Origin of the sequence: Mucilaginibacter sp. (assembly GCF_965225845.1) — a bacterium.
GTDB lineage: Bacteria > Bacteroidota > Bacteroidia > Sphingobacteriales > Sphingobacteriaceae > Mucilaginibacter.
In genome coordinates, this window is sequence record NZ_CBDDBL010000002.1 from 230,687 (window position 1) to 288,357 (window position 57,671).

General features: G+C 41.8%; 50 protein-coding genes and 1 tRNA gene (2 of these 51 running past the window's edge). 24 read left to right on the forward strand and 27 right to left on the reverse strand.

Annotated elements, in window-relative coordinates; translation table 11 throughout:
* From ACYZ0U_RS04805 to ACYZ0U_RS04845, 9 genes are all read left to right on the forward strand, one after another.
* Positions 1-160 carry the final stretch of a sugar porter family MFS transporter gene (locus ACYZ0U_RS04805; RefSeq protein WP_461450392.1) on the forward strand. It extends 1,352 nt beyond the left edge of the window, so 160 of the gene's 1,512 nt are visible here — the last part of the coding sequence; the start codon falls outside the window, past its left edge; the stop codon is at positions 158-160.
* Positions 161-185: 25 nt separating this feature from the next.
* On the forward strand, positions 186-3,353 hold the full coding sequence (locus tag ACYZ0U_RS04810) for a SusC/RagA family TonB-linked outer membrane protein (protein WP_461450394.1): 3,168 nt from the start codon (positions 186-188) through the stop codon (positions 3,351-3,353).
* Positions 3,354-3,376: 23 nt separating this feature from the next.
* Complete coding sequence (locus ACYZ0U_RS04815; RefSeq protein ID WP_461450396.1) at positions 3,377-5,029, forward strand: RagB/SusD family nutrient uptake outer membrane protein; 1,653 nt, start codon at positions 3,377-3,379, stop codon at positions 5,027-5,029.
* 18 nt (positions 5,030-5,047) lie between these two features.
* Positions 5,048-6,172, forward strand: a complete 1,125-nt coding sequence (locus tag ACYZ0U_RS04820; RefSeq protein ID WP_461450398.1) for a SusE domain-containing protein — start codon at positions 5,048-5,050, stop codon at positions 6,170-6,172.
* An 87-nt stretch (positions 6,173-6,259) separates the two neighbouring features.
* Positions 6,260-7,450 (forward strand): glycoside hydrolase family 76 protein, encoded by a 1,191-nt coding sequence (locus ACYZ0U_RS04825; RefSeq protein ID WP_461450400.1) that lies wholly within the window; start codon positions 6,260-6,262, stop codon positions 7,448-7,450.
* 14 nt (positions 7,451-7,464) lie between these two features.
* Complete coding sequence (locus tag ACYZ0U_RS04830; protein ID WP_461450402.1) at positions 7,465-9,828, forward strand: GH92 family glycosyl hydrolase; 2,364 nt, start codon at positions 7,465-7,467, stop codon at positions 9,826-9,828.
* An 18-nt stretch (positions 9,829-9,846) separates the two neighbouring features.
* Entirely contained in the window at positions 9,847-11,061 is a 1,215-nt protein-coding gene (locus tag ACYZ0U_RS04835) for a glycoside hydrolase family 76 protein (protein ID WP_461450404.1), read from the forward strand.
* 597 nt (positions 11,062-11,658) lie between these two features.
* Entirely contained in the window at positions 11,659-11,967 is a 309-nt protein-coding gene (locus tag ACYZ0U_RS04840; RefSeq protein WP_461450406.1) for a hypothetical protein, read from the forward strand.
* 526 nt (positions 11,968-12,493) lie between these two features.
* Positions 12,494-13,084 carry a hypothetical protein gene (locus tag ACYZ0U_RS04845; protein ID WP_461450408.1) on the forward strand — a complete coding sequence of 197 codons (591 nt, stop codon included), beginning with the start codon at positions 12,494-12,496 and terminating at the stop codon, positions 13,082-13,084.
* 132 nt (positions 13,085-13,216) lie between these two features.
* Here ACYZ0U_RS04845 and istB read toward each other — a convergent pair whose 3' ends face one another.
* Together istB and istA are read right to left on the reverse strand one after the other, a co-directional pair.
* Positions 13,217-13,969 (reverse strand): IS21-like element helper ATPase IstB, encoded by a 753-nt coding sequence (gene istB / locus ACYZ0U_RS04850; protein WP_354431475.1) that lies wholly within the window; start codon positions 13,967-13,969, stop codon positions 13,217-13,219.
* Positions 13,970-13,989: 20 nt separating this feature from the next.
* Positions 13,990-15,519, reverse strand: a complete 1,530-nt coding sequence (istA, locus tag ACYZ0U_RS04855) for an IS21 family transposase (RefSeq protein ID WP_461449803.1) — start codon at positions 15,517-15,519, stop codon at positions 13,990-13,992.
* Between the two features lie 52 nt (positions 15,520-15,571).
* Here istA and ACYZ0U_RS04860 point away from each other — a divergent pair, with 52 nt between their 5' ends.
* The gene (locus ACYZ0U_RS04860) at positions 15,572-16,531 is read left to right on the forward strand and encodes a hypothetical protein (protein ID WP_461450410.1); all 960 of its coding nucleotides are present in this window, start codon (positions 15,572-15,574) and stop codon (positions 16,529-16,531) included.
* Between the two features lie 9 nt (positions 16,532-16,540).
* Here the strand turns inward: ACYZ0U_RS04860 and ACYZ0U_RS04865 are convergent, their stop codons facing one another.
* The 3 genes from ACYZ0U_RS04865 to ACYZ0U_RS04875 all read right to left on the reverse strand — a co-directional run bounded on the left by ACYZ0U_RS04865 (position 16,541) and on the right by ACYZ0U_RS04875 (position 17,785).
* Positions 16,541-16,705 carry a PAS domain S-box protein gene (locus tag ACYZ0U_RS04865; RefSeq protein ID WP_461450412.1) on the reverse strand — a complete coding sequence of 55 codons (165 nt, stop codon included), beginning with the start codon at positions 16,703-16,705 and terminating at the stop codon, positions 16,541-16,543.
* A gap of 132 nt (positions 16,706-16,837) precedes the next feature.
* Positions 16,838-17,023 carry a hypothetical protein gene (locus tag ACYZ0U_RS04870; RefSeq protein ID WP_461450414.1) on the reverse strand — a complete coding sequence of 62 codons (186 nt, stop codon included), beginning with the start codon at positions 17,021-17,023 and terminating at the stop codon, positions 16,838-16,840.
* 339 nt (positions 17,024-17,362) lie between these two features.
* A complete protein-coding gene (locus ACYZ0U_RS04875; protein WP_461450416.1) occupies positions 17,363-17,785 on the reverse strand; it encodes a helix-turn-helix domain-containing protein in 423 nt (140 codons plus the stop codon).
* A gap of 338 nt (positions 17,786-18,123) precedes the next feature.
* On the opposite strand from ACYZ0U_RS04875, the gene ACYZ0U_RS04880 reads away from it, so the two are divergent.
* On the forward strand, positions 18,124-18,339 hold the full coding sequence (locus tag ACYZ0U_RS04880; protein WP_461450418.1) for a hypothetical protein: 216 nt from the start codon (positions 18,124-18,126) through the stop codon (positions 18,337-18,339).
* A 336-nt stretch (positions 18,340-18,675) separates the two neighbouring features.
* Here ACYZ0U_RS04880 and ACYZ0U_RS04885 read toward each other — a convergent pair whose 3' ends face one another.
* The 3 genes from ACYZ0U_RS04885 to ACYZ0U_RS04895 form a co-directional block, all read right to left on the reverse strand.
* Positions 18,676-19,017 carry an EthD domain-containing protein gene (locus ACYZ0U_RS04885; RefSeq protein ID WP_461450420.1) on the reverse strand — a complete coding sequence of 114 codons (342 nt, stop codon included), beginning with the start codon at positions 19,015-19,017 and terminating at the stop codon, positions 18,676-18,678.
* 197 nt (positions 19,018-19,214) lie between these two features.
* Positions 19,215-20,015 (reverse strand): SDR family NAD(P)-dependent oxidoreductase, encoded by an 801-nt coding sequence (locus ACYZ0U_RS04890; protein WP_461450422.1) that lies wholly within the window; start codon positions 20,013-20,015, stop codon positions 19,215-19,217.
* Between the two features lie 69 nt (positions 20,016-20,084).
* The gene (locus ACYZ0U_RS04895) at positions 20,085-20,618 is read right to left on the reverse strand and encodes a Crp/Fnr family transcriptional regulator (protein WP_461450424.1); all 534 of its coding nucleotides are present in this window, start codon (positions 20,616-20,618) and stop codon (positions 20,085-20,087) included.
* Between the two features lie 301 nt (positions 20,619-20,919).
* Here ACYZ0U_RS04895 and ACYZ0U_RS04900 point away from each other — a divergent pair, with 301 nt between their 5' ends.
* The 3 genes from ACYZ0U_RS04900 to ACYZ0U_RS04910 all read left to right on the forward strand — a co-directional run bounded on the left by ACYZ0U_RS04900 (position 20,920) and on the right by ACYZ0U_RS04910 (position 23,238).
* Entirely contained in the window at positions 20,920-21,117 is a 198-nt protein-coding gene (locus tag ACYZ0U_RS04900; protein ID WP_461450426.1) for a hypothetical protein, read from the forward strand.
* A 324-nt stretch (positions 21,118-21,441) separates the two neighbouring features.
* The gene (locus ACYZ0U_RS04905) at positions 21,442-21,657 is read left to right on the forward strand and encodes a hypothetical protein (RefSeq protein WP_461450428.1); all 216 of its coding nucleotides are present in this window, start codon (positions 21,442-21,444) and stop codon (positions 21,655-21,657) included.
* A gap of 15 nt (positions 21,658-21,672) precedes the next feature.
* Positions 21,673-23,238: a recombinase family protein gene (locus tag ACYZ0U_RS04910; RefSeq protein ID WP_461453685.1), complete on the forward strand. Its 1,566-nt coding sequence runs from the start codon at positions 21,673-21,675 to the stop codon at positions 23,236-23,238.
* Here ACYZ0U_RS04910 and ACYZ0U_RS04915 read toward each other — a convergent pair.
* Positions 23,198-23,272: transfer RNA gene (locus ACYZ0U_RS04915), tRNA-Glu, on the reverse strand. The genes ACYZ0U_RS04910 and ACYZ0U_RS04915 overlap by 41 nt on opposite strands.
* 222 nt (positions 23,273-23,494) lie before the next feature.
* Here ACYZ0U_RS04915 and ACYZ0U_RS04920 point away from each other — a divergent pair.
* The 6 genes from ACYZ0U_RS04920 to egtD are packed head-to-tail and all read left to right on the forward strand — an operon-like array spanning position 23,495 to position 29,843.
* Positions 23,495-23,776, forward strand: a complete 282-nt coding sequence (locus tag ACYZ0U_RS04920) for a DUF427 domain-containing protein (RefSeq protein WP_461450430.1) — start codon at positions 23,495-23,497, stop codon at positions 23,774-23,776.
* Positions 23,777-23,785: 9 nt separating this feature from the next.
* Complete coding sequence (locus ACYZ0U_RS04925) at positions 23,786-25,171, forward strand: mercuric reductase (RefSeq protein ID WP_461450432.1); 1,386 nt, start codon at positions 23,786-23,788, stop codon at positions 25,169-25,171.
* Positions 25,172-25,180: 9 nt separating this feature from the next.
* Positions 25,181-26,080 (forward strand): ABC transporter ATP-binding protein, encoded by a 900-nt coding sequence (locus ACYZ0U_RS04930; RefSeq protein WP_461450434.1) that lies wholly within the window; start codon positions 25,181-25,183, stop codon positions 26,078-26,080.
* The gene (locus ACYZ0U_RS04935) at positions 26,073-27,641 is read left to right on the forward strand and encodes an ABC transporter permease/substrate-binding protein (protein ID WP_461450436.1); all 1,569 of its coding nucleotides are present in this window, start codon (positions 26,073-26,075) and stop codon (positions 27,639-27,641) included. Before ACYZ0U_RS04930 ends, ACYZ0U_RS04935 begins: the two co-directional genes overlap by 8 nt.
* Before the next feature lie 6 nt (positions 27,642-27,647).
* Positions 27,648-28,829: an ergothioneine biosynthesis protein EgtB gene (gene egtB / locus ACYZ0U_RS04940; RefSeq protein ID WP_461450438.1), complete on the forward strand. Its 1,182-nt coding sequence runs from the start codon at positions 27,648-27,650 to the stop codon at positions 28,827-28,829.
* Positions 28,830-28,847: 18 nt separating this feature from the next.
* Positions 28,848-29,843 carry an L-histidine N(alpha)-methyltransferase gene (gene egtD / locus ACYZ0U_RS04945; protein WP_461450440.1) on the forward strand — a complete coding sequence of 332 codons (996 nt, stop codon included), beginning with the start codon at positions 28,848-28,850 and terminating at the stop codon, positions 29,841-29,843.
* A gap of 67 nt (positions 29,844-29,910) precedes the next feature.
* Here the strand turns inward: egtD and ACYZ0U_RS04950 are convergent, their stop codons facing one another.
* On the reverse strand, positions 29,911-32,187 hold the full coding sequence (locus ACYZ0U_RS04950) for a GH92 family glycosyl hydrolase (RefSeq protein ID WP_461450442.1): 2,277 nt from the start codon (positions 32,185-32,187) through the stop codon (positions 29,911-29,913).
* A gap of 335 nt (positions 32,188-32,522) precedes the next feature.
* On the opposite strand from ACYZ0U_RS04950, the gene ACYZ0U_RS04955 reads away from it, so the two are divergent.
* Positions 32,523-34,070, forward strand: a complete 1,548-nt coding sequence (locus tag ACYZ0U_RS04955; protein ID WP_461450444.1) for a DHA2 family efflux MFS transporter permease subunit — start codon at positions 32,523-32,525, stop codon at positions 34,068-34,070.
* Here the strand turns inward: ACYZ0U_RS04955 and ACYZ0U_RS04960 are convergent.
* From ACYZ0U_RS04960 to ACYZ0U_RS04990, 7 genes are all read right to left on the reverse strand, one after another.
* Positions 34,067-34,954: a helix-turn-helix domain-containing protein gene (locus ACYZ0U_RS04960; protein ID WP_461450446.1), complete on the reverse strand. Its 888-nt coding sequence runs from the start codon at positions 34,952-34,954 to the stop codon at positions 34,067-34,069. The two genes, ACYZ0U_RS04955 and ACYZ0U_RS04960, sit on opposite strands and share 4 nt — an antisense overlap.
* 68 nt (positions 34,955-35,022) lie before the next feature.
* Complete coding sequence (locus ACYZ0U_RS04965; RefSeq protein WP_461450448.1) at positions 35,023-35,841, reverse strand: SDR family NAD(P)-dependent oxidoreductase; 819 nt, start codon at positions 35,839-35,841, stop codon at positions 35,023-35,025.
* Positions 35,842-35,972: 131 nt separating this feature from the next.
* Positions 35,973-39,134, reverse strand: a complete 3,162-nt coding sequence (locus ACYZ0U_RS04970; protein ID WP_461450450.1) for an ATP-dependent helicase — start codon at positions 39,132-39,134, stop codon at positions 35,973-35,975.
* Between the two features lie 60 nt (positions 39,135-39,194).
* Entirely contained in the window at positions 39,195-39,653 is a 459-nt protein-coding gene (locus ACYZ0U_RS04975) for a DUF6036 family nucleotidyltransferase (RefSeq protein WP_461450452.1), read from the reverse strand.
* Positions 39,650-39,841, reverse strand: a complete 192-nt coding sequence (locus ACYZ0U_RS04980) for a hypothetical protein (protein WP_461450455.1) — start codon at positions 39,839-39,841, stop codon at positions 39,650-39,652. The genes ACYZ0U_RS04975 and ACYZ0U_RS04980 overlap by 4 nt, the downstream gene beginning before the upstream one ends.
* A 23-nt stretch (positions 39,842-39,864) precedes the next feature.
* Complete coding sequence (locus ACYZ0U_RS04985) at positions 39,865-40,536, reverse strand: NAD-dependent epimerase/dehydratase family protein (protein WP_461450457.1); 672 nt, start codon at positions 40,534-40,536, stop codon at positions 39,865-39,867.
* 4 nt (positions 40,537-40,540) lie between these two features.
* Positions 40,541-42,265, reverse strand: a complete 1,725-nt coding sequence (locus tag ACYZ0U_RS04990) for a glycoside hydrolase family 3 protein (protein WP_461450459.1) — start codon at positions 42,263-42,265, stop codon at positions 40,541-40,543.
* A 125-nt stretch (positions 42,266-42,390) separates the two neighbouring features.
* Here ACYZ0U_RS04990 and ACYZ0U_RS04995 point away from each other — a divergent pair, with 125 nt between their 5' ends.
* Positions 42,391-43,071, forward strand: a complete 681-nt coding sequence (locus tag ACYZ0U_RS04995) for a porin family protein (RefSeq protein ID WP_461450461.1) — start codon at positions 42,391-42,393, stop codon at positions 43,069-43,071.
* A 120-nt stretch (positions 43,072-43,191) separates the two neighbouring features.
* Here the strand turns inward: ACYZ0U_RS04995 and nth are convergent, their stop codons facing one another.
* The 4 genes from nth to ACYZ0U_RS05015 form a co-directional block, all read right to left on the reverse strand.
* Positions 43,192-43,983 (reverse strand): endonuclease III, encoded by a 792-nt coding sequence (nth, locus tag ACYZ0U_RS05000; protein WP_461450463.1) that lies wholly within the window; start codon positions 43,981-43,983, stop codon positions 43,192-43,194.
* Between the two features lie 89 nt (positions 43,984-44,072).
* The gene (locus ACYZ0U_RS05005; RefSeq protein ID WP_461450465.1) at positions 44,073-44,273 is read right to left on the reverse strand and encodes a hypothetical protein; all 201 of its coding nucleotides are present in this window, start codon (positions 44,271-44,273) and stop codon (positions 44,073-44,075) included.
* Between the two features lie 93 nt (positions 44,274-44,366).
* Complete coding sequence (locus ACYZ0U_RS05010; protein ID WP_461450467.1) at positions 44,367-44,951, reverse strand: RNA polymerase sigma factor; 585 nt, start codon at positions 44,949-44,951, stop codon at positions 44,367-44,369.
* A gap of 215 nt (positions 44,952-45,166) precedes the next feature.
* On the reverse strand, positions 45,167-45,721 hold the full coding sequence (locus ACYZ0U_RS05015; protein WP_461450469.1) for a hypothetical protein: 555 nt from the start codon (positions 45,719-45,721) through the stop codon (positions 45,167-45,169).
* Between the two features lie 210 nt (positions 45,722-45,931).
* Here ACYZ0U_RS05015 and uvrA point away from each other — a divergent pair, with 210 nt between their 5' ends.
* Positions 45,932-48,811 (forward strand): excinuclease ABC subunit UvrA, encoded by a 2,880-nt coding sequence (gene uvrA, locus ACYZ0U_RS05020; protein ID WP_461450471.1) that lies wholly within the window; start codon positions 45,932-45,934, stop codon positions 48,809-48,811.
* Between the two features lie 189 nt (positions 48,812-49,000).
* Here uvrA and ACYZ0U_RS05025 read toward each other — a convergent pair whose 3' ends face one another.
* The gene (locus ACYZ0U_RS05025) at positions 49,001-49,912 is read right to left on the reverse strand and encodes a hypothetical protein (protein WP_461450473.1); all 912 of its coding nucleotides are present in this window, start codon (positions 49,910-49,912) and stop codon (positions 49,001-49,003) included.
* Positions 49,913-50,248: 336 nt separating this feature from the next.
* On the opposite strand from ACYZ0U_RS05025, the gene ACYZ0U_RS05030 reads away from it, so the two are divergent.
* Positions 50,249-51,811 carry a glycoside hydrolase family 10 protein gene (locus ACYZ0U_RS05030; RefSeq protein ID WP_461450475.1) on the forward strand — a complete coding sequence of 521 codons (1,563 nt, stop codon included), beginning with the start codon at positions 50,249-50,251 and terminating at the stop codon, positions 51,809-51,811.
* Positions 51,812-51,921: 110 nt separating this feature from the next.
* Here the strand turns inward: ACYZ0U_RS05030 and ACYZ0U_RS05035 are convergent, their stop codons facing one another.
* From ACYZ0U_RS05035 to ACYZ0U_RS05055, 5 genes are all read right to left on the reverse strand, one after another.
* The gene (locus ACYZ0U_RS05035) at positions 51,922-52,671 is read right to left on the reverse strand and encodes an SDR family NAD(P)-dependent oxidoreductase (protein ID WP_461450477.1); all 750 of its coding nucleotides are present in this window, start codon (positions 52,669-52,671) and stop codon (positions 51,922-51,924) included.
* A 194-nt stretch (positions 52,672-52,865) separates the two neighbouring features.
* Complete coding sequence (locus tag ACYZ0U_RS05040; RefSeq protein WP_461450479.1) at positions 52,866-53,657, reverse strand: DUF1835 domain-containing protein; 792 nt, start codon at positions 53,655-53,657, stop codon at positions 52,866-52,868.
* A gap of 119 nt (positions 53,658-53,776) precedes the next feature.
* Positions 53,777-55,390: an ATP-dependent DNA ligase gene (locus ACYZ0U_RS05045; protein ID WP_461450481.1), complete on the reverse strand. Its 1,614-nt coding sequence runs from the start codon at positions 55,388-55,390 to the stop codon at positions 53,777-53,779.
* Positions 55,387-56,463, reverse strand: coding sequence for a ligase-associated DNA damage response exonuclease (locus ACYZ0U_RS05050; protein ID WP_461450483.1), 1,077 nt, complete (start codon positions 56,461-56,463; stop codon positions 55,387-55,389). Before ACYZ0U_RS05050 ends, ACYZ0U_RS05045 begins: the two co-directional genes overlap by 4 nt.
* Before the next feature lie 148 nt (positions 56,464-56,611).
* Positions 56,612-57,671 carry the 3' portion of a carboxy terminal-processing peptidase gene (locus ACYZ0U_RS05055; protein ID WP_461450485.1) on the reverse strand. The gene runs 1,085 nt beyond the window's last position, so only the last 1,060 of its 2,145 coding nucleotides appear in the window; the start codon falls outside the window, past its right edge; the stop codon is at positions 56,612-56,614.

Genomic DNA, 57,671 nt, shown 5'->3' on the forward strand with positions numbered 1-57,671 from the left:
AACCAAAGGTAGATCACTTGAAAATATTGAATTATACTGGAAAGAGAGTTTTGCAGGCAAAGCTTTGAATGTAATAGAAACTGATACTAAAATATTAGCAATATCAGATGCAGACTTTAAAAATAAAAAACTTATACCTGAACCTAACCATACTAAATAACCTTTTTAACCAATAAATTATGAGCATGAAATTACTTTACAAACCACAAAAAATTAAATGGCCGCCTAAACAACAAATTGTGGCTACAATCATTTTTACATTCCTTTTGGTTAATGTATGGGCAACTGTTAAAGCAAATGGGGGTAACAGAAGCCACATCATTTCACAACAACAAAATTTAGAAATTACCGGTACTGTTGTAGACGATCATGGGCAGACAGTACCCGGCGTAACCGTTAGTATTAGCGGCACACCACTTGGCACAGTAACCGATGGAAAAGGTTATTATCACCTAAATGTTCCTGACGCAAATGTTGGCGGAACCTTAACTTTTTCATCAGTTGGCTTTGTAAAACAGATAGTTGAAATTAATAGCAAAACAACTATAAATGTTATTTTAAAGGCCGACAACAGTACATTAAATGAAGTTGTTGTTGTTGGTTATGGCACACAAAAAAGGTCAACAATTAATGGTGCCATTAATACCGTTGGTGCGAAGGACATCGGCAGTAAGCCAGTATTAAATCCTTTGCAGGCCTTACAAGGCGAGTCGCCCAACCTAATTATCCAACAAAGTACGCTTGATCCGGGCAGCAACGTGACCATTAACATAAGAGGGGTTGCTACTTTCGGAAATAACGATCCCTTACTGGTAATTGATGGCATTACGTCTGCATCTGTAAATGATCTTAATCTGTTAAATCCCAATGATATAGCAAGCGTTACCATATTAAAAGATGCCGGTTCTGCTGCCATTTACGGTTCACGTGGTGCAAACGGTGTAATATTGGTAACCACTAAAAGCGGCAAATTCAACCAAAAATCTACTGTTAACTATAATGGCAGTTATGGCTTGCAAGTTGCCGATGTGCTGGTACATAAAGTGAGTGCCGCTGACAACGCTTATTATAAAAACGAAGCACTTCAAAACTCAGGCTTACCGCTGGCATATACCCCGGAACAAATACAACAATTAGCCGCACAGGGAAATGGTACCTGGGACATTAACCACTTATTGCATAATGCACCGCAACAATCTCAAAACGTAAGTGTTTCCGGCGGCGGCCCTACAAGCAGTTATTTTATTTCCGGCGGATACCAGGACCAGATGAGCAATTTTATTGGTACCGGCGGATCAGGAAGTAATTTCGGTTTTCAAAAATACAACCTCCGCATGAATCAAACTTCGCAGGTAGGGATTTTTAAATTGAACACGATATTGGAATACACCAAATCTCGTAACAAAACCAACACTGTTGGGGATAACAATATTATTGCTGATGCTGACCGCGTACCGGCTAACTATAGCTGGACTGATGCCAATGGTAATTATTTAACTAACCCGATAGCGGCGCAATATAATGAGTATGGAGTTTTAAAAGAAGGTGGTTACAACCAAGCCGACAACGACCGCATATTTGGTAATTTGAACGGTACTTTAGACATCACTAAAGATTTAAAATTAACAGGTGTTTTTGGCGGAACGCTCCAGAATAATGGAAACTTTTTCAGGCGTACGCAAGTTAATTTTTTACCTTCCGGGGTTTATGGTAATGATTTAACTACTTATGATAATAATACTAAATCAAGTTCCTTTAACACACAGTTGTATTTAAACTATAATAAAACGATTGCGAAAGATCACAATTTCGGCGCAACTTTAGGGGTATCCAGTGAGATTAACAGTTCACGTGAATTTCAGCTACAAGATTTATATACCGATCCAAATTTTGGGAATTACACAACAGGTAGCCAGTTAGATCCTGTAAACTCTTTTAACAGTATATCTATCCCGGCTAACAGCCTGCAATCAGTATTCGGCAGGGTGAATTACGACTATAAAAGCAGGTATTTTGTTGATTTTGTATTCCGCGATGACGCGTCCTCCAAATTTGCACAGGGTCACCGAAATGGTTTCTTCCCTTCTGTTAATACAGGCTGGCTGGTATCGGATGAATCATTCATGCAAGGCATCAAAAAAACACTTAACCAGCTTAAACTAAGAGTTACGTATGGTGTGGTAGGAAACAACCAAACAGCGACCGACTATGGTTATCAAACTACTTATTTTAACTACTCAAGTGCTTATGCGTTTAATAACGTTGTGCAGGGCGGGGCAGGTACAAATTTGGCAAATCCTTTAATCACGTGGGAAAGAGCTGCAACCTTTAACATAGGTGCCGATTTTGGACTTTTTAATAATAACCTTACCGGTTCAGTTGATTACTTTAATAAAGTTACCAGCAATATTGAACAGGCTCCTTTGGATGTGCCAAGCATTTTTGGAGCTACACCTCCCTTAGCAAACGTAGCCAAAGTTAGAGACCAGGGATGGGAGTTAACTTTAAATTACACGCTAAGAACCAAAGGTGTTACTCAAAGTTTTACCGCGAACATAGCGAATACAAAAAATACTATCCTTGCATTAACAGGTGGCCAAAAATCTATCAGTAATCCTGAAGATGTATGGTCGTTGATTGATGAAGTAGGGCACCCTATTTCTCAATACTATGGTTATAAAACCAATGGTATCTATCAAACACAAGCCGAAGTAAACTCTGCCCCTAAAATTGCAGGAAACGTAGTTACCGTAGGCGATTTAAAATTTAAAGATTTGAACGGTGATGGTGTAATTGATGCTAAAGATCAAACTTTCATCGGTGACCCGTTCCCGCATTATACATTCGGTTTCACTTACCGCATAGCTGTTGGCGGGTTCGACCTGTCGGCATTTATACAAGGTGTTGGCAAAAGGGATGAGTTTTTACGTGGAGAGTTAGTTGAGCCGTTCCATTATAACTATGGTAACACTTTATACCAAAACCAGCTTGATTTTTGGAGTCCATCTAACACAGGCGCGAAATATCCGCAGTTAGCAATTATCGGTTCAGCATCTAACACCAACAATTGGCGTACAGGCTCTAATATCTATGATTTTAATGCAGCTTATGCAAGGTTAAAAAACGTGAACATAGGTTACACGCTTAATAGAAAGGTGAGCGAAAAGTTAGGCATGAGCAAACTAAGAGTATCCCTGATTGGGCAAAACCTTTACACGCTTACCAAGCTAAAGTTTATCGATCCTGAAACATCGGAGTTTGGTAACAATGAAAACCTTTATTCGGCTTCAAACAGTTCGCGCGCATACTTACTGCCTATATTTTATGGTGTAGGGCTTGACGCGACATTTTAATAAAAAGATAAAAAAATATAGATATGAAATATTTTAAAAAGACCTTAATTATATCCTTAGCGATGATGTTATCGTTGGGATGTAAAAAATTAAACCTTGCTCCAACAGATCAATACTCCAGTCTTGATTTTTGGACTACAAGTGCAAACGTTTATAACGCCTTGAATAATAACTATAGCTTAATGTATAACAGCACGCTATATTTTGATTTGGAAGGAACATCAGATAACGCCTACTCACAAAGCATAAGCGACCTGATATTGATTGGCAGCGGTAATGCTAATGCTCAAACCGCTGAGTTTGCAAATGATTGGGCTAACTATTACAAAACCATTAAATCGTGCAATCAGTTTATCGCTTATTCAGGCCAGAACAAAACTTTGGATGCCGCTACGTTATCGAGACTGAACGCCGAAATGCGTTTTATCCGTGCATTCACAGATTTTAATTTAACCAAGTGGTATGGTGATATTCCTTTGGTTAATGATGACATTACCGAAGATGAATCTAAGGTAATTCCGCGCACGCCGCAAGCACAGGTGGTAACATTTATACTAAGCGAGCTAAATGCAATAATCCCATTATTGCCATCAAAGGATCAGCTTGCGGCAAGTGAAAACGGCAGGATCACCAAGGGTGCTGCACTTGCATTAGAGGCAAGGGTATTATTATACCAGGGAAACAGAATGAACGATGTGATTACCGTTTGCCAAAGTTTAATGAATGACCAAGCAACTTATGGAACATATTCATTAAGCCCTAACTATGGTAACCTGTTTAATGACCCGGCAACCAATAAAAATAATCCTGAAACAATACTGTCATTACAATATGCACCAAATTCAACCCGCACCTGGACTGATTACCAGTTTTTTGCACCGAACAGTGTTGGCGGTTTCTCTAATAACCTTGCACCAACACAAGAGTTAGTGAATGACTACATTATGCTGAATGGCGACAGCATTAGCGACCCTGCTTCGGGGTATACCGCTGCCAATCCATACATCAACCGCGACCCGCGTTTAGCTGCAACTATTGTGTATGATAAAGCTTATTGGAATAATGGTAATGGTGCTAACGGTACAAGCAAAACCATCTACATTAAACCCGGCAGCGATCCAAGCGATAATCTATCAAGCCCTAACGGCCCTGATGAATATGTAGTTGGCAGGGAAAGTTCATCTCCAACCGGGTATTACTGGCGTAAATATTTTGACCCGAGCGCACAGGTGAATTTTGCATCAGGCAATAACCTGCACCTGTTTAGGTACGCAGAAATATTATTGGATTATGCCGAAGCTGAAAACGCTTTAGGCCAAATGAATGCTACCATCTGGAACCAGACCATAGGCGCATTGCGCTTACGTGCAGGTTTTACCGATGCCAATGCCATTAATTATCCCGGCAATAATAATATGACTGCCATCATCAGGAGAGAAAGACGAGTGGAAATGGCTTTTGAAGGATTAAGGACAGATGACATCAGGCGGTGGAAAATTGGCCCGGCTGTATTGAACGGCTATGTACACGGCGCCCAATTTGGCGATCCGAGTGTTGACAATGGCTTTATCCGTGTGCAACCCCGCAAGTTTAACCCTGCAAGAGATTATGTGTGGGCAATACCCCAGGGCGATCTCGATAAAGATAAAAATTTAATCCAAAACCCTAATTATTAACCAATATCAATTAATAAAATGAGAAGATTAATTCAATCAGGTTTTATGGTTTTGTTAGCCATAGCCGCTTTTACTTCATGCAAAAAGAATAATTTAGCACTTAATTCAAACGTAGCACAGGTAAGTTCGCTTACAGCACCTACCGATCAAACAGCTATTAGCCTGCAGCCAACAGGTGCTAATATCGTGTTTCAATGGAGTGCAAGCTCAACCCAGGGCACCAGCCTGGTTTTATACGAAGTTGCCTTTGATAAAGCCGGCGGCGATTTTAGCCACCCCATATATAAAATTTTAGCGGATGGAGCAGGCGCCCAAACCCAGGCTACTATTTCACAGGATACCTTAAATAAAGTAGCGTCAAATGCAGGCATTGCGTCTTCAAGCACAGGCACCTTAAAATGGGCGGTAATTGCTTCGGTCGCGGCTAATGGCAAAATGAGCAGCGCAACGCATACGCTATTAATAACCCGCCCTGCAGGTTTTGCAGTATTGCCAACAGCAATGTACCTTACCGGCACAGCAACAGAAGGTGGTGCCGATGTTACCAAATCTGTTGTGATGAAACAAACGTCGGCAGGCGTGTTTGAGTTGTATACCTCGCTGCAACCGGGTACTTACCAGTTAACGGATAAACCATCTGCCGCAGGCACCAAATATTACCTTGACGCAAATGGAACGATACAATTAGGCACCTCAACCACAACAGTTACGGCTGCAACAAAACCGTACCGCATAAACCTCGATTTCAATGTGGCTACTTCTAAAGTATTATCTATCGATTCACTTGGTTTATATATGTCGGCCTATAACACCGAGATCGGGAAATTAGGCTACATTGGCAATAGCACCTGGGAGATAGCCAAACTGCCGGTAACTTTCTACCAGTTTTCGTGGGGAAGGGATCAACGCTATAAATTCATCCTGCATACAAGTGCGGGATTGGAATATTGGGGTAGTACCTTGCAAAATAACCTGGATCCTGCGGGACAGCCGGCCAGCTATTTTGACCTGATACCGGTAACTAACGACCAATGGAACAATACTTATAAATTTCCGGCGGCGGCTGATTTGCATAATGTAAAAGTTGATGTATATTTCCCGGCAACAGGCACTTATACACATACAGCTACCGCGTTTAATTAATACAGCTACCGGTATTTGCCGGGAATATTTTATACAAGCCATCTGCGATTTACCAATTATTGCGGATGGCTTTAATACCAACCAACTATGAAAAACTTTGTGTATGGCAGCATGGCAGCGTTAATAATTTTAGCGGCTTCGTGTAGCAAATCAAGCGTTAACCCGCCTAAAAATCCTCCCGTTGATACCACTAAAACAGTTACACCAACATCGCTCTATTTAACCAACGCGAGGTCTACGCATGGCTATATTGCCAATAACTACTTAACCTCATACGGCAGTTACCGGGTAAATACGACCACCAATACTGGCAGCGCGTTTGAATGGTATAACGCGAGCCAGCTATACGCTGATGCCGAAATGGTAAGTCTTGGCGACCAATCCTACCTGCAATACATGAATAACACTTTTACATGGCTGCAAAAACTGATAGATAAAGCTGATACCAGCGGCGGATATTTTGCTTCGGCAGGATTAGATGGATCCGGCGGTAGCGGTTTGAAATATGTTGATGATAATTCCTTAACCGGCATGGCATACCTGGCGGCTTATGATGTTACTACCGGCACTACGCAAACCAATTACCTTAATGCAGCCAAAGGCTGTGCTGATTGGCTGATGTATAGCGGCCAGTGGGATAGCACTTTAGGCGGAGGTTTTTGGTGGAACACGGATAAAACTGTTAAGCCAACACAATCAAACGCGCTTGCCTTGCAGCTGTTCTCGCGCTTGTATAAAATTACCGGGCAATCTATTTACCACGATTGGGCGGTGCAGATAAATACCTGGTTAAATACCAAAATGTATGGCACCAATGGGCTTTATATATGGCAGATAGAGGCGAATGGTACTGTCGATAGCCAAAATTTTACTTACGACAATGCCATTATGGTTGAAGCCGACCTGTTATACGGGCAGGCCATGAATGATAATACCTATTTAACAAAAGCGCAGGCATTAGGTAATGCCATGATCAAAACTTTGTGGGATGTTACGCATAACGTATTTATTTTTAATACAACCGATATCCGGGTAAATCCGTGCTATAGCGGCTGGGCGTCGCAAGCTATGGTTAAGCTTTACGAGTCCGATAATAATAATACCTGGCTTACCTACGCAAAAGGAAATATTGATCAGATAAATAACGTATTGCGCAACTCAGCTTTTGGCTATTACAATTATGCTGGTTTAGATGGCTCGGGCAGGTACACTAACTTAGAAGGTGTTGATCAGGCCTGGATGCAGCGGGTACAGGGTTTGTTATCAAAATATAAATAATCAATTCTATTTAAATGAAGAGATCAATTAAACCATGCCTTTTAATGTTGGGTATGATCCTGGTGTGCAAAGGCGCAATAGCACAAAACTTGTTAAAGTACGTCGACCCCAATGTGGGTACCGCGCATAGTCGTTGGTTTTTTTATACCCCAGCCGCAGTACCTTATGGTATGGCAAAGCTGGCTCCATCAACCAACGGGCATTATGGTAATGCGCAGGGTTGGGAAGCTGTTGGGTACGATACGCGCCAAAACTCTATCGAAGGATTTGTCCATTTTCATGAATGGCAGGTTGGCGGCGTTAGCTTTATGCCTACAACAGGCGAACTAAAAGTTAGGCCGGGTGAATTAGATACCCCGGGCAGTGGTTACCGCTCACATTTTGACCGTAAGAATGAAGTTGCCCAACCCGGGTATTACAAAGTTTTGCTGGATGATTACCAAATCACCGCAGAACTGACCGCGACAAAAAGAGTTGGTTTTCATCGTTACACTTTCCCGGCAAGTAATCAGTCGCACATTATTTTGGATATCGGGAATGTGCAGGGCGAAAGCGGCCCGGTTACGGATGCAGGCATCCACATGATAGACGCCACACACTTCCAAGGTTTTGTAAATACCTATCCAAAATATGTAAAGCAATATGACCCAAAAGGCAAAGTGTTGATGTTTTTTTATGGCGAACTAAGTAAAAAACCAGCAACCATAGGTTCATTTAATACAAAAGGCATTATGCAAAACTCTATGGCAGCAAACGGCAAGGGCGCGGGATTATTCCTGAACTATCAAACCGCCGCGGGTGAAAAAATAGAGATCAAAGTCGGTTTATCATACACCTCAGAAGCTAACGCGAAGTTGAATTTGGAAGCCGAGGCTGCTCATTTAACTTTTGATCAGGCCAAAGCACTCGCCCAAAAAACATGGCAGCAGGAATTGGGTAAATTAACTGTTCAAGGGAATGATGATACTGCCAAAGTTAAGTTTTATACAGGTTTATATCATGTATTATTAGGGAGGGGCGTGGCAAGCGATGTAAACGGCGATTATCCTAAACACGAAGGACAAATAGGCCACATGCCCGTATCGCCGGCCGGCAAAACCTATAATTTTATAAATACCGACGCAATATGGGGCGGCTATTGGGACATTACCCAATTGTGGGCGTTATCGTACCCAAACACATACGAGGATTTTATCCATACCCAATTACAGGTATACCATGATAAAGGGTGGTTTGGAGATGGAATTGCCAACAGCGAATATGTATCGGGCGTGGGGACAAACTTTGTGGGCTTAACAATTGCGGCAGCTTACCAGGTTGGCATCAGAGATTATAACATCAACACTGCCTACCAGGCAGTAAAAGCAAATGAGCTGGGCTGGAAAAACAGGAAGGTAGGATCAGGAAAAATGGATGTTAAACCCTTTACTGAATATGGTTATGTGCCATTTTTAGAAGGCGACGGATCTAATTTCGTAACGGATTCAACCGGGGCCAACTTTTCAGCATCACATACTTTAGAATATAGCTTTAGCGCATTCGCGGCAGCGCAAATGGCAAAAGCGCTGGGCAAAACAGCTGATTATCAAAAGCTGATCAAATACTCCAACGGGTGGCGTTATTTATATAACCCGGCTAACAAACTAATTCAACCCAAAAAAGCTGATGGTACTTTTATAGCCAAGTTTGACCCTTATGCCCCCTGGCGCGGCTACCAGGAAGGAAATGCCATGCAGTACACTTTCTACGTACCACAAAATCCCGAAGCATTGATCTCGGCACAAGGCAGAAAATATTTTAATGACAACCTTGACGAGATCTTCGAAAAATCAGAAAAAGACGGTTTCGGTGGCGGTAAAACCATTGATGCCTTTGCCGGGATAACTTCCATCTACAATCATGGTAATGAGCCAAGCTTGCATATCAGCTGGTTATTCAATTTCTCGGGCAAACCATGGCTTACCCAAAAATGGACAAGAACTATTTGTGATGAGTTTTACGGTATCGAGCCAATCCACGGTTATGGCTACGGGCAGGATGAAGACCAGGGCCAGATGGGCGGCTGGTATGTAATGACAGCGCTTGGCATATTTGATGTAAAGGGCTTTACCGATGCCAAACCCATTGTTGAATTAAGCAGCCCGGTATTTGAAAAAGCAACCATTACGTTAGGTAATAACAAAAAGCTGATCATCGAGGCGAAGCATAATTCAAAAACTAACCTGTACATCCAATCGATAGTGTTTAACGGCAAACCGCTTAACAATTGTTGGCTGTATCGTGATGAATTAATGAAAGGCGGCAAAATGGTTTTTGTAATGGGAGATAAGCCCAACAAAACCTGGGGAACTAAGGTGCCGCCACCATCGGCACAATAAGCTTTAAATAAGAGCAATATGCTACATCTACCGATAAAAATAAAACACCTGGCAGTTTTTGTTGCAGCGTTCAGCTTGATGAATATAAAGCAGGCTGTTTATGCGCAAAACTTAAGTACACGGGCAGAGTGCCTTAACCGTGCGCAAGATATTTACACCAAAATATGGCAAGACTACCGTGTGCCTGCCTATAAAGGCCTATTCTCTGAAAATTACCCGGCAGATAACAGCGGAAAGGTTGATTATTTGCAGGGCGATAAGGTGAATGCAAGGGCAGTAAGTTTCCTGTGGCCGTTTTCGGGAATGATGTCGGCAACGAGTGCGTTGATGCGTAACTCAGCTGTAAAAAATAAATACCATGTTTATTTAGACAGTTTGGTAACCGGTATAGAAAAATATCGTGACACGACCAGAACACCGACAGGTTACCAGGCCTATCCGGTAATGTTTGAGCATTCGGACAGGTATTATGATGATAACGGGCTGGTTGGTACCGAGTACATAGAAGCCTATTTTAACACCCATAATCCAGTATACCTTGACAGAACCAAGACCATATTTAAATTTATAATAAGCGGCTGGAGCGATGAGCTTGGCGGAGGCATATACTGGCTGGAGGGGCATCATGACCAAAAACCCGCATGCAGTAATGGCATGGCATTAATAGTAGCACTTAAACTGTATAAGGCAACAAAAGACCCTTATTATTTAAACTGGGGCCTTAAGTTTTACAATTGGATGCATGCCAATTTAAGCAACCCTCAAGGTTTGTATTATAACGATAAGAAAGTTGCCGACGGAACAACCAATCCGACGTACTGGACCTATAATTCGGGCGCGGTACTGGAAGCTTCAGTTTTATTATACCAATTTACCGGCGAGCATAAATACCTGGCTGAGGCGCAATTGATGGCGAAAAATATATTTCAGCATTTTCAGGATGATAAGCATGACGCCCATTTAAATATGCGGATAGACCTGCCATGGTTTGTTGCCGTTTTATTTAGAGGTTACGAAGCCCTATGCCTGGTTGATAAAAATTATACCTATGTAAATGACATACATGCTGATATTGATTATGCCTGGCAAAATACCCGCGATAAATATGGATTTACCACGCATGACTGGGCGGCTGATACCACCGAAATAAAGAAACCGAAATGGCTGCTTGATGAGGCCTGTATAGCCGAAATATACGCAAGACTGGCCTATATCCCAACTGAAAACAAGTAAGCATACACCTTTTAATTGTTATAAACCAAACGCCGTCAAATTAATGTTCGAACATTACTACATTTTATAATAACGAATCAGTTAAACCAATTATGAAAAAAAAATTATTACCAAAAGGGCTGATGGGCTTAATCCTTTTATCTGCCGCTCGTCGCAATCATCTCATTACGCATTTTAATATAATCTGAATTGGATAGGAAATTCTAATCATTTTGAATAACGTCAAATGTAAATTGGATATCATCGGTACTCGCAATATTTTTGTCGAATTTCAAATTTATTTTTGATAGAAACAGGTATGTAAATAATGGATTAACAGAAATATTGCCATCATTTGAAAATGTAAACTTTATATCTAGTGTAATCTGATGATCGTTTAAAAAGCCCAAAAATGATAGTCTTAAATAATATCCTATTCTTCTTTTGGAAAAAAAACAAGAGACACCACAGGTTTATGGGCCAATAAATTGTTATTTTGCGTAACCGAAAACTTCACATGACAACTCCACAAGAATCATTATCAAATTCTCTAAGGTCGAATAAGGTAATACCAGTAATTGGGGCCGGTGTATCTTACGCGACAGCGGAGATTCCCGGATGAAAGGGATTGGTAGAAAATGGCCTGGGCACTTCATGATGGAAGAAATTGATTTGGAAGATTTTAAAGCGATAAAGTCTGAATGTACAGAAGCCTTAAAAAGCTTGGAAGCAAAGCTGGGCGATATGCCTAATAAAGCCGAGGGTTTAAAAACTATAGAAGGTTTGTTAGATATCGTGATTGAAAAGTTTTCAAATATTCAACTTAATTATAAATCGCCTAATATTATAGAAAAGCGTAAGCTAATTGGTTCGATATATCCTAAAATGTATGTTTTGATGGAAAGCGACATCGAACCCCTTATTTGAGCGAGCCTCTTTCTATTATCTTGCAGATTAACAGTAAGTTAAGCGGCATAAAAAAAGGGGAAAAGTTGTCTTTCGATAACCTTTCCCCTGAAGTAGCCCGTAGGGAACTTCTTAATCACACTTAAGTAAAGGCTTTTAGGCTTTTTTATGCGTAATTAGCCTTGATATTTTCCTAAAAAGAACTAATTAATATCCTTTAAATAACCCCTATAATTTCCCCTTTTCTAATTACACATACGTCTTTATTAAATAGGAAAATATCTTAAATAAGGTGCTTTCTATACTACCTAGAAGCGGTTTTTTCCTTACCTTCGGGTATGAAATAAAATAAATCAAATATAAATAAGGCATTGCGTTAAGCAAAAAATCCCACTACTGAAAGGTCGAAAATTCAAAATGGATGGGAGGTTTAGCAATAACGCTCACGGTAAAGCGTGGGCGTTGCTATTCTTCGTCCATTAGGGATTCGACCCCCTCAGTAGCGAAGATGGTGACGTTCCACGCTTTGCTGTTAAAACCTTATTAAATGAAAACTCAACTCAAAAACCGAACACTCGCATTAGTTACAGTCGTTATCTTAATGTTCTTTCAATCCTGTGAATTTAGCTCATTGAGTAGAAATGATGCAAAGGCTGCTATTGATTCCTATTTAAAAAAGCAAAATAGCACACTTTTAGTCCGAAAGTCAACTATTTACGCAGTAGTTAGAGGTCAAGGACAAAGATATTATGATGAACTGAACCTTATTAAACCATTTATTAGTGCAGGGCTTTTGAAATTCAAAAGAAAGGAAACGAGACCTGATACAGATCCTATTTATTGGTATATCTATACCGTTACAGAAAAAGGTAAACCATACATTATCAATCAAGAGTGGAGTGATGGAGATTATCCAGTTTACCATGTTAAGCAGTACGATCTAAACGTTGGCGATATAACTGGGATACAGTTTTCTAATGATAACAAACAAGCCTTAGTAGATTTTTATTTAAGCAAACAAAATATTACGCCCTTTGGAGAACTTAGCGTAAATCAGGATTCAAAAATAGGCTTACAGGCGGAATTTGATTTATATGATGATGGATGGAGATTAGAAAAGATGAGTGGTGCAAATTAAAAATAAATATCAAGCTTGATATTCCGGGGATGTTGACCACCTGATTCCGTGGCAAAGTGACCAGGCGATTAGCTGGCGAACGATAGCAGCGAGAGCTGTAAAAGCGTTTTCAAAGTTAGTTATTAAAAGTGGTTATTGATAACTGACCTCTTTATCATCAGTTCTTCGTTTCTTTCTCATTGATTCCCCCTTCAGTTCGATACGGTGTGCACTATGTACAATCCGGTCCAGTATAGCATCAGCAATTGTCTTTTCACCGATCACATCGTACCATTTACTTACAGGTAGCTGAGAGGTAATGATCAGCGAGGTCTTTCCATGCCGGTCTTCAATGATCTCCATTAGCGCAGCCCTGCTTTGCGCATCAAAAGGCTGTATACCGAAGTCATCCAATATCAGTAGTTCTTGCCGCTCGATCTTCGCAACCTCTTTGAGATACGAACCATCGGCCTTCGCCATTTTGAGTTTAGAGAACAGTTTGGGCGTACTGGCATAAAAGACCCTGTAGCCCAGTGTGCAGGCCTGGTACCCAATAGCAGAAGCGATATAGCTTTTACCGATACCTGTGCTGCCGGTGATCAGCAGATTCTCATTGCGCTCGATGAATGTACAGTCCGCCAGGCGCATGATCTGGTTACGGTCGATACTTCGGTCGGCATGATAGTGAACGTCCTCTACAGAGGCTTTGTAGCGGAACTTGGCATAATATATCTGCCGCTCGATACGCCTGTTATGGCGGTCATCCCATTCTGCATCTACCAGGTGCGCCAGTAGCTCATCTGCTGTGTAATCCTCTGTTTTACCTGTTTCCAGGGTGCTTTGAAAAGCATGGTACATGCCGAAGAACTTGAGCTTCCGCATTTTGTCTAACGTGTTTGTGTTCATTCCATTGGTTGTTTAAAAGGTTATTTGTAATAGTCTTCGCCTCTGATATTATCATGGCTGGGCATAGGAAGTTCATCTGCGAACAGGCTTTCTTCGTATTGATCCATCTTCTTTTCCAGGATCATATGAATGGTCTTATAGTTATAAACGCCATAGTGAAGACCTCTTCGGCAAGCCATGATCAGGCGTTCATTACCTACTTTGCGGGAGAAGCCAAGGATACCCAGGCAGGACTTATAAGCCTGTTCAGGATGTTGTTTACGGTCGAATATATTATGGATATAAAGCCTGACATCCTCGTGTATGGATGAGGCCCAGCCCAGGAACTTATCTTTTGACCAGTCGGCCACGAACTGATGAGTGGAAGCCAGATGGTCTTTCTCGGTTGTATAAAGATATAGTCCCCTTGTGCGTTTATGCATGGCAATACGCTCATAATGGTAAAAGGCTTCTACCGAAGAACTGGAATATAGCAGCTTGATCTTTCTGCCGATAAACCGATAAGGGACGCTGTAATAATGTTTATCCGGTCCAAGGCATACATAGCCGTTCTTCATCACGGTAGCATGGAACTGCTTTTTAAGCTCGTAACGCAGAACAGGTAAAGGGTTGAGCACTTCGCGCTCTATCTCATCGAACTGCTGCCTTCGGCTGTAGTTCCTCCCTTGCAGGAACCGGTTGTTGTGCTCTTCGAGCACCACTCTTATGGCTTCGTTCAGATCCTTTAACGAATGGTAAACTACTTTTCTTAAGGGGGCATAGATCCGGGTATACATGATCTTAACCGCACCTTCTACCAATGCTTTATCACGAGGGCGGAACGCCCGAGCTGGTAGTATGGTAGTACCGTAATGATCAGCAAAGTCAGCGAATGTTTCGTTTAACGTGGGCTCAAAACGGCTGCTTTTGGTCACGGCAGCTTTCAGGTTATCCGGTACAATGGCATCAGGAACGCCACCGATATAATGCAGCGTATTCTCACAGGCCGTAATAAAGTCCTCCTTTTGCTGACTACTCACAGCTTCTACATAAGTAAGCTGGCTGGCTCCGAGTATCGCTACAAATACCTCAACGGTAATGATCTCGCCGGTCTCCTTATCGGTAATGCTCAGCTTTTGCCCTGCAAAGTCCACATACAGCTTATCACCTGCTTTGTGATCCATATGCATGGTCGGGTTGACCCTCGCTTTCCACTGGGTATAATAGAAGCAGAACTGGCTGTACTGATAGCCTTCCGGGAACTCTTTATAATACTCTGCCCATAATATATGACGGTTAACGCCGGTGCGTTTAAGCTCCTTATCTACATGCGGAAAGCACCGCAGCATAGATTGCATACGGCCTGTAGGAGGCATCTCCCTGCTTTTTCCAAAGAAGTCCTCTAGTTCCTTATCGTTCAGCGCATCAACCTCCTCGAACGTAAAGCCACTATCCTTAAACGAGGCCAGGTACTTCTTAACGGTATTCCGGGACGTATCAGCCTGGGCAGCTATCGACATGATACTGCGCCCATTGGTGTACATCCTTATTATCTTTCTGATCTTACTCATGCTAATCGTAGTGTTGGCCATGCTTTTGGAGGTTATATTAAACCTCGTAAAGATGGGTGCTTCTACAGCATTAGCTGCTCGTTCGGGGTGGTCAATTTGGCCCGGAATGCCTGGTCAGTTTGCCCCGGAATGGGGTGGTCAATTTGACGCGGAATCACTGGTCACATTCCGCCGGAATTGGGTGGTCAATATCAGCGGTATATCCACCTTGATGGCTATTCGCGATGTGCTGGATGTTTTATCAGGGAAAACACTGGATGATTTGTCTCCGCTTCCTTCACTGGACGATATTGTTGATTTCTCATTAAATAATATACCATTTGGTGAAAGTGACCGGAAAATCAAATTGCCAGATACGTTAATTACCGGCCCAATAAAAGCGGATTTCCTGAAATTGTCTGAAGAGCTAACCCGCAAGATTTTTGACAAATCAAAAAAGCAGTCAACATCTATACACAGCCTACTAAGCGTCGCCCTCCTTCTTGCTGGCAGGGAACTTTCGCCATCGTGGCGAAATGAACCTGTAAAATTACTTCATCCGGTATCTGTAAGAAAGGCATTCAACTTAGGTAACGATTATAACCTGCTATTCGCTTCTGTTATTACCAGTTCCGATCCGGAAAAAGAGTCTTATTGGGATATGGCTCAGGCGATTGGCAAGTCAATAGCAACCGCGCAGACCGTTCATTTCATTAAAGAAGGCGTCAAAGCAACAAGAGAACTTTTTTATAATGGGCTGGCGCCTGCGGAAATTATAGAGCTGCTGTCTCAAAACGGACATCACCATATTTTATTTAGCAACCTTACCCGATCACCGTTTGCAGCAGAAGCTGAAAGGTTTAAGATAAAAACAATTTTTGGACCGTTTGTACTTTCTGCTATGCCCGGAGCACAAACGGTCGGTGCCATTACAACAAATGGACAACTATGTTTAACACTTACGGCACAGGAGCCACTGCCTGGCTTGTTGAAACAGACAAAAGCGATTTTAGAACATATTTGCTATGGATAATTATTCAATCTAACATCCGGAGATTACACTTTCAGTAATATCTTCAATAATCGTATAACCCAATGTTTCGCCGCTATCCGGGAATAAAATAGAAGTTACCTGGCACCAGATTATTGTACCGTCTTTTTTCCGGAAACACGTTTCCAAGCTAAATGAGGTAAGGCCTTTTGCCACAATTTTTCCTGCAAAAATCTCCAGTCTTTATGATATTCAACAGGGGTAAAATCTAAAATCACGAAACCATCAAATCTTCTTTAGTGTCAAAACCCAACAATGCGACCATAGCTTCATTTACCTGCAATATTTTCAGGTCGGCGGAAATATCTTGTTGCCCAACCTCGAAGCCTCAAATACTGTTCGGAAGCGGACCTGGCTTTCCTGGTAGCGTTGGTCATTGGACAGTATAGCCGCTTTATGTTCATCAGATTTTAATTGACTGATCTCTAACTTTAGTTCGGCAATGGTCGTTTCTAAAGATTTTTTATCTTCCATGTTATGAGGCGATTCACCGGCTCCATGACCTTTTTGATTTGGAAGAAAATGGATGGCGTCAAGCTAGCCAATTAAATCGATTTTTATTTTTTTTAAATAAATTAAATTAATAGTAAAATTTAAAATGGAATACTTTCGATCAGATTATAATTTTCAGATATTAAAATAACAAACCGGTAAGTAATTCTGATCATTAAATCCAGATATTGCTTAATGATGTCACTAGTATCTTGGTCAAGGATCCAAGTGGCTGGCGCCTAAAAGAAGAAGGGGATTTTGAAAAAACTGAACTGGCCCTCGCCATTGGTAAGGCAATTGCTTTGAAATACGTATTTGAAATTATTTACCAGCTTTTAACAATTCGTTTTTTTCCTTTTCCGCCTGTAACAAACGCTCAAGCAAAGCAACTTTTTCATCGTATAGTTCAACTATTTTTTCGATAGGATTGAAATAAAATGTGCCATAGTTACCATAATTACTTTGCGCACCATGATTGTTTGATCCTTCGTAGTTATTTGGAATATTATAGATAACTGCTTCGTCGCTATAATTTTTTATGGCCTCAGAAGATACACCTAAAATGCCGGCTACTTTTTCTAAAACATCATCTTCTATGGTTTCTGCTTGTTCCATACGCGAAACGGTTTGCTGGCTTACGCCCAGTTCAGACGCAAGATGTTCCTGTTTGATACCCCTTAATTCGCGGATGCGGCTGATTTTTCGGCCGATGTGTGTGTTTGAAGGTTTAGCGGCTGTTTCCATATTTCAAAAATACAAATTTTATTGCTTGTAAAAATAACGCTTTCGTGGGTAAAATACCAATCTTTTGAGTTTTGTACCGCTTAGTGCCTGGCTAAGTTTGAGATACTAAATCTAAATAGCATGAACAGGTTATTATATGTGGCACGGAAAGCGAAGGACTGACAGAAAAACAACTTGCTAAAGTTTTAAATATTGAAGAGCGCGAGTATATCGCATTAGAACATTCGCTCACTGATGTTAATGCAAAACAAGCCTTGATACTGGCAAAACTGTTCAATATAGATGCGGAACAGTTCATTTATACAGAAGGAAGCAAGGAACGGCAAGCTAAGTACGTCATGGATGAAATAACGAAGTACAAGGAGAATGGCCTGCTGAACAATATCAGTCCCGCCGGTTATTTCCACATCGTTGATTTGGGAAACACCGCTTTGCGGTTAGCCGCCGAACTTAACCATGCCCTTTACCGTCAGTATGAACTGGAGAAGGATAACGAGGCGATCAGGAAATTGAATGCAACTTTGAGTGAAAGTAATAATATAGTGGTGGAATAGGGGCTGCGGCAGGCAGCTCATTACATCACGCGTGCCGCTATATTCATTCGCCGCCAGCCTCGCCGCAAAAGCAGGAGAAACTCGTCCCTCGTTACACCTGCCTGAAAATAAATAATAAATCCCTTGCACCGCAACCACAAAGTTAGCCGCGCAGCAAAACCGTCAAGGCCATGTAAATGGGCGGTGTTTGTTTTTTGTAGCCCAGCCTTGACAGTTTCGCTGCTTGCTGCTGCCGGTTAATCCACTGGCGCAATCACCTCTCATTAATTTTGGAGATGATTGCGCCAATGGAGAAGAATTTTACTTTAATACTTCAGGTCGGTTCGGCTGAGCCAATTATATAACAATATGCTCGGTCGATATCAGAAAGCTACAGCCCTGCATATCAAGGAATTTCTCTTCATCGGGCCTGATCAATTCCATATAATCTTTAGCACCAAAAACATTTTCAATCGATTCTGCATTATCAAACCAGATTTCTGTGATCCCATCATATTCCGGAGGAGGCAGACCTGGAAGCGTTACTGGTAAAGGATGGCATTGTATGTATCGGCGGACATATTGCTTTACTTCCGGTAATGAAGCAAATAAAGCCGCGTGATTATTTTTATGATAAGATACGAACTCTTCGTGACTGGTTCCCGGACGCCTGCGTAGTAAGATGGTGAATTTAATCATGGTTATGTTTTTTTATCAAAGATGGCCTATCGTTACCGGCTATAACGTTGACTTTGGTTAAGAAAAAAGGCGCTGTCGTAAATTTATTGGATACTGGGTGGGGCCTTTTCATGATCAATAACTCATTAGTAAGATGACCTTTATGGATCTTTGAACATCTTCTACAGTGCTTTGCTGATCTCTTTGGACGGTGTGGTTTAATCCTGTTTTTTTTCGCGCATCACATAAGCTGATATTGCTAACAGTAATCTTCTCGACGGCGTAATTCCGGTACTAAAAGCCAATATGCTGTTTAGCAGACCAGGTACTACATTTAATTTACCGGCCAGCATACCCTTATAACCTGCTTTGGCAACTTTGGCCGCATCCAGCTGGGAACCCTGCGCGAACGCTGATGTGCCCATATTGGCCCTGTCAACAAATCCCGTTTTAGTGACTCCCGGGTTGAGTACGGTTGCTGTTATACCAGTACCTTTTAAATCAGCATGTAAGGCCTCCGTAAAGTGCATGACATAAGACTTGGATGCAGCATACACGGCCATCATCGGCGTTGATTGAAATGCAGCAAGTGAACCCACATTAAGGATTTTGCCATAACCCCGGTTGCTCATCTCTTTTACAAACCTTGCAGTAAGATCGGTCAAGGCCAATACATTCAGGTTGAGCATATTTTCGTAGGTTTCCGGAGTTCCTTCGCTTACTTTTTTAAAGTCGCCATAACCTGCATCATTAACCAGGTAATCCACCTTTAAATTTTTCAGCTCACACAGTTCATAAAGTTCTGCGGTTTTACCTGGGATTGACAGGTCCATATCCACATTGTAAACAACAATCCCATATTGCTGCTCAAATTCCTTTTTGATTTCCTCAAGCCGTTCTTTTTTTCTCGCAACCAGCACTAGATTAATGCCGTCTTTGGCAAAAAGCTTCGCGAGTTCATAACCTATTCCACCGGAAGCTCCGGTGACAAGTGCTGTTTTTCCTTTACTACTTTTCATAACCTTGTTTATTTTATTACAAAGCTAGGTGCTTACCGGATGCCGTATCGTTGACTTCGGTTAAGATATTTATTTGTAAAGGAGTCGCTTGCGCAGTCTGCTCAATGATTCGGCCTTCACACCCAGGTAAGAAGACAGGTGAAACTGAGATACTTGATTAAACAATTCCGGACGGGTCGATAAAAGATGCTCGTAACGCTGCTGTGGCGACATAAATTGGAACATTTCTACACGTTCATTCAATTGCAAATAAACCCGTTCAGCTATAAGACGGCCAAACTTTTCCCAAGCCGGTGATCTTGCATAAAGCTTTTGCACATCTTTAAAAGAAAATCTCAAAACTTCTGAATCCTGCATAGCCTGCCAGTAATAGCGGGAAGGCATCTGCGTAAGGAAGCTTTGAAAATCTACTATGAAATTATCCGCTTCTGTGAACCGGTTATTGATCTCGTTGCCTTCCAGATCAACGTAGAACATCCGGAAGAACCCTTTAGTAACAAAATAAATATTTCTGCAAACGTCACCTTGTTCCATTAGATTGCTCTTCTTATTTACAGATACCACAATTCCCGGTGTCAAAAGGTTAAGATCATCCGGTGACATGGGTGAGATCGTATTAATAATAACTTTAAGTCTTTCCATTAGACGATGATTTGTTTATCCGCATAAGGTCAAATTTACACAATAGTAAATCGTAGTTGGGAAGGCGAAATGTTTTTGTAAGCATCGCATGCCAAGAAATATCATATAGTCAAACTAAAAATGGATAAGCAGTTATTAAAATGTGCTTACACTTAGTGCTCCCTGACCTGACAGAATTCGAACTATTTTATCAAAGGCCTAAAGTCTATAACATCTATAAGTTAGTAAATAAGGATGTGGTATTGATTAATATTTGAATAAGATGAGAGGGAATGGCCTGCTAAACAATATAACTCCCGCCGGTTATTTCCATATCGTTGATTTGGGAATCACCGCTTTGCGGTTAGCAACTGAACTGAACCATGCCCTTTACCGTCAGTATGAACTGGAGAAGGATAACGAGGCGATCAGGAAATTGAATGCTGAGTTAAATGACGGTGGCAAGATAGTGGTTGAATAGCGTCTGCGGCAGGCGGCTAATTACATCACGCGTGCCGCTATATTCATTCGCCGCCAGCCTCGCCGCAAAAGCAGGCGAAACTCGTCCCTCGTTACACTTGCCTGAAAAGCAAAAAAACCATCAATCCCTTGCACCGCAACCACAAAGTTAGCCGCACAGCAAAACCGTCAAGGCCATGTAAATGGGCGGTGTTTGTTTTTTTTTAGCCCAGCCTTGACAGTTTTGCCGTTTGCTGCTGCCAGCTGTTTAAGCGATGCAATGGGTTGTTGTGCGCCAGCTAAAAAAACATTAGTGCTCCTGTGGTGAGTTGTCAAAAAAGATTTAATGAATAATACACTATTGTATCCTTACTGGACTACAATGGAGCAGAATGTCAGGGCGAAAAGAAGGTTAACGGCGGACGATGCAAGAAAAGCTTTACACAAAGAAGGGATTGATATTTCTGAAAAAGAAGCAGAAGAAATTTTGGAATTCTTGTATATTTTAGCTAAATTGTCTGTAAGTCAATACGTTAGTAACAACGATGATCAAGTCATCTGATTTAAACTCCAAACTATGAATTCTGCTTATTTATATGTGCGTGTCAGCACTGATGAACAAAAAAGAAAAGGTTATTCACTTCCTGAACAGGAAGACCGTTTATTGCGCTACTGTGAGCAAAACAATATTGAGGTAAAGGGCATATTCCGGGAGGATTATTCAGCCAAGAATTTTACCCGCCCTCAATGGCAAAAGCTTTTAACAATTCTCAAAAACCGTAAAAAGAAGGATCAGGAAAATGTCCTTTTTATTAAGTGGGACAGGTTCAGCAGGAATATTGAATTCGCATATCAAATGATAGGTATTTTAAGAGGCGTCAACGTCCAGGCAATGGCCATTGATCAGCCGATAGATTTTAAGATTCCGGAAAGTACGGTAATGCTTGCCGTTTATTTGGCCGTTCCTGAATCGGAAAATACAAGGAGGGCATTGAATACCTTAACGGGTATGCGCCGGGCAAGGAAAGCCGGGCGCTGCGTATCGTCTGCGCCCAAAGGTTATCAAAACCTTTCCCATCCCGACGGAAGAAAATACATCGCCCCTAAACAACCGGAAGCTGAATTAATGAAGTGGGTATTTACGGAATTGGCGACAGGAAATTATAATGGCGAGCAGGTGCGCAAAATGGCTTATACCAAGGGTTTGAAGTGTGGGAGGAACAACTTCTGGAAGATCATCCGCAATCCGATCTATTGCGGAATAATAGTAGTGCCGCCTTACGAGGAGGAGGAAATACAATTTGTTAAAGGGCAACATGAGCCAATAATATCTGAAGCGCTTTTTTACGAGGTCCAGGACGTTTTAAATGGCAACAAAAAGAAAGCCACAGCAAAGTTTGTTTCATCTGATATGTTGCCGTTAAGGGGCTTTTTAGAATGTCCTTATTGCCACAGGATGCTTACGGGTAGCGCTTCGAAAGGAAGGCATGGCAAATACTTTCATTACTACCATTGCACAGGAAAATGTAAATGCCGCTTTAAGGCAGAAACGGTTAATGAATACTTTGAAAACTATTTACTGAATTTTCAGCTCGCGCCTGGTATTGGTGCTTTCTACAAAAAGGTGGTTACCGAAGTGTTTCAGGCGGAAAATAAATCCGGGCTAGACGGGCGCCGCATTATAGCTGAAGAGATCGAAGAGCAAGAAAAATTGTTATCCAATGCCCGTAAACGCTTTATGATGGAGGACATAGATGCAGAAGATTTTAAAGCAATTAAATCGGAATGCAATGATAGTTTAAGGATGCTGGAAGCTAAGCTTGCGGACTTGCCTAATAAGGCGGAGAGCATGAAAACAATTGAAGGCCTGCTGGATATTGTAATTGAAAAATATTCAAACATACAACTGTATTATAAATCGGCAAGTATTATTGAAAAGCGGAAAATTATTGTTTCGATGTACCCTAAAAACCTATGTTTTGACGGAATACAACATCGAACCCCATATCTAAACACTGCGCTTGAAGCTATATTGCAGATTAACAGCACATTACAAGGCAAAAATAAAGGGGAAAAGTACACTATGTGTGACTTTTCCCCTTTGGTAGCCCGTAGGGGAATCGAACCCCTGTTTCTAGAATGAAAATCTAACGTCCTAACCCCTAGACGAACGGGCCTTGTTTTTATATATTATCTGTGGTATTTCTACCAAAGCGTTCCCTTATTTTGGGACTGCAAAGATATACGTTTATCGATAATTTAAAAATAAAGTTTAAAAAATATTTTTATTATTTTTTGGAGTAACTCAAAATTACAATCAGCAAACAAAAACAGCTTAATGGCATTGTTATTTGTGAGATAAATACTATTACATTTATAAAAATTATAAACATCTGCACATGAAAGCTTTATGGAATAACCAAGTAATTGCTGAAAGCAATGATACCGTTGTTGTTGAAAATAATCACTATTTCCCTAAGGAAAGTGTGAAACCGGAATATTTAAAAGATTCTAATACCCATTCTACTTGTCCGTGGAAAGGTTTGGCATCATATTATACCCTTGAAGTTGATGGTAAGCAAAATCCGGATGCTGCCTGGTATTATCCGGAGCCGAAATCAGCTGCGGCGAACATTAAAGATCATATAGCGTTTTGGAAAGGCGTTAAAGTAACAGAATAACGCTTTGGTATGAAAAAATATGATGCTATTGTTATAGGTGCAGGCCAGGCCGGCGTACCCTTATCGAAAAAATTGGCCGAAGCAGGTAAAAATACTTTGATTGTCGAAAAAAGATTTGTCGGCGGTACCTGTGTAAATGATGGATGTACACCCACCAAAACCTGGGTTGCATCGGCAAAAGCAGCTTATGCGGCAACTCATAATGACTTTTTAGGCGTAAAAGTAAAAGGCTACAAGGTTGACATGGCGCAGGTAAAAAAGCGCAAAGATGATATCGTGCTAAAGTCTCGTAATGGCGGACAAAAAGCGATAGAGGGAACAAAAAATCTTGACCTGGTATTCGGCGAAGCTGCTTTTACAGGAGAAAAGGAATTGCTGATCGAATTAAATGAAGGCGGCACATTAGCGGTAACAGCTGATCTGATATTTATTGATACCGGCGCGAAAACGCTTATCCCGGAAATTGAAGGATTGAACGATATAGAGTACCTAACCTCAACCACCATACTTGATTTGGATTATGTGCCTGAACATTTATTAATTGTCGGCGCAAATTATATCGGTATGGAGTTTGGGCAGATGTTTGGCCGCTTTGGTAGTAAGGTTACCATGCTGGAAAGGGCACCCCGGGTATTGGCTAAAGAAGATGCTGACATAGCAGAAGCTATGCATAAGATATTAACAGATGAGCATATTACTATCCACACTAATTCACAAGCACTAAGCTTTAAGCAAAGCAAAAAAGGCAAAATAAAAGCAAGCGTTTCAGCAAATGGCAAAATAGAAGAAATAAAATGCTCGCATGTATTGATCGCTATTGGTCGTGTTCCGCAAACCGAGGCTTTGAATCTGGATAAAACTGGTGTAAAGGTTAATGAAAAAGGTTTTATAACAGTAAATGATAAGTTGGAAACCAATGTAAAAGGCATTTATGCTTTGGGCGATGTTAAAGGTGGCCCGGCATTTACACACATTGCTTACAACGATTATACTATTGTGTACCGCAATTTATTCGAAGCCACAAATTTTACAATAAAACAAAGGCCGATACCTTATTGCATGTTCACCGATCCGCAATTAGGGAGGATAGGAATCAGCGAAGAAGAAGCTAAAAAGCAAAAACTGAAAGTAAAAATTGCTAAATTGCCTATGGAACACGTTGCCCGTGCTATTGAAGTGGGTGATACCCGAGGCTTTATGAAAGCTGTGGTTGATCCTGGCACCAAGAAGATATTAGGCGCTGCTGTTTTAGGTACAGAGGGTGGGGAAATTATGACCGTATTGCAAATGGCAATGGAAGGTGATATTACTTACGACAGGATTAGATATTGCGTATTTGCGCACCCTACGTATTCCGAATCATTAAATAATTTATTTTTAGGGCTTGAAGATTAGCCAGCGTTTATGATAAAAGTCGAACATCTGAGCAAACACTTCGGGAAGGTAAAGGCGGTAGATGATATTTCTTTTGATGTAAACGAACATGAGAACCTGATCTTATTAGGCACCAGCGGCTGTGGCAAAACCACTACCCTAAAAATGCTGAACCGGCTGATAGAGCCTACGCATGGCAAAATCTTCATCAACAATAAAAATATTCTTAGTGAACAACCCGAAATTTTACGGCGTGGCATTGGTTACGTTTTGCAGAACAACGGGTTGTTCCCGCATTATACAATTGGCGAAAATATTGCCATTGTGCCGCAACTCTTGAAGTGGGATAAAAAGCAAACCGAGCATCGCGTAAGCGAACTGCTGGAAAAACTGCATCTATCAAGAGATTATTTAAATGTTTATCCTAACGAATTAAGCGGTGGACAGCAACAACGTGCTGGTTTGGCAAGGGCATTGATAGCAAATCCGCCGGTTTTGTTGATGGATGAACCTTTTGGCGCGCTGGATAATGTGACAAAGGCGAAGATCCATGCAGAGTTTAAAGCCTTGGATGAACTCAAGAAGAAGACTATCATTATGGTTACTCATGATGTGCAGGAAGCTTTTGAATTAGGCAACCGCATTTGCCTGATGGATATAGGTAAAATTGTACAACAAGGCACACCTGCTGAATTGTTGTTTAAACCAAAAAATAAATTTGTTTCCGATTTTTTGAAGGAACAGCGGTTGCAGTTGGAGTTTAGATCTATTTCGTTGCGGGATATTAAGCAGGAGATAAATGGTTTTGAAGAAGATGAATCTGTTTGGTCGGTAATGGAAAAATTGAAGAGTAGTGGTGATCAACCAAAGGAATTTGAACGGTTGATGTTGGCTTTCTATCAATACAAACAACAGAAATCCCATGAATGACAAACAAACCTTGTGGGATTTTATGCGGGAGCAAAGCGATAAGCTGGCTACCCAAACGCTGGAGCATATCGGGCTAACGTTTATCTCGTTGTTTTTGGCGGTGCTGGTTGGTTTGCCTTTAGGTATACTCATCGCCCGAAAAAGAAAATTATCAGGCTCAGTTTTGGGCATTGCTGGTGTATTGCAAACTATCCCGAGCATCGCTTTGCTTGGTTTTATGATCCCACTATTGGGGATTGGCCCGAAGCCGGCTATTGTGGCTTTGTTGTTGTACGCATTGCTCCCCATTATTCGCAATACCTACACGGGTATTACCGGGGTTGATGCTTCGGTTAAAGAGGCAGCCACAGCAATGGGTATGAGCCAATGGCAAATATTATTTAAGGTTGAACTGCCGCTGGCTATGCCGGTGATATTGGCCGGAATCCGCACTGCTACGGTGATAACAGTTGGCGTGGCTACATTGGCGTCGTACATCGCGGCGGGTGGCTTGGGTGAGTTCATTTTTGGTGGCATCTCGCTTAATAATACCAATATGATATTGGCAGGTGCCATACCTGCCGCTTTACTTGCTATAATATTTGATTTCCTGTTATCGCTGGTACAAAAACTCAATTTTAAAAAAATAAAAAGAGCGGCTTATGCATTGCCGTTGATCATTGTTTTGCTGGCTTGCTTTTACTTTATTCCATCAGCCTATGGTAGTAAACTAACCGCAGGTTTCACTCCTGAATTTATGGGAAGGCAGGACGGTAACCTCGGGTTGCAAAGCAAGTATCATTTAAAGATCCATACCATCGTTATCAGCGATGCGGTGATGTATAAGGCTGCCTTTGAAAAGCAACTCGATGTAATAAGCGGCTACTCAACTGATGGCCGACTTAAAGCCTACAATCTGGTAGTTTTAAAGGATGACAAAGGTATTTTTCCGCCATATTACGCGGCGCCGATTGTGCGTGAGGATGCCCTGAAGCAATTTCCTGATCTTGAAAAAACACTCAACTTGCTGTCCGGAAAAATTAATGATGCTGAAATGACGGAATTAAACTACCGGACTGACTATCTTCATGAAAGCCCGGAGAAGGTAGCTAAAGATTTTTTGGTGTCGAAAAATTTATGGCGACCTGAACGTGGCGGTACTGACGGTGTAGTGCGGATCGGGTCGAAGATATTTGGGGAACAATATATCCTGGCGAATATGTACAGCATGCTGATAAAAGGCTATACTGATTATGATGTAGCTACCAAAACCGGCCTAGGCGGTACAAAAATTTGCTTTGATGCACTAACCAATAACCAGATAGATTTTTACCCTGAATATACCGGTACCGGGCTTTTAGTTATCCTTCAACCGTCACAACAAATCATAAATTCGGTAGAAGGCAGTAAGGAAAAGACCTACAATTACGACAAACAAGAGTTCGAGAACCGTTACCACGTAAAATGGTTAATGCCTATAGGTTTTAACAATTCTTACGCTTTAATGATGCGACAAAAACAAGCCACGGCTTTAAATGTTAAATCAATAACGGATCTTAAAAATTATTTGGATAAAAAATAGAGCCCAATGGAAACAGCAACTGAACAATACACTGATAAATTAAGCCTTGCTGAGCGCTATTTAAAGGTCCGCAAGCATACGGAGCATATTTGCGCGCCGCTGCAAACAGAAGATTATGTGGTACAGCCGGTGGGGGATGTTAGTCCGCCCAAGTGGCATATCGGGCACACTACCTGGTTTTTCGAAACCTTTATCTTAAAGCCATATGCTACCGATTACCAGGAATTTAATCCAGAATACAACTTTGTATTCAATAGTTATTACGAAACCGTAGGCAACCGTGTGATCCGTACTGATAGAGGAAATTTAAGCCGACCAACGGTTATTGATATCATGCGTTACCGCAAATATGTGGATGATGCCATGAATAAGTTTTTGTGCGAAGAACCATCCGATGAAGTAAATGGATTATTGATCCTTGGCTTTAACCACGAGGAACAGCACCAGGAGCTTTTATATACTGATATTAAATATATTTTAGGCCATAACCCATTGTTTCCGGCTTATTCGCATGATTATCATTCGCCAAAGATGAAAGCTATAGATGCACCATTTATCAGCATGGGTGAAGGCATTTATGAGATAGGTTTTGAGGGTGAAGGCTTTTGTTTTGATAATGAATTGAACAGGCACAAAGTTTACCTGAATGCTTATGAGATCAGCCCGAATTTGGTAACTAACGAAGAATACCTGGAATTTATTAAAGCGGGTGGATACAACGATTTCCGTCATTGGCATGCCGAGGGTTGGGATTGGGTTAAAAATAACCATGTACAAGCCCCACTATACTGGCATTTGATACATGGTGAGTGGTATAACTACACCTTTAACGGTTTAGAACCTGTTGAAATGAAACAACCCGTCTGCCACATTAGCTATTTCGAGGCTTACGCCTTTGCGGCCTGGAAAGGTATGCGCTTGCCAACTGAGTTTGAGTGGGAAGCAGCAGCTTCGCATTTTAAATGGGGAAAAAGCTGGGAGTGGACTGAAAGCGCTTACCTGCCGTACCCTGGTTTTTCCAAAGCGCCTGGTGCGATAGGGGAGTATAACGGCAAATTTATGGTGAACCAAAAAGTATTAAGAGGCGCTTCGGAAGTTACATCACCGGGGCATGCACGTGTTACTTACCGCAATTTTTTCCAAACACATTTACGATGGCAATTTACTGGCATAAGGCTTGCTAAGTAATTTCCGTCTCATCAACCTATGAAAAACATGAACACTGCTACTTTACAACATTCGGTAAATAAACCCGAGGATACTACAGCACAATTTTATGCTGATGTGATCGAAGGTTTGCAATCTACACCAAAGCAATTAAGCTCCAAATATTTTTATGACGCCGTGGGCGATAAGCTTTTTCAGGACCTGATGAATTGCGATGAATATTACCCAACCAATTGCGAGCTGGAAATTTTCACTGAACAAACCGCCGAAATTTGCCGGGCTATGATGGGTAATGGTGAGGTTTTCGACCTGATAGAATTAGGTGCCGGCGATGCCATGAAATCAACTTATTTATTAAAGTATTTGTTGGAGCAAAAAGCAAATTTTAGCTATCTGCCGATTGATATATCTGATAATGTGATCAACTATTTAAACATGACTTTGCCGGTAACTTTACCGGGCTTGCAGGTTACAGGATTAAATGGTGATTACTTTGATATGCTGAAAAAAGCGGCTTCGTTATCAAACCGCCGCAAGGTGGTTTTATTCTTAGGATCGAACATTGGGAATATGGCGGTTAGTGATGCGGAAGAGTTCTGTAAGCAGTTACGTAATCACCTTTCAAATGGCGATATGTTGTTGATCGGTATCGACCTGAAAAAAAATCCTAAAACAGTTTTAGCAGCCTACAATGATAAAGAAGGCATCACCAAAAGATTTAATTTGAATTTATTGGATAGAATGAACCGGGAATTAGATGCCGATTTTGATGTAACTAAATTTGAGCATTACCCAATGTATGATCCTGAAACAGGATCATGTAAAAGCTATCTGATCAGTTTAGAAGACCAGCAAGTGAAAGTCCGTGAAGAGACCGTTAGCTTTTGCAAGGATGAATTTATTTACATGGAGATTTCACAAAAATATAACGTGATGCAAACCAACCAAATGGCTACAGGTGCAGGATTTAAACCATTAAACATCTTCTTCGACAGTAAGAAATGGTTTATTGACGCGATTTGGATGGCAGAGTAATCAACCGAATAATCTACAAACAAAAGAGGCGCTTATTAAGCGCCTCTTTTGTTTGTAGATTATTTTATTATTTATCAGTTGATAAAGAATAGGGTGCGTCTGATGCTTTAATACCGCGTGTTTTATTCGGTGATGGTGTCATATCCATATTGATGACAGCACCCTTCATCAGGTCCAGGTGGCTTACCCAGTTCAAATCGTAAGGCTTGCCGTTATAGGTCATGGTATTTACATATTTATTATCCGCGCTATTTTTAGGCGAATTAATGATTAGCTGCTTGCCATCCTCCAAATTAATAGTGACCTTTTTAAATAATGGAGCTCCTAACACATATTGGCCGCTAACCGGGCATACCGGGTAAAAACCAATTGCCGAAAATACATACCAGGCTGATGTCTGCCCGTTATCCTCATCACCGCAATAACCGTCTGGCGTAGCCTTGTACATACGGTTCATAGTTTCGCGTGCCCAGTACTGGGTCTTCCATGGCTCACCGGCATAACCATACAAATAGATCATGTGCTGGATCGGCTGGTTACCATGCGCGTACTGCCCCATATCAGCGATCTGCATTTCGCGGATCTCGTGGATGGTAAAGCCATAATAACTATCGTCAAATACCGGTGGCAGGGTAAATACCGAATCCAGTTTGGCTACAAAGTTCTTCTTGCCTCCCATCATATCGATCAGCCCCTGCACATCCTGAAAGACACCCCAGGTATAGTGCCAGCTGTTGCCTTCGGTAAAAGCATCGCCCCATTTAAATGGATTGAAAGGCGTTTCCCATGAGCCATCCTTATTTTTACCACGCATTAAGCGGATGCTTGGATCAAATAAGTTTTTATAATTCATCGCGCGCTTTTTATAGATGTCGATCTCTGAAGCAGGTTTGCCAAGGGCTTTACCTAAAGTATAGATGGAAAAGTCATCATAAGCATATTCTAAAGTACGGGCAGCATTCTCGTGGATGTTCACATCATAAGGCACATAACCTAAAGTATTATAATAATCTACACCGATACGCCCGGTTGCGTTCGGCCCGGTATTGTTGGCGCCATGGATCAGCGCCTTGTATAAGGTTTCGATATCATAACCGCGAAGGCCTTTTACATAAGATTCAGCAACGACTGATGCGGAGTTATTACCCACCATACAATCGGCGTAGCCGGGGCTCGACCATTCCGGCAACCAGCCGCCTTCTTTGTAATCGTTGACCAGGCCCTGTTGCATTTCTTTGTTGATGCCCGGGTAAACCAGGTTCAGGAAAGGATATAACGCCCTGAAGGTATCCCAAAAGCCGGTGCCTGCAAACAGGTAACCCGGCATAATTTTGCCATTGTAAACACTGTAGTGAACCGTTTCGCCTTTTGCGTTGATCTCGTACATCCGGTTAGGGAAGAATAGCATGCGGTAAAGACAAGAATAAAAAGTACGCAGTTGGTCGATCGTTCCGCCTTCTACCTGCACATGGTTCAATGTTTTGTTCCACACTGCTTTTGCTTTTGCTTTGGTTACCTCAAACTGATCGTTACCGATCTCGCGCTGCAGGTTAAGTTCAGCCTGCCCGATGCTGATGAAAGAGGAAGCTACTCGCATATGTACCTTTTCACCTTCGGCCGTGCTAAAGGTGATGATGGCGCCTGCATGGTTGCCTTTGTATTCCAGGGAATGTTTATCGGTTAAAGTATCGTGCCAGGTGGTAGCGGTAAAATCCTTATCAATATAGATCACAAAATAATCCTTAAAGTTCTCCGGTACGGCATCGCTGTTTTTGGTGCTGTAGCCGATGATCTCATGCTTTTCGGGAATGATCTTTACATATGATCCTTTGTCAAAGGCATCGATCAGGATATGGGAGCTGTCGCCTTTAGGGAATGTAAAACGGAAATTTGCAGCACGCTCTGTCGGTGCGATTTCAGTAGTAACATCATAATCAGCCAGGAAAACGCTGTAATAGTATGGTTTGGCAATCTCGGCTTTATGCGAGAACCAGCTCGCGCGTTTATCTTCATTAATGATCACATTACCGGTTTCAGGAAATACGGAGAACATTCCGTAATCATTCATCCAGGGTGAGGGCTGGTGGGTTTGTTTAAAGCCGCGGATCTTATCGGCGTAATAAGTGTACTGCCAGCCGTCGCCCATCTTGCCGGTCTGCGGAGTCCAGAAGTTCATGCCCCAGGGCACCGCTACTGCCGGGTAGGTATTGCCGTTCGACATGATCGGCTTAGAGGCCGTACCCATCAACGGGTTGATGTATTCAACAAGGTCCTGTTGTTTAGGCGTTTGGGCGAATGTGAATAACGGGAAAAGAGATACAATAATAATCAGGGATCTTTTCATTAGAATGAATTGTTACGAATAATGAGTAGAGAGTTAAAAAGTATAAAAGTAAACTATATTCATTTAGTCCTTATTATCAGGTCGATAATTTGCTAAATCGTTTCGCAATTTATCACTTGTAGCCCATATATGCCAATATTGAATAAAACTTTTACATGTCACTCAAAAATGACTTCAAAATATGCTTGCAAATTCTAAATTAACATACTTGCGTCATTTGAAATGATTGCTATTTGATAAAATATACCAATTGGTATATTTGTAAGCTTTTTCGAAATGGAAAGAAAACTAAGATTAAACACATATGAAAATATACCAATTGGTATAATAATATTATGAGCCCTGTAAAAAGACAAATCCTGCTGGTCACCGTAATAGCCGCTGCCATTATGGAACTGATTGATACTTCAATAGTAAACGTTGCGCTTAATTATATGAGCGGTAATTTAGGAGCAACGCTCGAGGATACATCCTGGGTGATCACCTCATACGCCATTGCCAATGTAATCATCATTCCCATGACCAGCTTTTTGGCAAATAATCTTGGTCGGCGTAATTATTATATCGGATCGATCATCCTGTTTACTGTTTGTTCGTTTATGTGTGGTAATGCCACCAATATTTGGGAGCTGGTGGGTTTTCGTTTTTTACAAGGTTTAGGAGGTGGCGCCTTATTATCTGTATCGGCAACGGTTGTTTATGAATTGTTCCCAAAAGAAAAACAGGCCACAGCAAGCGCCTTATTTGGCATCGGTATTTTTATTGGGCCGACTATTGGTCCAACATTAGGCGGTTATATTACCGAGAATTATTCATGGCCTTGGATATTTTATATAAACGTGCCTATTGGAATAGCCGCGGCAGTATCCTGTATGTTCTTTCTTTATGAGCCTGTTAAACAAAAAATAAGAGAGATAGACTGGCTGGGTATTATGCTGCTGATCGTCGGTATCGGCTCGCTACAAGTCGTACTCGAACGCGGCCAAACTGATGACTGGTTCTCGGCAGGATATATTACTTTTTTAACCGTACTGGCAACAATATCGCTAACCACTTTTATCATCTGGGAGCTACATACTAAAAACCCCGTAGTTAACCTTCATATATTACGGTTCAGGTCATTGAGTATTGCAGCGGTATTAACCTTTATAACTGGGATGGGTATGTATACATCTATCTACCTAACCCCGGTTGTTGCGCAACGCTTGCTGGGTTTTACTCCTACACAATCTGGTTTATTATTATTGCCCGGATCAATTGTAGCGGTTTTGGCATTAATTATTACCGGTAAATTGCTACAAAAAGGTGTATCGCCGGCATTGATCGTTTTATTTGGATTTATCTGTTTTATCTATTTTAACTGGTCAATGTCGAGGATCAATTTACAATCTCCGGCTATTGATATTACTTTGAATTTAATTTTCAGGGCGATAGGCATGGCTTTATTAACCGTTCCCCTGGGTACGCTTGCCGTATCCTCGCTGGAAGCTAAAGACATGCCGCAGGGAACAGCATTAAATAATATGATGAGGCAGTTAGGTGGCTCATTCGGTATCTCCATCATCAATACCTATGTAGCCAGGAGAATTGCTTCGCACCGGATGGACCTGATCACACATATTACTTCGGATAACCCAATTTCAATAGCTCGTATCAGTAGTTATACCCAGTTGTTTCAGCAAAAGGGTTTTGGCTTGCTGGATGCTAAGCAAAAGGCCATGCAGCTAATTGAATTAATTGTTATTAAACAATCCTCATTCTCCAGTTACCTGGATGGTTATTTCCTGATTGGCTCATTTTTCGCAATCGTGTTACCACTCTTGCTATTTGTTGCTAAACGTGATAAGACAAAGAAAATGGTGATACCATCATCCGACCATTAATTATACAATTGCTTTTTAAACTGGTTAGGGCTAATGCCAACTTCTTTTTTAAATAATCTGGAGAAATAAGGTAAATTCTCAAAACCCAAGGTATATGCTATTTCGGATACGCTTTGATCGGCTACCATCAGCAGGTTTTTTGCTTCGGATATCAGGTAGATGTGGATGAGTTCGAGCGCGGTTTTACCGGTTTCTTTTTTTAGCAGATCGCTTAAGTAGCGCGATGAAAGGTTAAGCTGCTCCGCCATATAATTTACGGTTGGCAAGCCTTTGGACAAGCCCCCGTTTGAAAAATAGGCTGATAGTAATTTATTAAATTTAGATACGGTTTTGCCCAATAATTCGGTGCGGTTAATAAACTGCCTGTTATAAAAACGCTGAGAATATTTTAATATCGAATCAATATGCGTTAGCATAATATCCCGGCTATATTCATCAGGGTTACTGTTGTATTCCGTTTGTATTTTGTGGAATAAGTCCCATACGATTTCTTCTTCTTTGGGCGATAAATGCAGTGCTTCATTAGACTCATAATCAAAGAAACCATATTTCTTTATCTCGCTATGCAGGATATGCCCGTTCAAAAAGTCCTCATGAACAAAAATCAGGAAACCATCTTCCTCCAACTCCAGGTTCCTGAATTCAATTACCTGTCTCGGTTTAAAAAACGACATCGAACCATTATCATGATCGTATTTGGTGCGACCATACATTACCGCACCCGATATTAATTTTTTAAAACCGATCATGTAAAAATCAGTAGTGAACTCGCGCTCTCCAATTGAGCAGGAGTTCTTGCATTGAATCAGGGTGATCTGCGGATGCTCAGGTGCGGGCAACCCGTTAAATTTATGTAATTCGGCAATACTGGCTAAGTGTTTCATGCTGCTGTAAATTAAACAAACCTACGCCGAAATCGGCATAGGTTTGTCATTACAAAATAGAAATTTAATTAGTGGCCGTGCGCAGCTGTTGCTACGTCGCTCCATTGTTCCCATTCGGCTAAACGGCTTGCATACACTTGTTTAACCCAGGGTTCTGCCGCTTTGCCCAGGAATAACCTTAGCGGCGGGTTTTCGCTGTCAACCAATTTTAAAACTGCAGGGGTTGTAGCCCCTGGGTCGCCGAATGCATCATTGGTAAGGCCAGCCTGGAAAGCCGCTTTAACATCCGCATAAGCTTCAATAGGTTCTGTTTGTGCTGATGACGCGCCTGCCCAATCGGTTGAAAAGCCATTAGGCTCTATCAATGAAACTTTAATACCGAAGCCTGCAACTTCGCTTGCCAAAGTCTCGCTCAAACCCTCAACGGCAAATTTTGACGCATTGTACAAACCCAATACCGGCAACGTAGCCACACCCAATACACTTGATACCTGGATGATGTGGCCATGGCCTTGCTCGCGCATAATTGGCAATACCGCTTGGGTGATCCATAACAAACCGAACACATTGGTTTCAATTTGCTGGCGGGCTTGTGCTTCGGTCGTTTCTTCAATCGCGCCAAATAAACCAAACCCTGCATTGTTGATCAGCACATCAATGCTGCCGAAAGTTTCTTTTGCTTTTTTTACCGCGGCAAAACCTGCTGCACGATCGTTTACATCTAACTGTATCGGTAAAATGGCATCGCCATAAGTAGCTACCAGGTCATTTAAGTCGTTTAGATTCCTTGCAGTTGCCGCAACTTTGTCGCCGCGTTTTAAAAATGCTTCTGCCCATATTTTCCCGAATCCGCGGGAAGCTCCTGTAATAAAAAATGTTTTTGACATTGCTTTGTTGTTTTAATGTTGATACAAAACTATGGGCAATATCATGGGCCGATTTATACAGAAGTGGGAAAGAATGATACGTTTTGTATAACGGGTTTTAGAATGGTAATTGGAGTGTCATAAGCAGTTAATTATTCTCTTTCTTCCTCAGCCATAACACCTTCTACCTGGTTAAAATTGCTTTTTACAAAGTGGCACCAGTCGCATTCTTTTTTGCCGCAGCCTGTATTAAAGTCGTGCGCCATTATTTTTTGGTAAACGGTTGTGATCTGTTCGGTTACCGTATCGGTATCCTCGGTTGTTATGAATAATTTTTCTTTGCGGTAATCTCCATCTTTTTCAGGCTCGACAAAATCAAACACAGTGCTCACGACCTGCCAGTCGTTTGTGCGGTCGTTGTCAATTAATATCTTGTAGAAAACCGCCTGGCGCCAATAATCGCCACCGTTCAAATCTTCGTTTGTTGGGCGGGCGAATTTCTTTATGGCGTTTTTATATTTACCGGTCTTATAATCTACAACGGTTACATTTTTACCTTCAAATTCAATTTTATCCAGGTTGCCTTTGATCGGCACGCCCTGTATCTCAATATTTTTAATGGCGCGTTCGGTAACCGCTATTTTGTTCCATTGCGATATATTTAGCTCATAGTAGGCCGGCAATATCTTTTCGCCATAGGCTAAGCGCAGCTTAAATTCTTCCTTGGTGAATGAGTCGCGGTTGCGGTACATATACCAGCGGAATTCCTTCATAAACTCTTCTGTCGGCGGGAATTGCTCGTCCCATTCCTTCAGCTTTTTAAAGGTGCGGTTAAGCGCCCAGTGAACGGCCTGCCCAAAAGTTGCCGACGGGCTTTTACCCGATGGTACCCTGATCAAGCACTGGAAGTAAAACCGCAGCGGGCAATCCAGATAATTATTCAGGTGTGTTACGGATAAGGTATAATTCTGCAAAAGCTGGTTTATGTAATTTGTATCTAATAACTCAACCCTTGGTTTATCATCAATAGTGAATTGCGTGGCGTAAAAGCCGATCATATCATCTTCTTTTACCTGCGGATATTCTACCTGCAAATGTGTATCAGCTAAAATCTCTCCTACAAATTGTGAAGCTTCCTGGTCTTTACCATTTTTATCAGTGCTTGAGTAGGAGATCATGAGGCATTGTTTTGCCCTCGTAAGCGCTACGTAGAATAACCTGCGCGATTCTTCTTTTTGGGCGATATCATCACCCTTGCTTTGGGTTAGGGTGTCAGGATAACTAAAGCCGGTATTCCTGCCTTTTGCATCCCAGGTTTTTTTATCACAGCCGATAAAGAATACATGCTCATATTCCAATCCCTTGGAACCGTGAGCGGTTAAAAAGTTAATGCCTTTTTCAGAAAATATCATCTGGTTTAAGCTCAAACGGATATTGTTTTTTTTCATCAGTTCGATGGTCAATATCAGGTCGCTGAGTTTGATCTCGGGGTTTTTGCGGCTCTCATCCTTCAGGAAATCAAAGAAGCTGGTAAGCATTTGCATATAAGTGCCTTTATCCTGCTGATGCATAATGTATCGCAGGATACCCATTTTGCCAATCACCTGCTGAAAGAATTGTTGCAGGGTGATACTTACAGAATCCTTAAGCAGTAATTCAATATTATTGATGAGGTACTTCATCTCCACATTTTGCACGCTATCAAACAAGCCGGGCTGTGCCGGCGTGCGCATGTCATTTATATATCGGCGTAATGATGTTTTAGGCTGATTATTAGTATAAATCGCGTAGTTTTCTTTCGCTACCGCGATGCTTGCCTTGGCAATTTCTATAGGGGCAATATTGAAGAAATCATAATGCATGATCTCGAACAGCAGTTCATCGCCGCTATAAGGCGAGTCCATTTCCATAGCGAGATAACGCAAAATGGTGATGATCTTCTCGCCGAAAGGCTGCTCTAAAACATCGATCTTCCGTTTGGTATTAACTGCTATCTTTTCTACATCCAGATATTGCAGTAATTCTTCAACCTGGCTGTGATTTCGATAAATGACCGCGATCTCGTTTGGCGGCGTGCCTTTATCGATCAGCTTTTTGATCTGCATGGCAACATCAACTACCTCCTTGCCGGGATTTTCATATTCGCGGATAACAGGCTCAACGGCCAATTCCCCGAATCGTGGATGTGATGCCCGCAAATCCTTATCCAGTTGCAGCTGACTTGTTAAACGCTCATTATTATTGCTGATAAGCGCTTTGGAAATATCCAAAATTTGCTGATTTGAACGATAGTTATGTTTAAGTACCACGGTATGCAACGCGGCTACATAATCATTCGCGAAATCAAGGATATTCTTCATGTTCGCGCCCTGGAATTTGAAGATAGACTGGTCATCGTCGCCAACCACAAACACATTGGGTGTTTCCCAATAATTCAACAGGAACTTTAGCAACTCATTTTGTGAGCCGCTGGTATCCTGGAACTCGTCCACCAAAATATACTGGTAACGCTCCTGGTATTTGCGCAGGATCTCATCATTCTCGCGAAAAGCCTTCAGCACCCAGATGATCATGTCGTCATAATCATACCAGTTTTTGGCAGCCATCTTTGCGGCGTAGTTTTTATACTCGCTTACGGCAGCCAGCAGTTTTTGCATGGTATCAATTTCCTTGTCGATCTCCTTTTGTTTAGGATCGCCAATTTTTATACCCGCTTTGGCGTTGGCTCTTTTGTAGGCGTATTCTTCGCGATTAGGCAGATCTTCAAGATATTCTTTTACGGCCGAATTGATCAATTCTTCGTTCCAGCCTTCATTTTTCATGGTAGAGAAAAGGCGTTTTAATCTGGGCGCGTCATAATAAGTATCGCCGGTAAAACGCTTCAATAAATGATCATTCGGGAATTCATCCACCAATTCGCGGAAAAGCATAGCGCCATCCAGTTCGGATAATGGCTCTAAATTCAGCTTACCAAAATATTCCAGGTTTTCCTGAATGATCTCGTTACAAAAAGCGTGGAAAGTATAAATATTCACCCTATACGCATCCGGCCCAATAAAATCAAATAAACGCTTGCGCATGGCAATAGCGCCGGCATCTGTATAAGTTAAACAAAGTATTTCATTTGGCGAAGCATCAGTATCAGTCAAAATTTTACCTATACGTGCAGCAAGAATTTGCGTTTTGCCCGTACCTGGCCCGGCAACAACCAGCACCGGCCCATCCATTTTATTAACCGCGGCCAATTGTTCAGGGTTAAGGTTGGCTAATGCCTGCTGGAATTTTTCGTTGTATTTGGTGATGGATGGTTGCATATAGTTGGAATAATGGAATAGGTCCTAATTTAATGATAAAGAATAAGCAGGAGGATATAACTACTTTTTCTTTTTTAATTTATTCAACTCAGTTATATCGCTTAAATCTCTTTGCCGACCGCTAACCTGTTTATTCTTGATCAAGTCATCCAGGCTAATATAGCTTATTGGCAATCCATCAATGTCAATAATTAGTTTATTTGGATAGGCTTCTCCAAACTCAATACCGTCTATTTCATTTAAAATATCAATTCGCAAAGGCGGATAGCCAATTTGTGTAATTATTCCTTTTTGTAAAAAATCGATTGTTTCTAAGCCTAATGATCCAAGACCAAATTCCTTAATAACTTCGATCATCTTCTGCGCATTTTCTTCAGATATATCAATCCAGATATCCAAATCTCCGGTATGTCTTGGTATTCCATGGAAGGCTAACGCATAACCGCCAATTATCATATAATTAACGTTGTATTTGTTCAGTAAGAAAACAAAATCTTCAAAATCTTTATCAAGGGTCATGGATGAAGCTTTCTTTTTATAACAACTGATTTATCAAGACGTTGCCCCGGGGTTAGGCTATGTGACCGTAATTGAGTTAAAGCGGCAATACGTTCCTGTGGCGATTTAGAAAGCCAATAAAGCAAATCCTCATACCCCTCGTCAATTTCCTTAAGTACAGCTTTTCTAACTACGGGAACAATTTTCATATTCAAATTTACTATAAATTCCCTTAATTTTCATGTGCCAGCTTTACAATATCCAATACTTCCAAAACATGCTTATCATAACCTATTAATGTACTATTGATCATCGCCTGGCCTAATTCAGCCAAAGTACTTACCGTCTTCGGCAAGAATTTGCGCAGGAACGGATATAACCAGATAAAATATTTGTAATAAGGCAATGTGTTTTTTAATCCCTTGGTCGGTTTCATACCACCCGGCCTGAAATTGTAGACCGACTTAAACGGCAGCGTTAATAGATCATTCTCAGTTTTGCCTTTTACACGCGCCCACATGAATCCTCCTTTTTCGGTGCTATCGGTACCGGCGCCGGATATGTAGCAAAAATCCATATCGGCATTTTGCTTAATTAGTGTTTCGGCAAAATGCATAGTAAGGGTATAGGTAAGCTTATAATATTCCAGTTCCTTGATGCCGACCGATGATACTCCCAAACAAAAATAACAGGCATCATAGCCAGCCAATTGATCCGCAATCGGCGACAAATCATAAAAATCAGCATGAATAATTTCCTTCAATTTGGGATGGCTATGTCCCGATGGTTTACGGTTCGCGATCAGCACCTGCTCAATTTGCGGATTGAGTAAACACTCATGCATTACGCCTTCGCCTACCATGCCGGTTGCACCGGTTACGATCACTTTTATTTTCTTATTCATGATGTTATAAGCTTATGCCGTCGCCGGTTTTAAATTGCTCATTAATAGTAACTGATAACTTACCGCTTGGTTTTAAACGCTGGGTAATCACCTTTACTGCTGAATGTTGCAAGTAATCTGTCATTTGGTACGCAAGTAATAAGGCACCTGCTTTTTCAATACCTGGCAAACCTGCAATGGTATAAGCATTAGCAAAAACGCTTATCACAGTATTCTTTTGTTGAGCAAGGTGGGTAATAAATAGTTTTACATCGGCACTGTAATCCAATTTGCTTGCCGGGCGCTTGCGGGTATCATTTATGCTGATAAAAACCTGGTCGTATTGTTTTAAAAACTGTTCAAGGCTGGCAATATTTGCCGGTGATTCATTTTTACTGATCATAAAGATCCGGCTGTTGGCATACCAATGGCAAAGGTCTTGCTGAAATACAGTCGGTTGTTCAACGCCAATGCTAACAACTGCTGTTCGGGCTAAAGGGTTAAGCTGTAATGCTTGTGCATTACCTTTCAAAAGAGTTATGGAAGCATCACTTAGCTGGGTAACCAGTTCCTTTTCAGATGGACGGTTTAAATCCTGAACCAAATCTTTTACAGATGTTTCGTAATAATTATTCAAGCCAGCCCAATATTTGGCATCTAAAATTTTCTTAACCCTTGCATCAAATTCCTCACTTGATATTTCATCCCGACGAATAGCCCTTCTTATCTTCTGAATGGCTAAAGCTGAGTTTGGCGATAATTCCAAAATATCATTCCCTGCCAAAAACGCCCGTACATCGGCATCCCCGTTAGGGAAATATTTAACAACGCCTTTCATTTCCATCGCGTCAGAAACGATCAATCCTTTAAAACCCAGCGAATCTTTTAAAATACCGGTTACTATTTTGCGCGATAGTGTTGATGGCAGATGTTTGGTGGTATCCAATGCCGGGATATCCATATGCGCTATCATCACACCGCTTATCCCGGCCTTTATCGCTTCGCGGAAAGGATACTCTTCTAAGGTATCTAAACGTTCGCGGGTAAAAGGTAACAGCGGAAGATCAAGATGTGAATCCACATTGGTATCGCCATGGCCGGGAAAATGTTTAGCAGTTACCAGCAACCCTTCGGATTGCATACCGGTAAAATAAGCGATCCCTTTTGCAGCGACATTATATTTATTATCACCGAAGGAGCGATAGCCAATTATAGGATTATTCGGATTATTATTGATATCCATATCCGGCCCGAAATTCATTTGCATACCCATCCGTTTAAAATCATAGGCCACCATTTGGCCCATTTTATAGATAAGTGTATTATCACGAATTGCGCCTAAAGTCATTTGATAAGGATAGGAAATGGTAGAATCCAGCCGCATGCCCAATCCCCACTCGCCATCCTGGGCGATGATCAGCGGGATAGGTGAAAGTTTTTGATAACGGTTGATGAGTTCTGCCTGCCTAACCGGCCCGCCCTGGAAAAACACCAACCCGCCCACCTGTTCACTTTTAATTACACCTGCAACAGAATCTTCATAAGCCTTACCCAAATTGGTATGCGCCCTTACAAAAAAAAGTTGCGCCACTTTTTGGCGGCGGCTCATTTTACGGAATACGGAATCGACCCAGTGGTTTTGATCATTTAATGATTGTACATAGCTTTCCTTTTGAGCAAATGCGCTTAAAGCAATAAAATTTAGGGCTGATAATGTAGCGAAAAGGAAGATTTTCCGGGTAATGGTCATAGTTCAAATGTAGGTAAAACCATGCGCTGTGGCATGATTTTAGTTTCTGCTTCTAAAAAAATCAACACCAAAATAAACCTTTGGTTTAAAAATTACTCTATACATTATAATTAAAACATTTTAACATGAAAAAAATCCTTTTACTATTAGCTATAGGCCTCATGTTTGCAGGTTCTGTTAGCGCGCAGCAATACTATTATGGCCCACGCAGAGTGGTAGTGGTTAAGCACCGCAGGCCGGTTGACAGGCACGACGATTTTTATCGCGTGAGAGTAGGTGTTACCGGTGGTTTAAACCTGGCCAATACCGTAACCGGTTATGATAACCAGGTGAACACCGGTACCATTGCGGGTTTTAATGCAGGTTTGTTTTTAGATGTGCCGTTGATCTATCCATTGTCTTTTGAGCCTGAAGTTTTGTATTCTCAAAAAGGCTACAGTGCAAGCACTCCTGATGGACACTTTACATCCCGCGAAAATTTTATCGATGTGCCATTGTTAGCTAAATTTCATTTAGCGCCGGGCTTTAACTTTTTAATTGGCCCGCAATTGTCATTCTTAACTAACACAACCAACACTTACAGCAGCGGCTTTACAGTTACTGCGCAAAACCACGACAATAACAATAACGGCAACAATACTTTTGTTGATGGTGTTATTGGTGTGAGTTTTGATTTGAATCAGAATGTTGAATTACGTGCACGTTACACTATTGACTTTAACCAGGGTGATGGTTATGGCGACTCTTATGTGCCTGAATACAGAAATCAGGTATTTCAGATTGGTTTAGGCATAAAATTTGACTAATTATAATTAGTCAATCTTTAATAAAGTAATACTATTGGAGATTAGAGGGTAGGGTTTTAAATTAAGGGCTTGTGATGTTGTGTTTGAGTTGATGATTGCCTTTGATGAATAACCCGATCTCTAATCTCCAATTTTTTTATTAGGGATTACTACGTTCAAATTCCCCTCACTACGCTTAGATAACTCTTTGCTGACCTTGTCCAGCGCTTTCTTTTTCTTTTGATCCTTTGTTTTTTTCGCTTTAGCGGCTTTAGCCTTTAGCAGGTACGTTTCGGTATTAGTACTGGCATAGTATTTACAAAACCACGTTAACGGGCAGATATCGCATTTGGGGCTTCGGGCTATACAGATGTATCTACCATGTAAAATTAACCAATGGTGTGCGATGGCTAAAGTATCTTTGGGTAGATATTCTACTAATTGCTTTTCAACAGCTAATGGGGTTTTGGCATTGGTAGTTAACCCAATTCTATTCGCTACGCGGAATACATGTGTATCTACAGCTATGGCAGGCGCATCATAAACTACTGAAGCAATTACATTAGCGGTTTTTCGGCCCACGCCGGGCATTTTTTGCAGCTGGTCTATATCCGATGGTACCTCGTTATGGAAAACATCAACCAGTATTTTAGCCATTCCTACCAGGTGCTTGGCTTTATTGTTTGGATAGCTTACGCTGCGGATATAGGTAAAAACTTCTTCCGGTGTTGATGCTGATAAACTCTCGGGCGTTGGGAAACGCTCGAACAGGGCAGGGGTTACCTGGTTGATGCGCTTATCCGTACATTGTGCCGACAGGATCACCGCTATGAGTAGCTGAAACGGACTGCCGTAATGCAGTTCGGTAACGGCATTGGGCTGGTTTTTCGAAAAATAATCTACAAAATGGCGGTAGCGTTCTTGCTTTAGCATGGGCGATAAATGTGTGCCGTCGAAAATAAATAAAAAAAAGAAGCCCGGTATAATTTATACCAGGCTTTTAGTCTTTTGCCGATCCGTAATTAACTACGTAAGCTCTTTGAATAGTCGAGAATGTGATGAATTGTCTGCAACTTTGGTTTTTTTCTTAAAAGATCCAAATCTGCACGGATAGAATGATAAAAGATCAAATCATCCGCATCTGTAATTTCATGTACATCCTTGTCTTTCACTTGTGCGTTGTTAATGACCGGGCTAAATGTTTTTGTAAAGGTTTCACCCATAAGCTTGTTTATTGTTAAAGTACAAATACTAAACGCAAGCTAATAAGTAATATTTTATAACTGTGAAAAAATTTTCATGAAAATTTCATGAAATTAGTTTTTCAAGCTCAACTCTTTACCCTGCATCATTTTACGCAGGTTATTTAAGGCATACCGCATGCGGCCAAGTGCGGTATTAATGCTCACATCAGTAATATCAGCTATCTCTTTAAAGGATAGATCGCCAAAATGGCGCATGATTAAAACCTCTTTTTGTTCGGAAGGCAACAGCTGGATCAGGGCTTTCAGGTCCTTGTGCGTTTGCTCACGAACCAGGCGGTCCTCGGCGCTTTCATCATAATTGCCTAATACCTCAAAAATATCAAAGTCGTCGCCATTGCTAACCATTGGCGCACGCTTTTCGCGGCGGAAATGGTCGATCACTAAATTGTGCGCTATACGGGTAACCCAGGGAAGGAATTTACCTTCCTCGTTATATTTCCCGGCTTTTAAAGTGTTGATTACTTTGATAAAGGTATCCTGAAAAATATCCTCGGCGAGGTATTCATCTTTTACCAGTAAATAAATTGAGGTGTAAATTTTAGATTGGTATCGGCGTATTAATTCCACTAATCCGGCCTCTTCGCCGGTAATATATAGATGGATTAAATCCTGATCACTTTGCAATTGAAAATCCATAGAAAACCTTTACTTTAAACTTAATTAAAAGATATATTTTTTGTTAAAGTAGAGTTTAATCTATATAGGGTCTCCTTTTTGTTACATCAAATAAAGTAAAAAAACCGGAAAAAACCAAATAATTAAGCCATTTTAACACTTTAACATTTTTTAACATTTGACTGATTTAAGGTGTTAAAGTTTAATGGGTTAGGCTAATAAAGGCAGTGTAAAGATTAGTTTGAGAAATAATGTTTCCTGTAATATCGTGCGATCCTTTTTGCCCTGATATAGTTACGCAGGCCGTGTATCATGGTAGGATTATCTGTTTTGCCTGTAGTAGTGATGTTGAGGTACATCTCCGTTCCGTCAAAAAGTATGGTTACTATTTTGCCCCAAAAAGGGCGACCGTTAGGTTTAAAGCTCCGCATCATTATTTCGTTATCGACCTTGAAATCTTTAACCGTTAAAAACTCATTTATGGCAAAACGGATAACTGTTTTATTTTCATCAATTGTTTTGCCCGGGATTTTTACGAGCGAATAATTGAGGATCGCGTTTGACAGCATCCAGGTGTTAAATAATATTATAAGAATCACTACCCCTGTAGACGCTGTTCTGCCAAAGAGTAAAGGTTGTAAAGAGATAAAAATAAATAACGAAAACATGAGCCAGTTTACTGCCTCACAAAAAACGCGGACAGGTGTTATTTTATAGATGAGCCTATGTTTTTGTATGCTTTTTTCGTAATTAATTTGGGGGCTGAAATCTTCGGTTACCGGGTTATCCATGGTCTGTTTTACGGCTCTAAGTTAATTGTTTAGGTTAATTAATCAACCCAAAATCATATTCCCATTTATTAGTGGCACGCATTTGGAAACGGCTAATAATTTTAGGATTTTTGCGTTTTGGAAAGGTTCGTGGTTTTATAGCCCATTTGCGCATTGTCGGAACAGACTTTGCTATGAACTATCAGCCACTAACCATGAACTAATATTTGAATGATCAAAGAAGCAGAAAAAGATCCGCAGAAGCATATTATAATTAAGGGAACACGTGTACACAACCTGAAAAACCTGGATGTGGCCATACCTAAAAATAAGCTGGTAGTGGTTACGGGCATGTCGGGTTCGGGTAAATCATCATTGGCTTTTGATACCCTGTACGCCGAAGGGCAGCGCAGGTATGTAGAAAGCCTGTCGTCATACGCGCGCCAGTTTTTGGGTCGTATGAACAAGCCGGATGTGGATTACATTAAAGGCATAGCCCCTGCTATCGCTATTGAGCAAAAGGTGATTACTTCCAACCCGCGTTCAACGGTTGGTACTTCGACCGAGATATATGATTATTTAAAACTGCTTTTTTCGCGCATAGGTAAAACACTGTCGCCAATATCCGGCAATCTGGTGAAGAAGGATTCGGTTACCGATGTGATCAACTTCATCATGACCTTGCCGAATGATACCCAGGTTACCATACTTTGCCCGCTTTACCCGCACAATAACCGCAGCTTAAAAGAAGAGCTGGCCGTATTGATGCAAAAAGGGTTTGTAAGGGTTGAGTACCTGCAAAAGCTATCGCGTATTGAAGCCTTGCTGGAAGATATGAGCATTGTTGATGATGGGCAATGGCTGAAAGATGAGGTTAAAGGTGAAAAGGCAACTAACGAAAGCGCGACATCGGCCCATCAAGCCGTTCGGATCGTTATCGACCGTATCATTAAAAACGAAGAAGATGAAACTTACAGCCGTTTAGCCGACTCGATACAAACTGCATTTTTTGAAGGCAAGGGTGATTGCTACGTGCGTTACCAGGAGCCGGATGCTGAACAAGAAACAGAACGCTTTTTTTGCGACAGGTTTGAATTAGATGGGATAAAATTTGAAGAGCCCTCACCTAATTTCTTCAGCTTTAATAACCCTTACGGTGCTTGTAAGCGTTGCGAAGGTTATGGCAAAGTGATCGGTATTGATGAGGACCTGGTTATCCCTGATAAAAGCAAAAGTGTATATGAAGGCGCGATTGCCCCATGGCGCGGCGAAAAAATGCGCGAGTGGAATGATAAGCTAATCAGCGTTGCTTTAAAGTTTGATTTCCCGATCCATCGCCAATATAACCAGCTCACTCAAAAGGAGCAAAGGCTGTTATGGGCCGGCAATAAATATTTTCGGGGCCTGGATGAGTTTTTCAAGGAAATGGAGGCGCAGACCTACAAGATCCAATACCGGGTGATGCTGTCGCGCTACCGTGGTAAAACTACTTGTCCGGAATGTAAGGGCAGCCGTTTACGCATGGATGCATCTTATGTAAAGATCGATGGCAAATCAATCACCGACGTGGTATTGATGGCTTTGGATAAAGCTTTAGAATTTTTTAGCAACCTACAGTTAAATGAAACAGATGCCAAAGTAGGCAAACGCCTGCTGATGGAAATAACCAACCGACTGTCGTTTTTAAATGATGTTGGCTTGAGTTATTTAACACTGAATAGATTGTCGAATACACTTTCAGGCGGTGAGTCGCAGCGTATCAATTTGGCTACTTCGTTGGGCAGTAGTTTGGTTGGGTCGATATATGTTTTGGATGAGCCAAGCATCGGTTTGCATCCACGCGATACACAACGTTTGATCACGGTATTGAAATCGCTGCGTGATGTAGGAAATACCGTACTGGTTGTTGAGCACGAGGAAGAGATCATGAAGGCTGCCGATCATATCATTGATATCGGCCCTGCGGCTGGTACACATGGTGGTGAGTTGATCTTCTCGGGTACTTATAATGAAATTATTAAGGATGATAACAGCCTTACCGGGCGTTATTTGAGCGGCAAGGAAGAAATTGCTATACCTGATCATCGCCGTAAATGGCATGATCATATCGACATAAAAGGTGCCCGCGAAAATAACCTGCAACATGTAGATGCGAAATTCCCGTTAGGCGTTTTGACCGTGGTTACCGGTGTATCAGGCTCGGGTAAAACCAGTTTGGTTAAGCGGATATTGGCACCTGCATTGCAAAAAACGCTGGGCAATTATTCAGGCGAGCAAACCGGATCATACGATGCGATTGAAGGTGATTACGCGAAGATAGAACAGGTTGAACTGGTGGATCAAAACCCGATCGGCCGTTCATCCCGATCAAACCCGGTTACTTATGTTAAGGCCTGGGACGAGATCAGGAATTTATTTGCGGCACAGCCCGCATCTAAGGCCGCAGGGTTAAAGCCATCGGCATTTTCCTTTAATGTAGAGGGTGGCCGTTGCGATGTTTGCCAGGGCGAGGGTGAAGTGAAGATTGAGATGCAGTTTATGGCTGATATCTTTTTAACCTGCGAAACCTGCGGTGGCAAGCGTTTTAAACAACATATTTTGGACATTACTTACAATGAAAAGAATGTGTCTGAAGTGTTGGGCATGACCATAGATGAAGCTTTGGAATTCTTTAAGAAAGAGCCGAAGATCATCGCCAAAATAAAACCGTTGGTTGACGTTGGTTTGGGCTATGTGCAGTTGGGGCAATCATCAAATACCTTATCAGGCGGCGAGGCACAGCGTATCAAGCTGGCATCTTTCCTAGTTAAAGGGAATAATACGCATAAAACATTGTTCATTTTTGATGAACCCACCACGGGTTTGCATTTCGAGGATATCAAAAAGCTGCTGAAGTCGTTTGACGCATTGCTTGATCATGGCAATACCATCATCGTAATAGAGCATAACATGGACGTGATCAAATGTGCCGACTGGGTGATAGACATTGGCCCTGAAGGTGGCGACAGAGGCGGTAAAGTAGTATTTGAAGGCTTGCCTGAGAATTTGATCAAGGTAAAAGATTCCTATACAGGTGCGTTCTTAAAAGAACGGTTTGAGGCTGTTAAATAACCTCCTTATCGTTTTGGTCGGAGGAAGAAATTTATCTCTTGAGCGGTAGCGAAAAATCTTCTACGATTTACATAGCCGCTTTGGTGGGGGCAGACAATCTTTCCCTGCAGTCGAGATGACAAGTGAAATAAAAAGCCCCTTGCGTTGTGCAAGAGGCTTTCCTAATCTCTAAACTTCAGTCACTGATATCTATTTTAGTGTCAGGCTTGTTTTGCCCATGGTGTAACCATCAGCATAAAGCAATATGGTGTAAGTTCCTTTTTGGAAAGCTGAAGGGTTCATCCAATCAACTATATAATTGCTGCCATCGTCTTTAAAGTCGATAGACGTTTTGTAGGTGTATTGCAGGCTGGTACCGTCAGCAGTAAAAGTTCCGGAATCACCTTCAGTGATCAGGTTGCCGGTTGGGTCTATCACACGGATATAAATATCATGACTGCCTTTTGGCGCAACAGCATTGCTTGCTACCGTAAAGCTGATCTTGATTTTTTTAGCAGGTGATGAGCGGCTCACTTCAACTTCTTTACCGCTGTTTTTTACTTTAAAAGCAGCTACTTCTACCGTTGCAACCTTAAGCGCCGAAGCTATTTGCACCTTGTTACTTAAATCGTGGTTTTGCTTGGTGAGGGTATCAGCCTTGGTTTTTACAACGGCAAGGTTAGTTTTTAAAGTATCGCGCTCAACTTTTAGTGAGGCATTAGATTTTTGTAATGAATCGATCTGCGCGGTATAGTTGGTTACAAAATAACGCAGTTGTTTTACGTTTTCCTGTGCCTGTGCCAACTCTTCTTTAGTTAACGTGCCTTTTGCCAGTTCGCTTCTTAATACTCTTATTTTGTTTTGTAATGAATCATTTTTAGCCTGCATTTCGGCAGACATTTTGGTTTTGCCGGCATTAACCTGCTCTACCTGCGATTCAAGGCTATCTAACTCATTTTGCAATTTCTGTTTCTCATCACCCTGGCTTACCACTATCACATCTGATTTGTTTTTTTGCAGATACAGGTAAACATCGGTACCTAATAAAGCCACTACAACAACAATTAGAAAGTAAATTACATTTGAATTTTTTTTAGGTGTTTGCCCAGATTGGTTTTCCATAGTAATCGGTTTTTGTTAAAAATAATATCAAAACGAACAAATAATTCGTTAGTTTATGATACGTAGATGGCGTTGGTTATATTTTACATCCATCCGGTTGGTTAATAGTATAACAGCAAATTAGTAAACACTAATAAATGCTGTTGATTGTTAATACTGCTTAAAAGTGTAAAATTTTAGTAATATAACGTCTTTTTAAGTAAAAATTATACCTGGATGCGTTGCTAATGTAAGTACAAATACATAAAAAGCCAAAAATCAATTAATTATTGCGCTATAATAAAATGGCAACGAGCAGAGTTTTATATCTTTGCAGCTTTAAAATTTACCTGTTTAATGCATCTACATAAATACGTCCTGCCATTTATATTGTCTTTATTTATCCTGCAAAATGTAAATGCGCAAGTACAGGTAGATACCACAAAACGTTACCAGATCAGCCCAAAACGCGAGTTTAGGGGGGTATGGATAGCGACCGTTGAAAATATAGACTGGCCAAAGCCAAAATCAACTGTTGACGAACAAAAGCAACAGCTTACCGACATGTTAGATGCGCACCAGGAAACAGGGATCAACGCGGTATTCTTCCAGGTTCGCCCGGCGGCAGATGCATTTTATGCCAAGGGAACCGAACCATGGTCCAAATGGTTGATGGGTAAACAGGGTGTATCGCCAGACCCGGTTTATGACCCGCTTGAATTTGCAATTGATGAAGCGCATAAACGCGGTATGGAGCTGCATGCCTGGTTCAACCCTTATCGTGCTACCAATGATAGCAAATACAGCCAGCTGAGCCCTAATCATATTACCAACTTAAAACCGGAATGGTTTTTCACCTATGGCGGACAGAAGCTCTTTAATCCCGGTATTCCTGAGGTGCGGGAGTATATTATCCACATTATTTTAAATGTGCTGGATAATTATGATGTGGACGGTATCCATATGGATGATTACTTTTACCCATACCCGGTTGACGGGCAAAGCATACCCGATGCGGCTACTTTCGCAAAATACGGCGCAGGCTATGATAATATAAAAGACTGGCGCCGCCACAATGTGGATACGCTGATAGAAATGTTAAGCGATAGCATTGGCAAACATAAACCACGTGTTAAATTTGGTGTTAGTCCGTTTGGGATCTGGGCCAATCAATACCAAAACCCCGAGGGTTCCGCTACGCATGGCGGCTCGTCTTATTACGAAAACTATGCCGATGTGCGCAAATGGATGGAGGAAGGTTGGATTGATTATGCTGTGCCGCAGGTTTACTGGTCGCGCAGCAGTCGTGTAGCTAATTTTGATACTTTATTAAACTGGTGGAGTAACAATACCTTTAACCGGCACTTATACATTGGGCAGGCGGTATACCGTATTGCCGAAAGGTCAAAGGCATCGATCGCATTTAAAAATCCATCGGAACTTCCTAATGAAATGCGTGATCTTCGGAATAACCCGCGTGTACAAGGGAGTGTGTTTTTTAGCTCAAACTCGCTAACAAACAATTTTGGCGGCTTCGCCGATTCGCTGGCCAGTAACTTTTACAAATACCCGGCCTTGCCGCCGGTAATGCTCTGGCTGGATTCGATACCACCTAATGTGCCGCAAAACGTGGTGGCGCATTTAGTGGGCAATATGGTTAACGTAACATGGCAAACCCCATTGCCGGCATTGGATAAGGAACCGGTTTATGGTTATGTCATCTATCGTTTTGAAGGTGCGGAAAAGATAGATATTAATAGTCCGAGTCATATTTTGCATATTGCCTATAATAATTCCACCAACTACCAGGATAAAACAATACAAAAAGGGAAGACGTATCTATACATTGTTACGGCTCTGGATAGGTTGAAGAATGAGAGTGACCGATCGCCGAGTATTGCTGTGGTGGTTCCGAAATAGATTTGATTTAGAACCTCCTTAATAGGAACGAAGCAATCTGTATGCTGCACAGAGAATAGCTTATACTTTTCAAGGTTAGTACTTTAGTCTTGCCTCCTGATTCTTTCCAACTAACTATTCATAACCGCGCCGCAATTAATATCAATAGCCTGCCCGGTAATGGAACTTTGATTAACCAGGTAGGTAACCAGGTCGGCTATTTCTCCAGGTTGGCTCATGCGGCGTAAGGGTACACTTTGCATGGCTATATCATAAAACTCCTGTTTGCTGATGCCTATGCCATCGGCTATCCCTTGCAGGCCTTGTTGTGCCATATCGGTGTCAACCCAACCGGGGCAAATGGCATTAACCAAAATATTTTCAGGGGCGAATTGCACAGCCCAGGAGCGCATTAAACCTAACAAACCGGCCTTTGATGCGCAATAAGCGGAGTAATTAGCCACGCCCAACCGCGCTAAAACGGAAGAAGTTATCACAATTTGTTTAGCCTCATCAGCCTTACGTATTAACGGTAAAAAGGTATTTATAAAATTATAGGTGCCGGTTAGGTTTGTGTCGATGATCTGTGCCCAGCGGTCGGTATCGCCCCATTGATTTTCGCCGCCAATGCCAGCATTGGCGATAAGGCCATTGATGGATATGTTATTTAGCTTTTCGAATGCGGATTGCAGACTTTCCTTACTGCGGATATCGGCTATCAAAACTTGATTATTGCCTTGTTTAAGCGTATTCAAAGTTTGTTGCAGCTGTTCTTTACTTCTACCCAACAAAATGCAATTATTCCCATCTGCTGAAAGTTTTTGTGCTATAGAACGGCCAATACCACTGCCCGCGCCACTGATGATGTAGGTTTTGCTCATGATTTTATGAGGTAAATTTATAAAAAAATGTAATTGCGGGAAGGGGCAACGAAGCAGGTTGTATCTTTTTTAGATAAGTTAACCTCTTGCCTGTGTACTCACAAGCAATTTTTAAATTTTATGATTGTTTGTGAGTATACTAACAGTGGGTAAAATAATTATGTTCGGGATTATAGGGAGAAAATTTTAACTCATTATAAATCGAGCAATCCCCTTTCTTTTAATCTCCCTAAGTAAATATCAATTTCCATATCGCCCATGCCATAGATGCTTTCAGTTTTCCAGAAGGCTTCGTATATGCCCGATTCATCCCGGATGCCGGAATTATAAATATCCAGCAGGATTTGTTCAATATGGTTTAGCCCTTTTGTGTTTACGGTAGACCGCTTAACATGGGCCAATAACGCATTTTTCAGGAAGTGCAGGTTCGCCCAGTAATTGTTTTCGTGCAGCCATTGGTTCAATGCATCAATATTGTTGGCAGTGTAATATTTCCAGGCTTCGGTGGCTATGTAAAAATCGGGTTCGCCCAGTTGTACGCGGATATTGTCGTACAAATATTCCAATTGCTCGCCATTCAATTCACCCATGCCCCTAAAATTATCCATGCCGGGAAAACTATCCGGACAGATCAAAAATATACCCGGGCCGGATAGATTAGTTTGTTTTCGCAGCATCATGATCACACCCAGCATGTTTACCTGGCAATGCAGGTCGAACTCAAACCATAGGTTTATCTCCTGGTAGGGATCGCTTAACATACTCAGGTGATTGATGACTTTTTCCTCGTAATCATCCGGGGCATCCTCAAAGGCTTTGGAGATCCATTCAACACGCTTTTTCCAAAAACTGCCTGATGAAATATTCTTTTCCACCGGGCCTTGCGAAAGTACCTCGCGCCAAACCAAAATATCGCCATTGAGGCTGGTATCTTCAAAGCCGTTCAGTGTACCATCGCCGTTAAGGATGTGTAGTATATTTTCCATTTGTTGATGAATATAGAATTAAAACAAAGGAGGTAATGTTTTGATGCGGTGTAGCGGGAATATTACTTGAAACTTAACACTTTGCATTTAGTTCTTATCTAAATGGGGACCCATTCGCGCTAATCCAGTAATGCCTTTAAATTATCCAATGTATCTGCTTCTTCTTTTGGTTTATCATGCCGCCATCGCAAAATACGCGGAAAACGCAGGGCGATGCCAGATTTATGCCTTGTTGAGCGGTTAATTCCCTCAAAACCTATCTCAAAAACCAGCTCAGGCTTTACGGTGCGTACCGGGCCGAATTTTTCGAGTGTATTGCGTTTGATGAAGTAATCCACCTTGTTGATCTCTGCATCGGTTAAACCGGAGTAGGCTTTGGCGAATGGCACCAGCTTGTCCCCATCCCAAACAGCAAAAGTGTAATCGGTATACAGATCAGCACGGCGGCCGTGGCCCTTTTGGGCGTAGATCATCACTGCATCCACCGATAACGGATCGATCTTCCATTTCCACCAATCGCCACGTCGGCGGCCAACCTGGTAGGTGGCGCTTTTGCGCTTCAGCATAATGCCCTCGGCTATCATCGCCCGTGATTGCTCGCGGATGGTTTCCAGTTCCGTCCAGTTGTTGAATTTAATGAGTTCAGATATGCGGAATGTTTCGGGGTATGGTGTATCAGCCTGCAAACCTTCTAAAATTACCCGCCGTTCCGATTGTGTTTTGGTGCGAATATCCTCACCCTTAAATTCCAGGCAATCGTAAGCAATAACCGCAACCGGGCTTTCCTCTAATATTTTTTTGTTCAGATTTTTTCTGCCGATACGTGTTTGCAGCACGTTAAATGGCATGGGTAAGCCATTCTGAAAGCTGAGGATCTCTCCGTCTATTACCGTTCCATCGGGCAAAGCGTTCAGAAATGGATGTAGTTCCGGAAATTTATCGGTCGAAAGGTCCTCGCCACGGCTCCAGATGAAGATCTTACCCTCCCGTTTGATCATTTGCGCACGTATGCCGTCCCATTTCCATTCTGCCTGCCATTCTTCTGCATCGCCTAAAGAAGATTCAATTTCTTCGGCTGATTTTCTTTTCTCCGATGTTTCCTGTATCGGGTAGGCCAGAAAGAAAGGGTAGGGGCGCGATATATCATCGGCGGCTCCGCTTTCCTGTATCAGTTGCTCGTAGGTATAAGTTTCAGGCATCCAGTTACCCATAATCCGGTGGGTGATGGTGGCGGCGTCCAGTTTGGTAATATCAGCCAAAGCCTTTACTACCAGATTTTGCGATACACCCACCCGGAAACTGCCGGTCAGTAATTTATTAAATACAAAGCGTTCCTGGCTATCCAGCATCGCCCATGACTCTAATAACCATTGTTTGCGCTCTTCTTCGGTTTTTGGTCCCAGGGTATTTAGTTCCGCAATCCATTCGGTAAGTGTTTTGTTGCTGCTGTTGCTGCTTTGGGGCATCAGTAGCGCCATTGTTTCGGCAAGGTCGCCAACTACATGGTAACTTTCCTCAAACAGCCAGGGCGGGATGTTTGAAGCCTCCACCGCCCAATGCCTAACATTGGTGGCATTGATAATTCGCTTCGGTTTTCGCCCGGTAAATAATGCCAGCATGTGCATTTTATCCGTATCAGGAACGCTGTTAAAATAATCCTTTAAAACCTTAACCTTTTCATTGGTCTTATTGGTTTCATCAAGCGAGAGGAAAAGTTGCGCAAACGCCTTCATATGGCGCTCCCCTCTTCTGATGTTACCGGCTCTTTGGCAACGCCGTCTAAAGTTTCGCCACCCGGTAGGTTAGGGTTTTCCTCTTCCTCGCCTCCATAAAGCGTATGTACTTCGTGGGCATCAAAACCTATCTCGTTTAAATACCTGGTGAAAGTGGCGGTGTAGCCGTGGGTAAGGTAAACGCTTTCGCAGCCGGTAGCATCAATGGCGCTGATGAGGCCATCCCAATCCGCATGGTCCGACATGATGAAACCCCTGTCGGCAGCCCGGCGGCGTTTTGCCCCGCGAAGCGCCATCCATCCCGAACAATAACCAAAACTATATGGGCCGAACTTCCGCATCCAAGGCGTACCAACCGATGAAGGTGGAGCGATGATAATGCCTTTTCTTACTTCTTCTTTTGGCGTATCGGAAGTGATCCTTGTAGTTGGATTTAAGATGATACCATTGCGCCTGAGCGCTTCGTTGGTATTTTCGATTACGCCATGGGTATAAACTTTACCATTTGATAGATTGAGGTTTTGCAGGATACGCTGTGCCTTGCCTAATGAATAACCAACGATGACTGTTGCCAGCCCATTTTGTAAATTATTATGCCACCAATTATTTACATCCTCAAATATCTGCACCTGCGGTTTCCATTGATAAACCGGCATGCCAAAGGTACATTCCGATATAAAGTGATGGCATTGCACCGGCTCAAAAGGTGTAGATATACCATCATCCTCAGTTTTATAATCACCGGATACCACCCAGGTCTCACCTTTATATTCGACCTTGATTTGCGCCGAGCCGATCACGTGCCCCGCAGGATAAAGCGTAACATTAACACCATTTTTGTTGATGGTTTCGCCGTACTCAATAGTTTGCAGGTTGATCTCGCCCAGACGATATAACAAAACCTCGCGCGATAAGTGATGCGCCAGGTAATGTTTATGCCCCCAATAAGCGTGGTCTGAGTGGGCGTGGGTAATCACCGCGTCATCAACCGGTTTCCACGGGTCGATATAGAATTTACCGTGTGCACAGTAAATGCCTTTGTCGGTAAATTCAAGCAGCGGTTTTTTAGCCATGTAGAATAAACCGCGATGAAGGGTTTTTGTTTAGAAGTAGGAAGTAAGATACTTGGCGAAGAGTTAACTCAGCGGATCTAAAGAAATAACTTCTAAAACAGGGGATTTAAACAACAAATCCCGGCGGAGCCAGGATTTGTTGTAGTTATTATTTTGAGAATTGTTGAGGCATTGCTTGCGTGACCTTACCATTGATATTGATATAGTCGGTCATGATTTGCCCGGCTTCTATTTTCACAAAATCCAGGTCTTCATTTTTAGGCTTAGGGTCTCCTTTTTTCAATGGTTTTAAGCCTAAAGCTACACGGCGTAAATTTTCACGCTCAAATGATTTTTGTTCGTCATCATCACGTTGTTTTTTAAGCTGTGCTTCGTTCAGCGTGATCGACCTTTCCGCATCGTGCTCTTTAAAGTCAGCTACATCCTGTAATAAATATTTGTAGCTGTCGCTGGTGCTCATTCGGGCATCATGCAGTTTTCTTAATTGAGGGATAACCGGACTCAGGTTGCCTGCTTTAACATAATCGCTTGCCGGGATCACATCAAAAGGCATTGCCGATGGCTCAGTATCTTCGCCGTATTTGTCTAAAGGAATAACTGATGGGAAAGTAATATCAGGTGTAACACCATGGCGCTGCGTTGAGTTGCCGGTTATGCGGTAAAACTTAGCGATGGTTAAATTTAGCTGGCCAAAAGTACTAACCGCGCCTGTAGGGCGGCTTTTTGCTACACCAACAACTTTAGATACCATATCTGCCAATGATGGGTCGATAACTTTATCCAGTTCAATTTCTGTTTGTACCGAACCTTTACCATAGGTTTGGGTTCCTAATACTACTGCACGGCCGTAATCCTGTAAAGCTCCGGTAAAAATTTCGGATGCCGACGCACTGAAACGGTCAACCAACACAGCAAGCGGGCCTGCATAAGAAATAGACGGATCATCATCACTGTCAACCTCAATTTTGTCGCGGGTATCTTTTACCTGTACAACAGGGCCATCTTTTATAAATAAGCCGGTTAATGATATCGCTTCAGATAATGAGCCACCGCCATCTTCGCGAAGGTCTAATACAATACCATCAACGTTTTCATTTTTTAATGAATCCAATATTAATTTAACATCGCGGGTAGTGCTGTGGTAGTTAGCATCACCGGCTTGCTGCGCATTGTTATCCACATAAAATGCAGGAATATCAATAATACCT

Coding starts and splice junctions, on each gene's coding strand:
- ACYZ0U_RS04810 (WP_461450394.1), top strand. CDS start 186: ATGAAATTACTTTACAAACCACAAAAAATTAAATGGCCGCCTAAACAA.
- ACYZ0U_RS04815 (WP_461450396.1), top strand. CDS start 3,377: ATGAAATATTTTAAAAAGACCTTAATTATATCCTTAGCGATGATGTTA.
- ACYZ0U_RS04820 (WP_461450398.1), top strand. CDS start 5,048: ATGAGAAGATTAATTCAATCAGGTTTTATGGTTTTGTTAGCCATAGCC.
- ACYZ0U_RS04825 (WP_461450400.1), top strand. CDS start 6,260: ATGAAAAACTTTGTGTATGGCAGCATGGCAGCGTTAATAATTTTAGCG.
- ACYZ0U_RS04830 (WP_461450402.1), top strand. CDS start 7,465: ATGAAGAGATCAATTAAACCATGCCTTTTAATGTTGGGTATGATCCTG.
- ACYZ0U_RS04835 (WP_461450404.1), top strand. CDS start 9,847: ATGCTACATCTACCGATAAAAATAAAACACCTGGCAGTTTTTGTTGCA.
- ACYZ0U_RS04840 (WP_461450406.1), top strand. CDS start 11,659: ATGAAAGGGATTGGTAGAAAATGGCCTGGGCACTTCATGATGGAAGAA.
- ACYZ0U_RS04845 (WP_461450408.1), top strand. CDS start 12,494: ATGAAAACTCAACTCAAAAACCGAACACTCGCATTAGTTACAGTCGTT.
- istB (WP_354431475.1), bottom strand. CDS start 13,969: ATGAACACAAACACGTTAGACAAAATGCGGAAGCTCAAGTTCTTCGGC.
- istA (WP_461449803.1), bottom strand. CDS start 15,519: ATGAGTAAGATCAGAAAGATAATAAGGATGTACACCAATGGGCGCAGT.
- ACYZ0U_RS04860 (WP_461450410.1), top strand. CDS start 15,572: ATGGGTGCTTCTACAGCATTAGCTGCTCGTTCGGGGTGGTCAATTTGG.
- ACYZ0U_RS04870 (WP_461450414.1), bottom strand. CDS start 17,023: ATGGAAGATAAAAAATCTTTAGAAACGACCATTGCCGAACTAAAGTTA.
- ACYZ0U_RS04875 (WP_461450416.1), bottom strand. CDS start 17,785: ATGGAAACAGCCGCTAAACCTTCAAACACACACATCGGCCGAAAAATC.
- ACYZ0U_RS04880 (WP_461450418.1), top strand. CDS start 18,124: ATGGATGAAATAACGAAGTACAAGGAGAATGGCCTGCTGAACAATATC.
- ACYZ0U_RS04885 (WP_461450420.1), bottom strand. CDS start 19,017: ATGATTAAATTCACCATCTTACTACGCAGGCGTCCGGGAACCAGTCAC.
- ACYZ0U_RS04890 (WP_461450422.1), bottom strand. CDS start 20,015: ATGAAAAGTAGTAAAGGAAAAACAGCACTTGTCACCGGAGCTTCCGGT.
- ACYZ0U_RS04895 (WP_461450424.1), bottom strand. CDS start 20,618: ATGTCACCGGATGATCTTAACCTTTTGACACCGGGAATTGTGGTATCT.
- ACYZ0U_RS04900 (WP_461450426.1), top strand. CDS start 20,920: ATGAGAGGGAATGGCCTGCTAAACAATATAACTCCCGCCGGTTATTTC.
- ACYZ0U_RS04905 (WP_461450428.1), top strand. CDS start 21,442: ATGAATAATACACTATTGTATCCTTACTGGACTACAATGGAGCAGAAT.
- ACYZ0U_RS04910 (WP_461453685.1), top strand. CDS start 21,673: ATGAATTCTGCTTATTTATATGTGCGTGTCAGCACTGATGAACAAAAA.
- ACYZ0U_RS04920 (WP_461450430.1), top strand. CDS start 23,495: ATGAAAGCTTTATGGAATAACCAAGTAATTGCTGAAAGCAATGATACC.
- ACYZ0U_RS04925 (WP_461450432.1), top strand. CDS start 23,786: ATGAAAAAATATGATGCTATTGTTATAGGTGCAGGCCAGGCCGGCGTA.
- ACYZ0U_RS04930 (WP_461450434.1), top strand. CDS start 25,181: ATGATAAAAGTCGAACATCTGAGCAAACACTTCGGGAAGGTAAAGGCG.
- ACYZ0U_RS04935 (WP_461450436.1), top strand. CDS start 26,073: ATGAATGACAAACAAACCTTGTGGGATTTTATGCGGGAGCAAAGCGAT.
- egtB (WP_461450438.1), top strand. CDS start 27,648: ATGGAAACAGCAACTGAACAATACACTGATAAATTAAGCCTTGCTGAG.
- egtD (WP_461450440.1), top strand. CDS start 28,848: ATGAAAAACATGAACACTGCTACTTTACAACATTCGGTAAATAAACCC.
- ACYZ0U_RS04950 (WP_461450442.1), bottom strand. CDS start 32,187: ATGAAAAGATCCCTGATTATTATTGTATCTCTTTTCCCGTTATTCACA.
- ACYZ0U_RS04955 (WP_461450444.1), top strand. CDS start 32,523: ATGAGCCCTGTAAAAAGACAAATCCTGCTGGTCACCGTAATAGCCGCT.
- ACYZ0U_RS04960 (WP_461450446.1), bottom strand. CDS start 34,954: ATGAAACACTTAGCCAGTATTGCCGAATTACATAAATTTAACGGGTTG.
- ACYZ0U_RS04965 (WP_461450448.1), bottom strand. CDS start 35,841: ATGTCAAAAACATTTTTTATTACAGGAGCTTCCCGCGGATTCGGGAAA.
- ACYZ0U_RS04970 (WP_461450450.1), bottom strand. CDS start 39,134: ATGCAACCATCCATCACCAAATACAACGAAAAATTCCAGCAGGCATTA.
- ACYZ0U_RS04975 (WP_461450452.1), bottom strand. CDS start 39,653: ATGACCCTTGATAAAGATTTTGAAGATTTTGTTTTCTTACTGAACAAA.
- ACYZ0U_RS04980 (WP_461450455.1), bottom strand. CDS start 39,841: ATGAAAATTGTTCCCGTAGTTAGAAAAGCTGTACTTAAGGAAATTGAC.
- ACYZ0U_RS04985 (WP_461450457.1), bottom strand. CDS start 40,536: ATGAATAAGAAAATAAAAGTGATCGTAACCGGTGCAACCGGCATGGTA.
- ACYZ0U_RS04990 (WP_461450459.1), bottom strand. CDS start 42,265: ATGACCATTACCCGGAAAATCTTCCTTTTCGCTACATTATCAGCCCTA.
- ACYZ0U_RS04995 (WP_461450461.1), top strand. CDS start 42,391: ATGAAAAAAATCCTTTTACTATTAGCTATAGGCCTCATGTTTGCAGGT.
- nth (WP_461450463.1), bottom strand. CDS start 43,983: ATGCTAAAGCAAGAACGCTACCGCCATTTTGTAGATTATTTTTCGAAA.
- ACYZ0U_RS05005 (WP_461450465.1), bottom strand. CDS start 44,273: ATGGGTGAAACCTTTACAAAAACATTTAGCCCGGTCATTAACAACGCA.
- ACYZ0U_RS05010 (WP_461450467.1), bottom strand. CDS start 44,951: ATGGATTTTCAATTGCAAAGTGATCAGGATTTAATCCATCTATATATT.
- ACYZ0U_RS05015 (WP_461450469.1), bottom strand. CDS start 45,721: ATGGATAACCCGGTAACCGAAGATTTCAGCCCCCAAATTAATTACGAA.
- uvrA (WP_461450471.1), top strand. CDS start 45,932: ATGATCAAAGAAGCAGAAAAAGATCCGCAGAAGCATATTATAATTAAG.
- ACYZ0U_RS05025 (WP_461450473.1), bottom strand. CDS start 49,912: ATGGAAAACCAATCTGGGCAAACACCTAAAAAAAATTCAAATGTAATT.
- ACYZ0U_RS05030 (WP_461450475.1), top strand. CDS start 50,249: ATGCATCTACATAAATACGTCCTGCCATTTATATTGTCTTTATTTATC.
- ACYZ0U_RS05035 (WP_461450477.1), bottom strand. CDS start 52,671: ATGAGCAAAACCTACATCATCAGTGGCGCGGGCAGTGGTATTGGCCGT.
- ACYZ0U_RS05040 (WP_461450479.1), bottom strand. CDS start 53,657: ATGGAAAATATACTACACATCCTTAACGGCGATGGTACACTGAACGGC.
- ACYZ0U_RS05045 (WP_461450481.1), bottom strand. CDS start 55,390: ATGAAGGCGTTTGCGCAACTTTTCCTCTCGCTTGATGAAACCAATAAG.
- ACYZ0U_RS05050 (WP_461450483.1), bottom strand. CDS start 56,463: ATGGCTAAAAAACCGCTGCTTGAATTTACCGACAAAGGCATTTACTGT.